Source organism: Pseudomonas sp. HS-18, assembly GCF_020401845.1.
Classification (GTDB): Bacteria; Pseudomonadota; Gammaproteobacteria; order Pseudomonadales; family Pseudomonadaceae; genus Pseudomonas; species Pseudomonas nitroreducens.
The window spans coordinates 113,348-169,194 of record NZ_CP084413.1 but is presented as its reverse complement, the minus strand read 5'-3'; the positions used below and the strand labels follow the sequence as shown (position 1 = coordinate 169,194).

Genomic DNA, 55,847 nt, shown 5'->3' with positions numbered 1-55,847 from the left:
ATCAACATGTCGCGCAAGGAGCTACTCTGAGCTTCCCGCGCCACTCGTCCCAGCACGCCCGCCGCTACCAAAGACGCCTACCCATGGCGGCGGCATCTCCCTAGACTGGTCGCCTTCGCCAATCCGGAGGGCACCATGCAAACCACCTTCAACTTCACCCTCGGCATCGACCCGCAGGCGCGCGACGTCGTGGTCAAGGGCCTGCTCGCCTACAACCTCGGGCAGATGGGCCGCAGCAACACCTACGACGACTTCGAACTCTACGCCCGCGACCCGGATGGCGAAGTGGTCGGCGGCATGTTCGGCCAATCCGGCATGGGCTGGCTCTACATCGACTACCTCTGGCTGCAGGACGACCAGCGCGGCAGCGGCCTGGGCAGCCAGCTCATCGCCCTGGCCGAAGACGAAGCCCGTCGCCGCGGCTGCGTCGGCCTGTTCCTCTACACCTACAGCTTCCAGGCCCCCGGCTTCTACGAGAAACAGGGCTTCGAGCGCATGGGCGTGCTCGAGGATTGCCCGCCGGGGCATCAGCGCATCTACCTGAAGAAACACCTGGGCTGATCGCCGGGTTCTGCGTAGGCGAGACCATTCGCACACCGCACCAGCGCTCCGCTGAAAATAAAAAAGGCCGGTCAACTGACCGGCCTTTCTCTTACCGCTTATTCACCATCAGCCATTGCTGGGGAAGGCGAACTGCGCCGCTTCGTGCGACTTGCGCTGCGGCCAGCGCTGGGTGATGGCCTTGCGCTTGGTATAGAAGCGTACGCCATCCGGGCCGTAGGCGTGCAGGTCGCCGAACAGGGAGCGCTTCCAGCCGCCGAAGCTGTGGTAGGCCACCGGTACCGGCAGCGGTACGTTGACGCCGACCATGCCGACTTCGATCTCGTCGCAGAACAGGCGCGCCGCTTCACCGTCGCGGGTGAAGATGCAGGTGCCGTTGCCGTATTCGTGGTCGTTGATCAGTTGCATGGCTTCTTCCAGGCTGTTCACGCGCACGATGCACAGCACCGGGCCGAAGATTTCTTCCTGGTAGATGGTCATGTCCGGGGTCACCTTGTCGAACAGGGTGCCGCCGACGAAGAAGCCGTTCTCATGACCGGCGACCTTGTAGTTGCGGCCGTCGACCAGCAGCTGGGCGCCCTGCTCGACACCGGCGTCGATGTAGCCGGTGACTTTCTGCTGGGCAGCGCCGGTAACCAGCGGGCCCATGTCCAGGCCGCAGGAGGTGCCGGCGCCGATTTTCAGGGCCTTGATCTGCGGAACGATCTTCTCGACCAGCGCGTCGCCGATCTGGTCGCCCACGCACACGGCCACAGAGATGGCCATGCAGCGCTCGCCGCAGGAGCCGTAGGCCGCCCCCATCAGGGCGCTGACGGCGTTGTCCAGGTCGCAGTCTGGCATCAGCACGGCGTGGTTCTTGGCGCCGCCCAGGGCCTGTACGCGCTTGCCGCGCTTGGTGCCTTCGGAATAGATGTACTCGGCGATCGGGGTCGAACCGACGAAGCTCAGGGCTTTGACTTCCGAGGCCTCGATCAGCGCGTCCACGGCGGTCTTGTCGCCGTGCACCACGTTCAGCACGCCCTTGGGCAGGCCGGCTTCTTCGAACAGTTCGGCGATCAGCAGGGTGGAGCTCGGGTCACGCTCGGACGGCTTGAGGATGAAGGTGTTGCCGCAGGCGATGGCCAGCGGGTACATCCACAGCGGCACCATGGCCGGGAAGTTGAACGGGGTGATGCCGGCGACCACGCCGATCGGCTGGAAGTCGCTCCAGGCGTCGATGTTCGGGCCGACGTTGCGGCTGTATTCGCCCTTGAGGATTTCCGGGGCGGCGCTGGCGTACTCGACGTTCTCGATGCCGCGCTTGAGTTCACCGGCGGCGTCTTCCAGGGTCTTGCCGTGTTCTTCGCTGATCAGCTGGCTGATGCGCGCCTCGTTGGCTTCGAGCAGTTGCTTGAAGCGGAACAGCACCTGGGCGCGCTTGGCCGGCGGGGTGTTGCGCCAGGCCGGGAAGGCGGCCTTGGCGGCGTCGATGGCCTGCTGAACGGTTTCGCGGCTGGCCAGCGGAACCTTGCGGATGGCTTCGCCGGTGGACGGGTTGAAGACGTCGGCGGTGCGGCCGGTGTCGGCGATCATTTCGCCGCCGATCAGGTGCTTGACGGTGGTCATGGGAAGTCTCTTCTCGCTGAAAGTATTGGGGCAGGGCTCGCGAGGAGCCCCTCTCCCTAGCCCTCTCCCTGAAGGGAGAGGGGATTGTTCGGTATGAAGCGTGGGCTGCAAGGCACGCCGGCAGTCACTCTAAGGTGACTCGTCGCGGCATGCCTTCTCGCGTGCCCGCGCGCTCAGTGGGCGTGCGGCTGACCGTCCTTGAGCTCGATCTCGATGAAGGCCACTTCGTGATCGCACGGGTTGATCACGTTGTGCTCCGTACCGATCTGGCGGGTGTAGCTCTGGCCCAGGACCAGCGGCGCGCGCCGCTCGCCCTCGGGGGTTTCCAGCAGCAGCTCGCCGTTGGTCACCGGGACCACGACGTACTCCATGCCGTGACGGTGCCAGCCGGTCTCGGCACCGGGAGCGAAACGCCACTCGGTGACCAGGACCTTGTCGTTGTCGATCTGTACCGTCGGGACGGCCTTCGGACGCTCGCTCACTTACGCTACACCATTGAGGGCGTCGCCGACGGCGCTGAACAGGCGGTCCAGATCCTCGGGCTTGGCGTTGAAGGTCGGGCCGAACTGCAGGGTGTCGCCGCCAAAGCGCACGTAGAAGCCTTCTTTCCACAGCTTCATGCTGGCTTCGAACGGACGCACGATGGCGTCGCCGTCACGGGCGCCGATCTGGATGGCGCCGGCCAGGCCGCAGTTGCGGATGTCGACGACGTTCTTCGCGCCTTTCAGGCCGTGCAGGGCCTTCTCGAAGTGCGGAGCCAGTTCCAGGGACTGCTGGATCAGGTTTTCTTTTTCCAGCAGGTCCAGCGCGGCGAGACCGGCGGCACAGGCGACCGGGTGCGCGGAGTAGGTGTAGCCATGGCCGAACTCGACGGCATACTCCGGCAGGTTCTGGCCCATGAAGGTGTCGTAGATTTCGCTGCTGGCAATCACCGCGCCCATGGGGATGGCGCCGTTGGTGACCTGCTTGGCGACGTTCATGATGTCCGGCTTCACGCCGAAGAACTCGGCGCCGGTGGCCTTGCCCATGCGGCCGAAGGCGGTGATCACTTCGTCGAAGATCAGCAGGATGTTGTGCTGGTCGCAGATTTCGCGCAGGCGTTGCAGGTAGCCCTTCGGCGGCACCAGCACGCCAGCGGAACCGGACATCGGCTCGACGATGACGGCGGCGATGTTGGAGGCGTCATGCAGCTCGATCAGCTTGAGCAGTTCGTTGGCCAGCTCGACGCCGCCCGTCTCGGCCATGCCCTTGGTGAAGGCCAGGCCCGGTTGCAGGGTGTGCGGCAGGTGGTCGACGTCCATCAGCTGGCCGAACATCTTGCGGTTGCCGCCGATGCCGCCCAGGGCGGTGCCGGCGACGTTCACACCGTGGTAGCCACGGGCGCGGCCGATCAGCTTGGTCTTCTGCGCCTGGCCTTTCAGGCGCCAGTAGGCGCGGGCCATCTTGATCGAGGTGTCGGCGCACTCGGAGCCCGAGCCGGTGAAGAACACGTGGTCGAGGCCGGCCGGGGTCAGCTGGGTGATCTTCTCGGCCAGCTTGAAGGACAGCGGGTGGCCGTACTGGAAGGCCGGGGAGTAGTCGAGGGTGGTCAGCTGCTTGGCCACCGCGTCGGCGATTTCCTTGCGCGAGTGACCGGCGCCGCAGGTCCACAGGCCCGACAGGCTGTCATAGATCTTGCGGCCCTTGTCGTCCACCAGCCAGCTGCCTTCCGCGGCGACGATGATGCGCGGGTCTTTGTGGAAGTTGCGGTTGGCGCTGAAGGGCATCCAGTGGGCCTTCAGGTTCAGTTCGCTGGCCACCGACGGGGTGACGTTCACTTGCTGGTTCATGCAGCTTGTCCTCGAAGACAGTCTTGTTGGGCGCGCAGGCCGCGGCGGGCCTGGCGCGATGACAGTAGATTGGGCCTGACTTAACGTGAGTTAAAGCTTATTCTTCTTACGTTCAGTTTCGGATTGGTAAAACTAAAATGGCGAAACAACGGGCGCCTTCCCTGGGCCAGGTCAGCGATTTCGAGATCCGCCTGCTGCGCATCTTCAAAACCATAGTCGAGTGCGGCAGCTTCTCGGCCGCCGAGAGCACGCTGGGCATCAGCCGCTCGGCGATCAGCCTGCACATGGGCGACCTGGAAAAGCGCCTGGGCATGCGCCTGTGCCAGCGCGGCCGGGCAGGTTTCGCACTGACCGACGAGGGCCGCGAGGTCTACCGCGCCACGCAATCGCTGTTGGCGGCGCTGGAGGGCTTCCGCGCCGAGGTCAACGAGCTGCACCAGCACCTGCGCGGCGAGCTGAACATCGGCATCATCAACAACCTGGTGACCCTGCCACAGATGCGCATCACCCATGCCCTGCGCGCGCTGAAGGCCAGCGGGCCGGGGGTGCGGATCAATATCGGCATGACCACGCCCAACGAGATCGAGCTGGGAGTTCTCGACGGGCGGTTGCATGTCGGCGTGGTGCCGCTCATCAGTCCGCTGTCGGGGCTGGAATACTCCTCTTTATACGAGGAGCGTTCGCTGCTGTTCTGCAGCCAGGAGCACCCGCTGTTCGAGCGCGACGATGCGGGCATCACCGTGCAGGAAATCCACGCCTGCGACGCAGTGGCGCCAAGTTACCGCATCCCGGCCGAGGCGCAGGAGCGCCACCAGGAACTCTCCGGCAGCGCCACGGCCTCGGACCGCGAGGGCATGGCCTTCCTGATCCTCACCGGCAGCTACATCGGCTACCTGCCCGACCATTACGCCGCCGACTGGGTCGCCCAGGGCCGCCTGCGCGCGCTGCGGCCGGAGCGCTTCCACTACGACATCCCGCTGACCGTGGTGACCCGCAAGGGCCGCCGGCCGAACCTGGTGCTGGAGCGGTTTCTCGAGGCGGTGGCGCAGAGTCGCTGAGCCTGACACTTTCAGGGGCACGGCAGGCCTGCGGCCCCTCACCCTAACCCTCTCCCGGAGGGAGAGGGGACTGATCGGCGCAGGATGAATCCACGGTGTCCGCCGGCACGATCGGCTCCCTCTGGGAGAGGGCTGGGGTGAGGGTGTTTTTGACTTGATCGGAACAGGCAGGGCACGCACAAGGCACCTCCTGCCTATCCAATTTGTCGCCCCAGCCACCAAAAATCCTATACCCCCTCCCCTGCAGCCCGCGGGCCGCGGGGTTTGCGTGGGTGCAGCTTTTCCCTAGCCTGCGACTACAAAAAACATAATTTCGCTATTCCCAGCCTCTGAACAGAATGCGGCCAACACCTCCTCCCTAGCCGCAACAAGAACAAACGTGATCAGAGTCTGAGGAAGCAAGCCATGACCGACCTGAATCCAGGCGCCTTCGGCAAGAAGTCGCTTGATAACCTGGAAATCGACACGCTGGTCGTTGGCGCCGGACAAGCCGGCGTGGCCATGAGCGAGCACCTGACCCAACAGGGCGTGCCGCACATCGTGCTGGAAAAGAGCCGCATCGCCGAAGCCTGGCGCACCGGACGCTGGGACTCGCTGGTCGCCAACGGCCCGGCCTGGCACGACCGCTTCCCGAACATGGAATTCCCGGTCGGCCCGGACGACTTCCCGCACAAGGAGCAGGTGGCGGATTACTTCGTCGCTTACGCCAAGCAGTTCAACGCGCCGATCCGCACCGGCGTGGAAGTGAAGAAGGTCACCCGCAACGAAGGCCGCCCCGGCTTCACCGTGGAAACCTCCGAAGGCACGATCCAGGCCCTGCGCGTCGTCTCCGCCACCGGCCCGTTCCAGCGCCCGGTGATACCGGCCATCGCGCCGAAGGACGAAGGCCTGTACCAGATCCACTCGGCCAAGTACTACAACCCGCAGCAGCTGCCCGAAGGCGCCGTGCTGGTGATCGGCGCCGGCTCTTCCGGCGTGCAGATCGCCGACGAGCTGAACCGCGCCGGCAAGAAGGTCTTCCTGTCGGTGGGCGCCCATGACCGCCCGCCGCGCTCCTACCGCAACCGCGACTTCGTCTGGTGGCTGGGCGTGCTCGGCCTGTGGGACGCCGAGGAAGTGCAGCCGGGCCGCGAGCACGTGACCATCGCCGTGAGCGGTGCCCGTGGTGGCGAGACCATCGACTTCCGTCGCCTGGCCAACGAGGGCATCACCCTGACCGGCCTGACCAAGGCCTTCGCCGACGGCAAGGTGAGCTTCCAGGACGACCTGGTGGCCAACCTGAAGGCCGGCGATGACAACTACCTCGGCCTGCTCGACGCCGCCGACGCCTACATCGAGCGCAACGGCCTCGACCTGCCGCTGGAGCCGGAGGCCCGCAAGGTCTACGCGGACGCCGAGTGCATTCGCCATCCGATCCAGGAGCTGAACCTCGCCGACGCCGGTATCACCGCGATCATCTGGGCCACCGGCTACGCCGTGGACTTCAACTGGCTGCAGGTGAATGCCTTCGACGACAAGGGCAAGCCCAAGCACCAGCGCGGCGTCTCCCGCGAGCCGGGCGTGTACTTCGTCGGCCTGCCGTGGCTGTCCCGTCGCGGTTCCACCTTCATCTGGGGCGTGTGGCACGACGCCAAGCATGTGGCCGGCCACATCGCCACCCAGCGCCGTTACGTCGAATATCAGGACGCCTCGCAGCGCGAAGGCTCCTCCGTTCAGAAAGCCGCATCCTGGGAGTAAGAGATGCCTACCCATACTCGCATCCGCATGTTCAACACCAAGGACACCTACCCGAACCAGACCCTGGACAACGACCTCTGCCAGGCCGTGCGTGCCGGCAACACCGTGTACGTGCGCGGCCAGGTCGGTACCGACTTCGAGGGCAACCTGGTAGGGCTGGGCGATCCGCGTGCCCAGGCCGAACAGGCGATGAAGAACGTCAAGCAACTGCTGGAAGAAGCCGGCAGCGACCTGTCGCACATCGTCAAGACCACCACCTACCTGATCGACCCGCGCTACCGCGAGCCGGTGTACCAGGAAGTCGGCAAGTGGCTGAAGGGCGTGTTCCCGATCTCCACCGGCCTGGTGGTCTCGGCCCTCGGTCAGCCGCAGTGGCTGATGGAAATCGACGTCATCGCGGTCATTCCGGACTGAAAGCGACTGCGCTAGGCCAGTCAAGGCGGGGCCGTCGCTCGTAACGCTTTCAAGCGTGCAGGCGATGCGGATTTTCCGCATCGCCCTTTGTCGTTTTAGCTAGTAGAACAAGCAAGGAGCCACCATGACCTTCTCCATCGTCGGCCGCTGCGCCGAAACCGGACAATTGGGTATCGCCATCAGCTCCTCGAGCATTGCCGTGGGCGCCCGCTGCCCCTGGGTACGCGCCGGCGTCGGCGCGGTGGCCACGCAGAACATCACCCTGCCGGCCCTCGGCCCGCAGATCCTCGACCAGCTCGAAGCCGGCCTCGAACCCGGCGCGGCGCTGGACAAGGCGCTCTCCAGCAACGGCTATAGCCAGTACCGCCAGGTGACGGTGATCGACCAGCACGGCAAGGTCGCGCTGTTCACCGGTAGCGAAGCGCTGGGCGTGTACAACGCCGTGGCCGGGGAAAACTGCGTGGCGGCGGGCAACCTGCTGTCCTCCCCCGCAGTGATCGAAGCCATGACCCAGGCCTTCGAAGGCGCCAACGGCTGCCTGGCCGAGCGCCTGCTCGCCGCGATGCAGGCCGCGATGGCCGCCGGTGGCGAAGCCGGTCCGGTGCACTCGGCCGCGCTCAAAGTCGTCGGCGACCTGGTCTGGCCGATCGTCGACCTGCGTGTGGACTGGGCGGATGAAGCGCCCATCGATGAGCTGGAAAAACTCTGGGTGGCCTACAAGCCGCAGCTGGAGGACTACCTTGTGCGCGCCCTCGACCCGACCAAGGCACCGAGCTACGGTGTGCCGGGCGACGAGTAACGCCATGCCCCCTGTAGGAGCGAGCTTGCTCGCGAACAGCCTCCGCAGCGGGGCGGGTTCGCGAGCAAGCTCGCTCCTACGAAGAGCCAAAAAGCAGGACCCGACCATGCCTTCCAGCCGTGAAATCCTCGCCGACCTGATCGCCTTCGACACCGTCAGCCGCAACTCCAACCTGGCGCTGATCCACTACATCCGCGACTACCTCGCAAGCCACGGCATCGCCTGCGAGCTGTTTCACGATGCCGAAGGTGGCAAGGCCAACCTCTACGCCACGCTGGGACCGCAGGATCGCGGCGGCGTGTGCCTGTCAGGCCACACCGACGTAGTGCCCACCGACGGCCAGCCGTGGACGGTCCCGCCGTTCGAGCTGACCGAGCGCGATGGCCGTCTTTACGGACGCGGCACGGCGGACATGAAGGGCTATATCGCCTGCGTGCTGGCGGCGGTGCCGGCGTTCCTCGCCCAACCGCTGCGCCTGCCGGTGCACCTGGCCTTCTCCTACGACGAGGAAGTCGGCTGCCTGGGCGTGCGCTCGCTGCTCGCCGCGCTGGAACACCGCGAGCACAAGCCGATGCTGTGCATCATCGGCGAGCCCACCGAACTCAAGCCGGTGCTCGGCCACAAGGGCAAGCTCGCCATGCGCTGCCAGGTACACGGCGCGCCCTGCCACTCGGCCTATGCGCCGCAGGGCGTGAATGCCATCGAATACGCGGCGAAGCTGATCGGCCGCCTCGGCGAGATCGGCACCCGCCTAGCGGAGCCTGCGCGCCACGACCCGCGCTTCGATCCGCCCTATTCCACCGTGCAGACCGGCGTGATCAGCGGCGGCCGCGCGCTGAACATCGTGCCCGCCGAGTGCCAGTTCGATTTCGAAGTGCGCGCGCTGCCCAGCGATGATCCGCAACAGGTCGCCGATGACCTGCGCGCCTTCGCCGAGGCCGAGCTGCTGCCGAAGATGCGCGCGGTGAAGGCCGAGACGGATATCCGCTTCAGCGAACTCTCGGCCTATCCCGCCCTGGTCACCGACCAGCAGGCCCAGGCCGCCGAGCTGATCGCGCTGCTGAGCGGTTCGCGCGACTTCACCACCGTCGCCTACGGCACCGAGGGTGGGCTGTTCGACCAGGCCGGCATTCCCACCGTGGTCTGCGGTCCGGGCAGCATGGACCAGGGCCACAAGCCGGACGAATTCGTCAGCCTGGAGCAGTTGGCCAGGTGCGACGAGATGATGGGGCGGCTGGCGGAGTGGTTGCGCGCCTGAAGCACCGCGCGGTCTAACCGTTTTCGTAGGAGCGGACTGCGTCCGCGATGTGCAACCGGCTTGCTTGGAGCGGCCGGGAATCGATCGCGGATGAATCCGCTCCTACGAGATACCTCCGCACTTGGGCCATCCCTCACCCTAGCCCTCTCCCAAGGGGAGAGGGGACCGTTCGGTGCAGGATGAAACCTTTGCGTCAGTCGGCTCGGACTGCCCCCTCTCCCTGAGGAGCGGGGCGCGCAGCCAGGGTTGGGGTGAGGGGGGAAGATGCAGCGACGGACTATCCAGAGAAGACGGTTGCTCCTACAACAGCCAAACCCCTCACGCTGAGCCGGCCGCACATCTGGTTGGGAACGCACGGGGGCATACCACGGTACGGGCTGTCACGTCGGTTCGCGAGCAAGCTCGCTCCTACAGGGAGCAATTGCTCTTCGTGGGAGCGAGCTTGCTCGCGAACAGTCCCGGCACAGGAATATCAGGCAAACGCCGCGCGCAGCTCGTCCATGCTCGCGAAGTAGTGCGCCGGGCTTTCCGCCATCAGTTCCTCGCGGCTGCCAAAGCCATAGCCGACACCGGCAGCGGACAGGCCATTACGATGGGCGCCGATCAGGTCGTGCTTGCGGTCGCCGATCATCAGCGTCTGCGCCAGGTTCAGCTTCTCGATAGCCAGCAGATGCTCGATCAGCTCCACCTTGTTGGTCCGCGTGCCGTCCAGCTCGCTGCCGTAGATCACTTTGAAGTGTTTGGCGAAGTCGAAGTGGCGGGCGATTTCCGCCGCGAACACGGTCGGCTTGCTGGTGCAGATGTATAGCGCACGGCCCTGGCCAGCGAGCAGTTGCAGGAGCTCGCCGACGCCGTCGAACACCTTGTTCTCGTACAGCCCGGTGTCCTTGAAGCGCACGCGGTAGTGGTTCACCGCCTCCCAGGCACGCGCCTCGTCGAAGTCGTAGGTGCTCATGAAGCACTGCAGCAGCGGCGGGCCGATGAAATGTTCGAGCTGGCGCAGGTCCGGCTCATCGATGCCCAGTTGGGCGAGCGCGTACTGGATCGAGCGGGTGATGCCCTCGCGCGGGTCGGTGAGGGTGCCGTCGAGGTCGAAGAGGATGTTCTGGTAATGCATGGGATCAGCGTCCGGCCGCGAAAGTCGGGCGGGAAGGATACTGTGCATGGCCGCCTGCGCGAAGCGCGGAGCGCCGAACGACACCTCAGGGCGCCGAGCCCTGGCCCTGCCTGAGCACCCGGAAGCCACCGCTGACGCTCACCGGCTCGGCCTCCCCGGCACCATAGGTCTGCACGCTTGAGTCATCGTCTGGCTCGTCCTCGGGTTGTGCCAGGCGGCCGGTCAGGCTGGCCTGGACGCGGGCGCCCAGGTGATCGACGCCGGACATCACCCCGCCCTCCGGATCACGCATCAGCGCCAGCCATTGTTCGTCGAAGGCAGCGTTGATCTCCTTGCGCAGCTGGGTCTCCACCTCGGGCCGTTCCTTGTCGTTGCCGGCCATGCTGAACAGGGTGAAGGCCACCGAGATGACCGAACCGGCGACCTTGCCCGCTGCGCCAGCCACCACGCCGGCGATGCTGCGGTTCTTCAGTTCATTGACCAGCTTGGCGCTGGTGCGCTGCGCCACCGGCGAGACGCCGCTGACCTTGGTGCCGGCGCCGGCCTTGCCGGAGGCGCTGCGAATCTCCTGCATCAGTGCGGCGAAGGCGGGCAGCTTGCCGATGTCCTTGGCGTTCACCACGTCATACAGCGAGGCATCGCGACTGGAGGGCGGGCCGAGGCCGATGGCCGGAACGCCCATCAGGTGTTCATCGAAGGCCTTCTGCGGGATGCCGCGGCGCTGGGGAATTTCCTTCACCGCCACACTCAGCAGTTCGATGTAATGCCGCGTGGCCTTCTCCATTACCGAGTCGGGATCGACCTGTTTAGCCACTGGGACGAGCACCTGCTTGCGGTACTGCTCCTGCAGGTAGGCGGCGAGTTTGTCGACGGTGGGGTCGAGGTCGCCGTGGGAGCCCATCTTGTACCAGGCGACCTTCATGCCCAGCCATTGCTGGGTCCAGTAGCTGGAGAACCAGGGGATGAATTTCTCGTCGGTGCGCTGGTAAACCAGGTCCATCCATTGCTGCATCGCTTCTTCGGCGTAGGCACGGGCCTGGGAAGTGGCGGCCAGGGAGGCGGCACCGATGTCGGCATCGACCTGGCGCCGGGTGGCTTCGGTGAGCGGAGCGGTGGGTGTGGCGGGGTGATGGGCACAGCCGCCCAGCGCCAGCAGAAGCAGCGCAACGACACCGCCACGCCGCCAGGGCGAAACGGTGGAGCAGAAGGAACACAGACTGTTCATGGCCGCCCGCCGGCTCGGCGGCATCCCCGGCGCCGCCCGCTACTGACTTCGGCCGGGCACGCCCTGGCGTCCGGTCACCTTGGCTCAGTATAGGGCGCGAGGTCTGGCGCGGCGGGCCGTCTGGCGGTTTGGCCGGGGCTTGCTCGCGAACCGCCCAACCGAATGAGCACGATCAGAACATGGGCGCAGGTGCGATCATCCGGCAAACCCCTCGGCAATATGCTGATCCTTCAGCTTCACGTAGTTGCCGGCGGTATAGCTGAAGAACGCGCGCTCCTTGTCCGTCAGCGGGCGGGCCTTCTTCACCGGGCTGCCGACATAGAGGAAGCCGCTCTCCAGCACCTTGCCCGGCGGCACCAGGCTGCCGGCGCCGAGGATCACCTCGTCCTTGATCACCGCACCGTCCATCACGATGGACCCCATGCCCACCAGGATGCGGCTGCCGATGGTGCAGCCATGCAGCAGCACCTTGTGCCCGATGGTCACTTCGTCGCCGATGGTCAGCGGGAAGCCGTCCGGGTTGAACGGGCCGGCGTGGGTGATGTGCAGCACGCTGCCATCCTGCACGCTGGTGCGCGCGCCGATGCGGATGCGGTGCATGTCGCCGCGGATCACCACCAGCGGCCAGACCGAGCTGTCGGCGCCGATCTCCACGTCACCGATGACCACGGCGCTGGCGTCGACGAAGACGCGCTCGCCGAGAGATGGCGTTTTGCCCTGATACGAACGAATAGTCACGATAGAGTCTCTCTGGCTGCGAATAGGCCCGATTGTATTTAAGATGGCCGAGTGTTTCTTCAGCCAAGGTGCCACCGTGAGCGCGAATCCTCTTCTGCAGAGCTACGACCTGCCGCCCTTCTCGTCCATTCGCCCCGAACACGTGAAGCCGGCCATCGAGCAGATCCTCGCCGACAACCGCGCGGCCATCGCGCGTATCCTCGCCCAGCAGAACGGCACCCCGACCTGGGCCGGCCTGGTGCTGGCCATGGACGAACTGCATGACCGCCTGGGCAAGGCCTGGAGCCCGGTCAGCCACCTCAACGCGGTGTGCAACAGCGCCGAGTTGCGCGACGCCTATGAAGGCTGCCTGCCGCTGTTGTCCGCCTACTGGACCGAACTGGGCCAGAACTCCGAGCTGTTCAAGGCCTACGAGGCTCTCGCCAGCAGCCCCGAGTCGAAGGGTTACGACGTCGCCCAGAAGACCATCCTCGAACACGCCCTGCGCGACTTCCGTCTGTCGGGTATCGACCTGCCGGCCGACCAGCAGCAGCGCTACGCCGAGATCCAGACGCGCCTGTCCGAGCTGGGCAGCCGCTTCTCCAACCAGTTGCTGGACGCCACCCAGGCCTGGACCAAGCACGTCACGGACGAAGCCGCCCTCGCCGGCCTGACCGACTCGGCCAAGGCGCAGATGCAGGCCGCCGCGCAGGCCAAGGAACTCGACGGCTGGCTGATCAGCCTGGAATTCCCCAGCTACTACGCGGTCATGACCTACGCCGAAGACCGCGCCCTGCGCGAAGAGGTCTACGCCGCGTACTGCACCCGCGCCTCCGATCAGGGCCCGAATGCCGGGCATAACGACAACGGCCCGGTGATGGAGGAAATCCTCGACCTGCGCCAGGAGCTTTCGCACCTGCTGGGCTTCAAGAACTTCGCCGAGCTGTCGCTGGCCACCAAGATGGCCGAGACGCCCGAGCAGGTGCTGAACTTCCTCCGCGACCTGGCCGTGCGCAGCAAGCCCTTCGCCGCCCAGGACCTCGAGCAGCTCAAGGCCTACGCCGCCGAGCAGGGTTGCGCGAACCTGTCGAGCTGGGACGCCAGCTACTTCGGCGAGAAGCTGCGCGAGGCGCGCTACAGCGTGTCCCAGGAAGCCCTGCGCGAATACTTCCCGATCGACAAGGTGCTTGGCGGCCTGTTCGCCATCGTGCAGAAGCTCTACGGCATCCAGATTCGCGAACTGAACGACTTCGAGCGCTGGCACCCGGACGTGCGCCTGTTCGAGATCGAGGAAAACGGCCAGCACGTCGGCCGCTTCTACTTCGACCTCTACGCCCGCGCCAACAAGCGTGGCGGCGCCTGGATGGACGGCGCCCGCGACCGTCGCCGCACCGCCGGTGGCGACCTGCAGGCGCCGGTGGCCTACCTGGTGTGCAACTTCACCCCCGCGGTCGGCGGCAAGCCGGCGCTGCTGACCCACGATGAAGTCACCACCCTGTTCCACGAGTTCGGCCATGGCCTGCACCACCTGCTGACCCGCGTCGAGCATGCCGGTGCTTCCGGCATCAACGGCGTGGCCTGGGACGCCGTGGAGCTGCCCAGCCAGTTCATGGAGAACTGGTGCTGGGAGCCCGAAGGCCTGGCGCTGATCTCCGGCCACTACGAGACCGGAGCGCCGCTGCCGCAGGACCTGCTGGAGAAAATGCTCGCCGCGAAGAACTTCCAGTCCGGCCTGATGATGGTCCGCCAGCTGGAGTTCTCCCTGTTCGACTTCGAGCTGCACGCCACCCATGGCGACGGCCGCAGCGTGCTCGACGTGATCGAGGCGATCCGCGCTGAAGTCGCGGTGATGCGCCCGCCGGCGTACAACCGTTTCGCCAACAGCTTCGCGCACATCTTCGCTGGCGGTTACGCGGCCGGTTACTACAGCTACAAGTGGGCCGAAGTGCTGTCCGCCGACGCCTTCTCGCGCTTCGAGGAAGAAGGCGTGCTCAACCCGGCGACCGGCGCGGCCTTCCGCGACGCGATCCTGGCCAAGGGCGGCTCCCAGGAGCCGATGGCGCTGTTCGTCGCCTTCCGCGGCCGCGAACCGTCCATCGACGCCCTGCTGCGCCACTCGGGCCTCTCCGAGGAGGCGGCGTGATGAGCGAGGTGAAGAAACGCTTCATCGCCGGGGCCGTCTGCCCGGCGTGCAGCGAGCAGGACAAGATCGTCATGTGGGATGTCGACGGGGTGCCGCACCGCGAATGCGTGGCCTGTGGCTACGCCGATACCCTCAACGCCCAGGGCCAGTCGGTGCCGAAAGAGCTGTCCACCCGCGTCAACACCAGCGCGCTGGAAAAGCCCAAGGACCCGAAGGTGCAGGGGGTTCAGTTCTTCCCTAATCCGAAGCTGAAGAAACCGCAGGAATAAGGCTCGACTGAGTCATGGAAAATGCCCCGGCTTGCCGGGGCATTTCTTTTCATAGCACCCAAAGCGCAGCGCGCCAGCACCGGCATCAAGGAACATGGCTGCTGCCCCGTCATAGCATGAGCGCCGATCCCGCTTTACCGGCCAGCCCATGATCGCCATGTCCGGCTAGTCTGTAGGGCATCGCCGCAAGGAGTCCGCCGTGACCCAGACGTCCCCACCGACCCGAAGGAAGCCCTCACGTGCTTGACCGCTTTGGCATGCTGGAGGTGATGCGCGCCTCGCGCCTGACGCAGTTCCCGATCAGCCCCGTGCTGCGCGAAACCCATGGCTTCAAGGGGCGCCTGACCTTCTTCCTGCTGCTGGCTGGCGCGCTGGTCTTCACCTTCGCCGCGCTCGGCCATGACATCCGCGCCAGCGGCACCCACCTGGAGCCTGGCTGGTCAGTGCTGGTACTGGTGGTCGCGTTGCTGATCGCCCTGGGCTTCGAGTTCATCAACGGCTTCCACGACACGGCCAACGCGGTGGCCACGGTCATCTATACCAATGCACTGCCACCCCGATTCGCGGTGGCCTGGTCGGGATTGTGGAATTTTCTCGGGGTGCTCTTTTCCAGCGGTGCGGTGGCCTTCGCCATCGTCTCGCTGCTGCCGCTGGACCTGCTGCTGAAGGTCGATAGCAGCGCCGGGTTGGCGATGATCTTCGCGCTGCTGATCGCCTCGATCCTGTGGAACCTCGGCACCTGGTGGCTGGGGTTGCCGGTGTCCTCGTCGCACACGCTGATCGGTTCCATCGTCGGCATCGGCCTGGCCCACGGCGCCATGGCCGGGCACATCGGCATATCGGGCAACGCCTGGTCGCAGCTGACGACAGTGGGTTACGCACTCTTTCTGTCGCCGGTGGTGGGCTTCTTCGCCGCGTTCGTGCTGCTGCGCGTGATGAGTTCCACCATCCGCAACCGCGCGCTGTTCCATGCACCGGAAGGCCGCACGCCGCCACCCCGATGGATTCGCGCGATCCTCATCCTCACCTGTACCGGTGTGTCTTTCGCCCACGGCTCCAACGACGGGCAGAAGGGCATCGGCCTGATCATGCTGATCCTGATTGCCACCGTTCCCCTGGCATTCGCGGTGGATCGCGCCCATTCCCCGGAGCAATCCCGCCAGTTGCTCGTCCTCATCCAGACCAGCCAGGAGCAATTGCACCGCAGCGGCGGCACGCCTGCGGCGGACCCACGCCAGGCCCTCTTGAGCTATCAGGAAGACGAAGTGGTGCGTCCCGAACTGCTGCCATCGCTGGGCAGCGTGATCGGTGACATCGGTACACGGCTGCAGCGCCACGGACAGTTGGACAAGGTGCCCGCCGAAGCGGTGCAGGACCTGCGCAACGACCTCTACCTGAGCCTGGAAACCATCCGCCTGCTGGACCGCAGCGGCCAGCGCTTCGATCTGGAAACCTGGAGCAGCCTGCAGGCGCTGCGCCATGAGGCCGACCGCACCATCCGCTTCATTCCCGTATGGGTGAAGGTCGCGGTCGCCCTGGCGCTGGGGCTGGGTACGCTGGTTGGCTGGAGGCGCATCGTCACCACGGTGGGCGAAGGCATCGGCAAGACCCCGCTGACTTATGCACAGGGCGCCTCGGCACAACTGGTGGCCATGCTCACCATCGGCGCGGCGGATGGCTTCGGCCTGCCGGTGTCGACCACGCAAGTGCTCTCCTCGGGAGTGGCGGGGACCATGGCGGCCAACGGCAGCGGCCTGCAATGGCCGACCATCCGCAACATGCTGCTGGCCTGGGTGCTGACGCTGCCCGCCGCCATCGGCCTGGCGGCAGGGTTGTACTGGTTATTCACCCAGGTACTTTAGCCACCGCCCGGCAGTTATCACTGGCTGTGGAAAACTCCGTGGATTACTGTATTCATATACAGTAATTCTTCAGAGCTTTCCCACATGTCCACTTCCCTCCCACCCCGCGGCCGGGGCACCGCCAGCAATCCGCACAACCGCTTCGCGCCGACCACCTCGGTGCCTGTGGATAACGATTGGTATGACGAAGTGCCCAAGCCCCAGGTGACCGAAATCCGCACCGAGCGGGCGAAGACGGTGATCTCGCGCAACCAGTCGCCGGACTTGCCCTTCGACCGTTCGATCAATCCCTATCGCGGCTGCGAGCATGGCTGCATCTACTGCTACGCGCGGCCCAGCCATGCGTACTGGGACCTGTCGCCAGGGCTGGATTTCGAGACGAAGCTGATCGCCAAGACCAACGCCGCCGAGGTGCTGGAAGAAGAACTGAGCCGCAAGGGCTATGTCTGCGCGCCGATCAACCTGGGCGCCAACACAGACCCCTACCAGCCCATCGAGCGCCAGCAGCGCCTGACCCGGCAAATCCTTGAAGTGTTGCTGCGCTTCCGCCACCCGGTGACCATCGTCACCAAGGGCTCGCTGATCCTGCGCGACCTCGACCTGCTGGCGGAGCTGGCGAGACAGAATCTGGTCGCCGTGATGATCAGCCTCACCACGCTGGACGATGAGCTCAAGCGCATCCTCGAGCCCCGCGCCGCTGCACCCTCCGCCCGCCTGCGGGCGATCCGCGTGCTGCGCGAGCAAGGCATTCCGGTGGGCGTACTGTGTTCGCCGATGATCCCGATGATCAACGACCGCGAGCTGGAAGCCTTGCTCGAAGCGGCCCACGAGGCCGGCGCCCAGAGCGCCAGCTACATGATGCTGCGCCTACCGCGCGAGGTCGGCCCGTTGTTCGAGGAATGGCTGGCGGCGCACTACCCGCAGCGCGCCAACCACGTGATGAGCCTGATCCGCCAACTGCGCGGCGGGGAAATCTATGACAGCCGCTTCGGCCACCGTTTTCGCGGCGAAGGCCCGTTCGCCGACCTGTTGGCCAAGCGCTTCGAGGTTGCCATGCGCCGCCTGGGATTGGGCCGGCGCGGCAGCTTCAACCTGGACTGCACGGCGTTCGCCCCACCGCGCAGCCAGATGAGCTTGTTCTGACGCTCTAGCGGAAAATTCGACAAGCGCAACGACATCACGGCAACATCGCAATGCCATGATAGCTTGCCGATATCATCTTTAAATTTCGTCGAAACATCATGAAAAAGCTCATTCCAGAGCGTTTTTTTAATTTTGGTTTAATCTTCGTTGTCTAGGGTTTGAGCACAAAGTGACTAACCGGTCACGCCAGTTTTTTTCCCACGCCTGTGTCTTTTCTCCCTGGGGAGAGCGTCGGCTGACGTGGGAAAATTCTTCGTCATTCTTCGAGGCTGATACATGAACGACAAAACGCACGGTGAGGATCACGCCCACGAATCTGCTGACGAGGCGCTGCGCCATATCGTCGAAGGATTCCGCCAGTTCCGCCATGATGTCTTCCCGCAACAGGAAGAGCTGTTCAAGAAGCTGGCCCATGCGCAGAACCCGCGCGCCATGTTCATCACCTGCGCCGATTCGCGCATCGTTCCGGAGCTGATCACCCAGAGCTCGCCGGGTGACCTGTTCGTTACCCGCAACGTCGGCAACGTGGTGCCGCCCTACGGCCAGATGAACGGTGGCGTGTCCACCGCCATCGAGTTCGCGGTCATGGCCCTCGGCGTGCAGCACATCATCGTTTGCGGCCACTCCGACTGCGGCGCGATGAAAGCAGTGCTGGCGCCGCAGACGCTGGAAGGCATGCCGACGGTAAAAGCCTGGCTGCGCCACGCCGAAGTAGCCCGCACCGTGGTCGCGCAGACCTGCGGTTGCGCGACCCAGGAGCATCTGGGTGTGCTGACCGAAGAGAACGTGGTCGCCCAGCTGGATCACCTGAAGACGCACCCGTCCGTGGCCGCGCGCCTGGCGTCCGGCCAACTGTTCATCCATGGCTGGGTGTACGACATCGAAACCAGCGCCATCAAGGCCTACGACGCCCAGGAAGGCCGCTTCCGTGCGCTCGACGGTGAGGGCCCGACCCCGAGCGCGACGCCGCGCCCGCGTTACTCGCCCCAATAAGCGTTCAGCTTCCGTAATGCCCGGGCGCGGCGGCCCAGCAGAACAAACGCCGCGCCCCTTCTCTGATTTGCTCCCTGCCTGAGGCGCACGCTTCCACCGCGTACGCCGTCCCTTTGAATTGCGCGTGTCGATGCGGTCGAGACCGGTGTCGTGGGCTTTCGCGCGCCCGAAAAATGCTCAGGAGAACAGCGCCATGTCGGTTCCCCACTCTGTTCCAAGCGGATTTTCCCAGCTGCGCCAAGTGCTGCCACGCGATCTGCTCGCCTCGGTGGTGGTTTTCCTCGTCGCCCTGCCGTTGTGCATGGGCATCGCCATCGCCTCGGGCATGCCGCCGGCCAAGGGGCTGGTAACCGGCATCATCGGCGGCCTGGTCGTCGGCTTTCTGGCCGGCTCGCCGCTGCAGGTCAGCGGACCGGCGGCGGGGCTCGCCGTGCTGGTCTTCGAACTGGTGCGCGCTCATGGCATGGCCATGCTCGGGCCCATCCTGCTGCTGGCCGGCGCGTTGCAGCTACTGGCGGGAAGGCTGCGCCTGGGCTGCTGGTTCCGCGTGACCTCGCCGGCGGTGGTCTATGGAATGCTCGCCGGCATCGGCATCCTCATCGTGCTGTCGCAGGTCCACGTGATGCTCGACCTCAAGCCCCAGGCATCCGGGCTGGATAACCTACTGGCCTTCCCCTCCGCGCTTTTGTCCGAGGCCAGCGGTTTCGATGCTGCGCTGCTCGGGCTGGGTACCATGATGTGCATGGCGTTGTGGGATCGCTTCAAACCGGGCCGGCTGCGTATGCTGCCCGGAGCCCTGATCGGCGTGAGCCTGGCGACGTTGGCAAGCATCGTCCTGGAACTCAACGTGCTGCGCGTGAGCGTTCCGCAGAACCTTGGCGATGCCATCGACTGGCTGCGCCCCGACGATCTCGGCGCCCTGCTCGACCCGACTATTCTATTGGCCGCCGTGGTGGTCGCCTTCATTGCCAGCGCCGAGACGCTGCTCTCTGCCGCTGCCGTGGACCGCATGCACAGCGGCCCTCGCTCGGACATGGACCGCGAGCTGAGCGCCCAGGGCGTGGGCAACATGCTCTGCGGGCTGGTTGGCGCATTACCGATGACCGGTGTGATCGTGCGCAGCTCGGCCAACGTGCAGGCGGGCGCGCGCAGCCGCGCCTCGGCGATCTTCCACGGGCTTTGGCTGCTGGGTTTCGTCGTGCTGCTGGGCGGGCTACTGCGACAGATACCCATTGCCAGCCTGGCGGGTGTGCTGGTCTACACCGGCATCAAGCTGGTGGACCTCAAGGCGCTGCGCTCGCTGGGGCGCTATGGGCGCATGCCGGTGCTGGTGCATGCGGTGACCGCGCTGGCAATTGTCGCCACCGACCTGCTGACCGGCGTGCTGCTGGGCTTCGCGCTGACGGTACTGAAGCTGGTGTTCAAGGCCGCGCGGCTGAAGATCAACCTGCGCTACGACGATGAAGGCAATGGCGCCGAACTGCGGCTGGTGGGCGCAGCGACCTTCCTCAAGGTGCCGGCGCTGTCCCAGGCGCTGCAGTCGGTGAAGCCGGGAACGCACCTGCGCGTACCGTTGCAGCACCTGAGCTACATCGACCACGCGTGCATGGAGTTGCTCGAAGACTGGGGCCGCAGCGCCGCGGCCAGCGACTGCCGACTGTCCATAGAAGGCAACGGCCTGCGTCGCCGCGTGGAGGGCCGGGTGCGCGCGCTGCAGAGCGCAGGCTGAGCCTCAGTCGCGGCCCAGCTCGAGCTCGACGCCGAACTGCCGCGACAGGCATGGCCACTGCTGCCAGGCCATCACGACCTGCGGGTCGTTGAGGCGGGCGCGGTAGCTGATAGCGGATTCGGCGCTGAAGGTGCTGTCGTCGAGCATGCCGTTGACCGCATGGTGCACCGCTTCATCCAGCTGGTTGGCGAAGGGCTCGCCGATCAGCTGGTGCGCCACCAGGTTGGCCACGGTGGTATCCAGCGGGATCAGCGGCTGGTTGAAGTGGGCGATGTAGCGGTCGTTCACTTCCTCCACCAGGCGGTGGGCGAGGTAGGACTCGTCCAGCAGCGCATCCAGGCCGTCGTGGCCGTCGAGCAGCGCCGGCGGGGTGAGGAAGAACTGTTCGGCGAGCTTGAGCACCGGCTTGATGCGGTCCTCGATGCCGGCCGCTCGCGCCACGGCGTTGGCGGCATCGAGGAAATCCGGCACCTGCTCGATATAGGCATGCACGAAGCGCGTCAGCGTACCGCTGGGGTCCTCGCCGGCCAGGGCGATGCTCGGGTGCAGGCTTTGCAGTTGGCTCTGGATCAGGCGGGCGAGATGCCCATGGCGGGATTCGAGCAGATGGGCATTCCGGATCAGCTCACGCAGTGCAGCGGTGTTCATGACAACTCCAAGACAACGGGTTTGGAAAGTGAAGAAAGACCTTAGCCGCACCCCGGGCGTAGCTAAGACGCGATTGTCATATTCATGAACTGGTTATGCCGACGCGGCATATCAGACGGCCAGCATGGTACTCCAAAGCCGCGCCGCCCGTGGCTTTGAGATCGCACTTCGGTCTTTCAAACACAGTTTTTACTCTGCGTTGTTATGTCGCAACCCGTGGCTATACTCCGCTTCGACACACCGAAAACCTGATGGACCCGGCCTGCCCTGCGTGCTGCCGAGGTAAGACGTCAAAGTAAGTTGTCTTGGCGGTCACTCCCTTGGCCGTTGGCTTGTTCAGGCTCGACCCCTCTGCAATGGGGATCGCAGCCAGGGCGCTTTGCCGGCGGGATAAAAACAACGATAAGGGGAACCCGAATGCTGCGACATCCACGAGTCTGGATGGGCTTCCTTTTGCTCTTGGCTTTCAGTCAGGCAAACGCCGCCTGGACGGTCAACATGGCCCCCGGTGCGACGGAAGTCAGTCGTAACGTCTTCGATCTGCACATGACGATCTTCTGGATCTGCGTCGTCATCGGCATCGTCGTCTTTGGCGCGATGTTCTGGTCGATGATCGTCCACCGCCGATCCACCGGGCAGCAGCCCGCGCATTTCCACGAGAGCACCACGGTGGAAATCCTCTGGACCGTCATTCCCTTCCTGATCCTGGTGGTGATGGCCGTCCCGGCCACCAAGACGCTGATCCACATGTACGACACCTCGGAGCCCGAGCTGGACGTGCAGGTCACCGGCTACCAGTGGAAGTGGCAGTACAAGTACCTGGGCCAGGATGTGGAGTTCTTCTCCAACCTCGCCACGCCCCAGGACCAGATCCACAACAAGGCCGACAAGGACGAGCACTACCTGCTCGAAGTGGACAACCCGCTGGTGCTGCCGGCCGGGGTCAAGGTGCGCTTCCTGGTCACCTCCAGCGACGTGATCCACTCCTGGTGGGTGCCGGCCTTCGCGGTCAAGCGCGACGCCATTCCCGGCTTCGTCAACGAGGCCTGGACCAAGGTCGACCAGCCCGGCGTCTACCGCGGCCAGTGCGCCGAGCTGTGCGGCAAGGACCACGGTTTCATGCCCATCGTCGTCGACGTGAAGTCCAAGCCCGACTTCGACAAGTGGCTGGCCGAGCGCAAGGAAGAGGCGGTCAAGCTCAAGGAGCTGACCAGCAAGGAATGGACGAAGGAAGAGCTGGTCGAGCGTGGCGACAAGGTCTACCACACCATCTGCGCCGCCTGTCACCAGCCTGAAGGCCAGGGCATGCCGCCGATGTTCCCGGCGCTCAAGGGTTCGAAGATCGTCACCGGACCCAAGGAGCACCATCTGGAAACCGTGTTCAACGGCGTACCCGGCACCGCGATGGCGGCCTTCGGCAAGCAGCTCTCGGAAGTCGACATCGCCGCGGTGATCACTTACGAGCGCAACGCCTGGGGCAACAACGACGGCGACATGGTGACCCCGCAGGACGTGGTCGCCTACAAGCAGAAACAACAATAAGGAGGCCGCGATGAGTACAGTGATCGATCACCCCGACCATTCTCACGCCGGCGACCACCACCACGGCCCCGCCAAGGGCCTGATGCGCTGGGTTCTGACCACCAACCACAAGGACATCGGCACGCTGTACCTGTGGTTCAGCTTCTGCGCCTTCCTGCTCGGCGGCTCCTTCGCCATGGTGATCCGTGCCGAGCTGTTCCAGCCGGGCCTGCAGATCGTCGAGCCGGCGTTCTTCAACCAGATGACCACCATGCACGGCCTGGTGATGGTCTTCGGCGCGGTGATGCCGGCCTTCGTCGGCCTGGCCAACTGGATGGTGCCGCTGATGATCGGCGCGCCGGACATGGCCCTGCCACGGATGAACAACTTCAGCTTCTGGCTGCTGCCGGCGGCCTTCGGCCTGCTGGTGAGCACCCTGTTCATGCCCGGCGGCGGCCCGAACTTCGGCTGGACCTTCTACGCGCCGCTGTCGACGACCTTCGCGCCGCACAGCGTGACCTTCTTCATCTTCGCCATCCACCTGATGGGCATGAGTTCGATCATGGGCGCGATCAACGTGATCGCCACCATCCTCAACCTGCGCGCACCGGGCATGACGCTGATGAAGATGCCGCTGTTCGTCTGGACCTGGCTGATCACCGCGTTCCTGCTGATCGCGGTGATGCCGGTGCTGGCGGGTTGCGTGACCATGATGCTGATGGACATCCACTTCGGCACCAGCTTCTTCAGCGCGGCCGGCGGCGGCGACCCGGTGCTGTTCCAGCACGTGTTCTGGTTCTTCGGCCACCCCGAGGTGTACATCATGATCCTGCCGGCGTTCGGCGCCGTCAGCTCGATCATCCCGGCCTTCAGCCGCAAGCCGCTGTTCGGCTACACCTCGATGGTCTACGCCACCGCCTCGATCGCCTTCCTGTCCTTCGTCGTGTGGGCGCACCACATGTTCGTGGTCGGCATCCCGCTGGTGGGCGAGCTGTTCTTCATGTACGCGACCATGCTGATCGCCGTGCCCACCGGGGTGAAGGTGTTCAACTGGGCGTCGACCATGTGGCAGGGCTCGCTGACCTTCGAGACGCCGATGCTGTTCGCCGTGGCCTTCGTCATCCTGTTCACCATCGGCGGCTTCTCCGGGCTGATGCTGGCCATCGCCCCGGCGGACTTCCAGTACCAGGACACCTACTTCGTGGTGGCGCACTTCCACTACGTGCTGGTGCCCGGCGCGATCTTCGGCATCTTCGCCTCGGCCTACTACTGGCTGCCGAAATGGACCGGCCACATGTACGACGAGACCCTGGGCAAGCTGCACTTCTGGATGAGCTTCATCGGCATGAACCTGGCGTTCTTCCCGATGCACTTCGTCGGCCTGGCCGGCATGCCGCGACGGATTCCGGACTACAACCTGCAGTTCGCCGATTTCAACATGGTCTCGTCCATCGGCGCCTTCATGTTCGGTACCACGCAGTTGCTGTTCCTGTTCATCGTCATCAAGTGCATTCGTGGCGGCCCGGCAGCGCCGGCCAAACCCTGGGATGGCGCGGAAGGCCTGGAGTGGACGATTCCGTCGCCCGCGCCGTACCACACCTTCACCACGCCTCCGGAAGTGAAATAACGATGTTCCTGTAGGAGCGAGCTTGCTCGCGAACGCTTTCTCCCGGTTCGCGAGCAAGGGCTAGGCGCCCCCCACGCTCCTACAAGAGAGGAATCGACTCATGAGCGACGGCAACATCGAAACGCGCAAGCTGGTGACCCGGCTGGTCATTGCCGTGGTCGCCATGTTCGCCTTCGGCTTCGCCCTGGTGCCACTGTACGACGTGATGTGCAAGGCGCTGGGCATCAACGGCAAGACCTCCGGCACCGCCTACCAGGGCGACGGCCAGGTGGTCGATCAGTCGCGCGAGGTGAAGATCCAGTTCGTCGCCAACAACAACATCGACATGGTCTGGGAATTCCACCCCGAGTCGGAGCAACTGGTGGTGCACCCGGGTGCGGTGAACCAGATGCTGTTCGTGGCGCGCAACCCCACCGACAAGCCGATGACCGCCCAGGCGATCCCGAGCATCGCGCCGTCAGTGGCGGCCACCTACTTCCACAAGACCGAATGCTTCTGCTTCACCCAGCAGGTCCTGCAGCCGGGCGAGCGCATCGAAATGCCGGTGCGTTTCATCGTCGACCGCGACCTGCCCAAGGATGTGCGTCACCTGACGCTTGCTTACACGCTGTTCGACATCACTGCCCGCAAGCCACCCGTGGCCAGTAACGAGCGCTGAGAAGTCGGTGGATGATCGTGCGAGCTAGAGTGAGGCAAGGCGGGACCGGCCGAGGAGCCGGAGTTTACGAGTTGTAAATGAGGACTCCGAGGCCGGCTCCAACGCAGCCTCACCGACGCGCAGTAGATCAGCAACCGACTTCTGGGCAAGGAGAACAAGAACAATGGCAACCCACGATCCCTATTACGTCCCCGCGCAGAGCAAGTGGCCGATCATCGCCACCATCGGCATGCTGGTGACGATGTTCGGCGTCGGCACCTGGATGAACGACATGAGCGCCGGCAAGGAGCACTCCCACGGCCCGTGGATCTTCTTCGCCGGCGGGCTGATCCTGGCGTACATGCTGTTCGGCTGGTTCGGCAACGTCATCCAGGAAAGCCGCGGCGGGCTCTACAGCCCGCAGATGGATCGCTCGTTCCGCTGGGGCATGAGCTGGTTCATCTTCTCCGAGGTGATGTTCTTCGCCGCCTTCTTCGGCGCACTGTTCTACGTGCGCCACTTCGTCAACCCGTGGCTGGGCGGCGAAGGGCACCACGGCATCTCGCACATGCTCTGGCCGCAGTTCGAGACCGGCTGGCCGCAGCTGAGCAACCCGGACAACAAGCTCTTCCCGCCGCCCAAGGAAGTGATCGATCCGTGGAAGCTGCCGCTGATCAACACCCTGCTGCTGGTCACCTCCAGCTTCACCGTGACCTTCGCCCACCACGCCCTGAAGAAGAACCATCGCGGCCCGCTGAAGATGTGGCTGGCGGCGACCGTGGCGCTGGGTGCGTGCTTCCTGGTACTGCAGGCTTACGAGTACCACGAGGCTTACAGCGAGCTGGGCCTGACCCTGGGTTCGGGCATCTACGGCGCGACCTTCTTCATGCTCACCGGCTTCCACGGCGCCCACGTGACCATCGGCGCGATCATGCTGAGCATCATGCTGATCCGCATCATCCGCGGGCACTTCGATGCCGACAAACACTTCGGCTTCGAGGCGGCCAGCTGGTACTGGCACTTCGTCGACGTGGTGTGGATCGGGCTGTTCATCTTCGTTTACGTGCTGTGAGGACGCTCCGCCCGCGACAAGCTCAAAAGCCCCTCACCCTAACCCTCTCCCAAAGGGAGAGGGGACCGTTCGGCGCAGGATGAAACCGTGGCGTCAGCCGGCACGGACAGCCCCCTCTCCCTGAGGGAGAGGGCTGGGGTGAGGGGAACGCAGGCACAAGGCTTCAGAGGAAGACAATTGCTCCAACCCAGAGCAAGACGGAACTAGAAATGCCAGGGCGCAGAGCTGCCGAGTTGGCCGCTGAAGAAGCCCCAGGCGATCAGAGCGAGAGTCAGGGCGGTGAGGGTGACACGCACAGTCAGCGCATTGACCACCCGCGAACCGTGGCCCTCGTCCTTGACCAGGAAGAACAGGCCACTGAACAGGCTGACGACGGTCGCCAGCAACAACAGAACGATCGCAGCTTTGAGCACTACCGGCCTCCTGTCCGCAGGGGACTGGGGTTGAGGGGGATGTCTTGCAGTATAGCCAGCACGCTACCGAGCACCGACAGGGCCGTACCACGCGCGCCTTCCGGCCCGGCATCGCGCCGACCCTGGTGGTCCTCGCGCTGTTGCCGGTGCTGATCGGCCTGGGTTTCTGGCAACTCTCCCGCGCCGCCGAAAAACGCACCCTTCTCGCCGCTGCCGAAGTGCGACGCCAGCAGGACCCGATCAGCATCGCCGAGCTCGAACGCCAACCGCCGCGCAGCTATGTTCGCGTGCGCCTGCAGGGCCAGCTTGACGCCGAGCACACCGCCCTGCTCGACAACCGCACCCGCAACGGCAAGGCCGGCGTCGAGGTGCTGCAACCCTTCTTCGACCGCGTCGGCCACCAGTGGCTGCTGGTCAATCGCGGCTGGGTGCCCTGGCCCGACCGCCGTGTGCCGCCGAAGATCGATACCCCCAGCCACGACCTGCTGCTGGATGCCTGGACCTACGTCCCGCTGCCCGCCGCGCCAACCGCTCCGGTCGCCGGTTGGCCGCGCCTGATCACCCAGGTCGACGCGCCCTTCCTCTGGGACCAGCTTGGCCGCGAAGGCCAAGCCATGGAAATTCGCCTGGAGCCGGGCGACGCCGCCTTCGACACCGACTGGCCGATCGTCGCCATGCCCCCGGAGCGCCACGTCGGCTACGCCGTGCAGTGGTTCGCCCTGGCCATCGCACTCTCCGCCCTTTACCTCTACCTCGGCATCCGTCGCGCACGGGAGACCTTCGACCATGACCGCCATGACTCTGTCTGACTCCTCCGCCCGCCGCCGCGGGCGCGTGCAACTGCTGCTGATCCTCGGCATGGTGCTGGGGCCAATGCTGCTCGCCACCGCCATGTACAAGCTGCAGTTCTGGGTGCCGGAAGGCCGCAGCTACCACGGTGACCTGATCGCCACCGGGCAGACCCCGGCCGATCTCGGCGTGCAGGACGACAAGGCCAGCGACCAGTGGCAACTGCTGGTCACCGCACCGGAAACCTGCGCCAGCGACTGCCAACAACTGGTCTACCTGGCGCGCCAGATCAATATCGGCCTGGGCCGCGAAGCCAGCCGCGCCGAACACGCGCTGGCCTTTGCCAAGCCGCTGCCGGCCGAGTTCACCGGCCTGCTCGACAAGGACTACCCGCGCCTTCAGCGCCTGGGCCTGACGCCCAACCAGCACACCGGCGCCCAGCCGCAACTGTGGATCGTCGACCCCCACGGCAACCTGGTGCTGCGCTACGACGCCAAGGCCAACGGCAAGTCGATCCTCAAGGACCTGCAGCTGCTGCTGAAGCTGTCCAACATCGGTTAAGAGCTCGCCAGCCCCAGACAACAACAAGATCGGGAGCGACGCATGATCCAGGCAAGACGCAAACCCGCCTTCTACCTCGCCGTGCTGGCCACGGCGCTGGCCTTCGTGGTCATCCTGCTGGGCGCCTATACGCGCCTGACCCACGCCGGCCTCGGCTGCCCGGACTGGCCCGGCTGCTACGGCTTCGTCCACGTGCCGCTGAACGATGCGCAATTGGCCCACGCCGAAATGCACTTCCCAGACTCACCGGTGGAGGCGCAGAAGGGCTGGAACGAGATGATCCACCGCTACTTCGCCGGTAGCCTCGGCCTACTGATCCTAGGGCTGGCGGTCCACGCACTGGTGCGTCGCGGCCGTGACGGCCAACCGATGCGCCTGCCGCTGATACTGCTCGCCGTGGTGATCGCCCAGGCTGCATTCGGCATGTGGACGGTCACCCTCAAGCTCTGGCCGCAGGTGGTCACTGCACACCTGCTGGGCGGCTTCACCACGCTGTCGCTGCTGTTCCTGCTCAGCCTGCGCCTGTCCGGCGCCTTCGCCCCGCTGCAACTGCCGTCGAAGTTGCGTGCACTGGCAGCCCTCGCCCTGCTGATGGTGATCGGGCAGATCGCCCTCGGTGGCTGGGTCAGCAGCAACTACGCCGCGGTGGCCTGCATCGACCTGCCGATGTGCCACGGCGAGTGGTGGCCGAACATGGACTTCGCCAACGGCTTCCACCTCACCCAGCACATCGGCCCCAACTACCTCGGCGGCCAGCTCGACAGCGACGCCCGCACGGCCATCCACATGACCCACCGCATGGGTGCGCTGTGCGTGACCGCAGTGATCCTGCTGCTGGCCTGGAACCTCCAGCGCCACGGCCTGATCGGCATTACCGCACTGATGCTGCTGGGGCTGTCGTTCCAGATCGGCCTGGGCATCAGCAACGTCCTGCTGCACCTGCCGCTGCCCGTCGCAGTGGCGCACAACGGCGGCGGCGCCTTCCTGCTGCTGATGCTGGTGCTGGTGAACTACCGGGTGCGCGCGCCCGCAACGAAACGCGTCGAGCTGCCCGCCGGCGGCCCGATCGCCCTGGACGCCCTGGAGCGCCCGGTGGCCTATCCCTCGCAAGGATGAGATTGCACAGTTGAGCACGACGGCCGGCCGGCGCCAAAGCGCGCCGGCCCCCATTCACCCGATGGAGAAATACCCATGGCCAGCGTCATCAGCACTTCCAGCCAAGCCAGCTGGCGCGACCTGCTCGAACTGACCAAACCCAAGGTGGTCCTGCTCATGCTGATCACCTCTCTGATCGGCATGCTGCTCGCCACCAAGGCCGGCGTGCCCTGGCAGGTGCTGGTCTTCGGCAACCTCGGCATCGGCCTGTGCGCCGGCGGCGCGGCGGCGGTGAACCACGTGGTGGACAGGCGCATCGACTCGATCATGGCGCGTACCCACAAGCGCCCTTTGGCCGAAGGACGCGTCTCGCCACCCATCGCGCTGGGCTTCGCCATGCTGCTGTCGATCGCCGGGATGGCAGTCCTGCTGGTGTTCACCAACCAGCTGACGGCCTGGCTGACGCTGGCTTCGCTGCTGGGCTACGCGGCGCTTTACACCGGCTTCCTCAAGCGCGCCACGCCGCAGAACATCGTCATCGGCGGCCTCGCCGGCGCCGCCCCGCCGCTGCTGGGCTGGGTCGCGGTGACCGGGCAGGTCTCGGCCGAACCGCTGCTGCTGGTGCTGATCATCTTCGCCTGGACACCGCCGCACTTCTGGGCCCTGTGCCTGCACCGCAAGGACGAATACGCCAAGGCCGACATCCCGATGCTGCCGGTGACCCATGGCGAGCACTACACCAAGCTGCACATCCTGCTCTACACCCTGGTGCTGTTCGCCGTGACGCTGATGCCCTTCGCCATCCACATGGCCGGCCTGGTCTACCTGTTCGCCGCGCTGGCCCTGGGCGCGCGCTTCCTCGACTGGGCCTGGGCGCTCTACTGCGGCAGCCGACCCCATGCGGCGATCAAGACCTTCAAGTACTCTATCGCCTACCTGTTCCTGCTGTTCATCGCGCTGCTGGTGGACCACTACCTGCCGCTGCACCTGAACTACTGAGGCCGGTTCGCGGGTTCGCTCCGAAGGGCGGGCCCGCAAGTCCAGCGCTCGCCCAGACGTCCCGACCCACGAGTACCCCATGACCCGAGTCAACAAGACCGTCTTCATCCTCGTCGCCATCGTCGCCGTGATCCTCGGCCTCACTGTCCAGAAGGTGCTCAACCAGCGCCACCAACTCGACCCGACCGTGCTGCTCGACGCCGGCATCGTGATCCTGCCGCAGACCCGCAGCGTCCCCGACCTCGCCTTCACCGACCAGGACGGCCAGCCGTTCCAGACCGCCAGCCTGAAGGACAAGTGGTCCCTGCTGTTCTTCGGCTACACCTTCTGCCCGGACGTCTGCCCGACTACCCTGGCGCAACTGCGCGAGCTGCAGACCAAGCTGCCGCCGGAAGTGGCGAAGAACCTGCAGGTGGTGTTCGTCAGCGTAGACCCGCACCGCGATACCGCGCCGCGCATCAAGGAATACCTCGGCTTCTTCAATGCCGGCTTCAAGGGCATCACCGGCTCGGAAGAGAATGTGCAGAAACTGGCGAATGCCATGAGCATTCCCTACATCCCGGCCGACACCAGCAAGCCCAACTACACCGTCGACCACAGCGGCAACCTGGTGCTGATCGGCCCGGGCGGCACTCAACACGGCTTCATCCGCGCCCCGCTGCACAACGACAAGCTGGTCGCCCAGCTCCCCAGCGTGATCAGCCCCGCCAACTGAGTCCCGCGACACCGTGTCTCACCCCCGACGGCCACCCGATACAGGTGGCCGTTGTTTTTTCTGCGTCATTCGTCTCGATACCAGGCAAACGCGAACTTTCTGCTAAACCTCATCTCATGGCTCTGGCGCGGTGTAATACGCGGTCTTGAAGCTTTCGGGTGATTTTCCTGACCCCGTAGTCAATGTAAAAAATCTGCTACACAAAGTCAGGCATCAGGAATGACTCATACTCCATATTAGAAACATTAATTAACACCTATGCCTGAGCCTGTTGCAGGATTACCGGGCCTTTCGGTGGGCGTGGGGAGTCTCTGATGGGTGGTCATTCACGGCGAGGATGACATTTCCGTCCGGTCACAATAGGCAATTAGGCTAAACACCAGGGTCCACGCGGCCTCGGTGGCGACCGGAAAACCACGGGTCCAAACGTGACTTGTAGTTATCGCTTCGTACCACTCCAGAACTTATTGATGCCCTCCAGGTTAGATTGCACAATGCCGCGGCCACCGGGTCACAGCCCGGTCCCACAATAAGAACTAGACCGTTGCCAGTTCGATAACCCGGGTCGCCAACGTAGTAGCCCGGACAATCCCAGGATCACGCAGGAGATTTGCGAGTGCAGATCGGTGTACCCCTCGAGACCCAAGCCGGTGAGACGCGGGTCGCAGCAACGCCGGAGACGGTCAAGAAACTGATCGGGCAAGGCCATCAGGTGGTCATCCAGAGCGGTGCGGGCGTCAGCGCCAGCCAGCCGGATGCCGCCTACGAAGCTGTCGGCGCGAAGATCGGCACTGCCGCCGATGCGCTCGGCGCGGAACTGGTGCTGAAGGTTGTCGCGCCCAGCGAAAGCGAGCTGGCGCAGATGAAATCTGGCGCCGTGCTGCTCGGCATGCTCAATCCGTTCAACAACGAGAACATCGCCCGCATGGCCGAGCGCGGTATCACCGCCTTCGCCCTGGAAGCCGCGCCGCGTACTTCCCGCGCGCAGAGCCTGGACGTGCTCTCCTCCCAGGCCAACATCGCCGGCTACAAGGCCGTGTTGCTCGCCGCCCACCACTATCCGCGCTTCATGCCCATGCTGATGACCGCCGCCGGCACCGTTAAGGCTGCCCGCGTGCTGATCCTCGGCGCCGGCGTTGCCGGTCTGCAGGCCATCGCCACGGCCAAGCGCCTGGGTGCGGTGATCGAGGCCTCGGACGTTCGTCCGGCGGTGAAGGAGCAGATCGAGTCCCTGGGTGCCAAGTTCGTCGACGTCCCCTACGAGACCGATGAAGAGCGCGAGTGCGCCGAAGGCGTCGGCGGTTACGCCCGCCCGATGCCCGCCTCGTGGATGGAACGCCAGGCCAAGGCCGTGCACGAACGCGCCAAGCAGTCGGACATCGTCATCACCACCGCACTGATTCCGGGCCGCAAGGCACCGACCCTGCTGCACGAAGCGACCGTCGCGGAAATGAAGCCAGGCTCGGTAGTCATCGACCTCGCGGCCTCGCAAGGCGGCAACTGCCCGCTGACCGAAGCCGACCAGGTGGTGGTCAAGAACGGCGTGACCATCGTTGGCCTGAGCAACCTGGCCGCGCTGGTACCGGCGGATGCCTCCGCACTCTACGCACGCAACCTGCTCGACTTCCTCAAGCTCACCCTGACCGCCGAAGGCTTCACGGTGAACCTGGAAGACGACATCGTCGCCGCCTGCCTGATGTGCCGCGACGGGCAGATCGTGCGCAAGAACGGCTGACGCACAACGCCCTTCTTATATATGAACGCCGGGCGCGAGCCCGGCCTCAAGACCGGTGAGAAACTATGGAAGACATGCTGATCTCCCACGGCATCTACAACCTGATCATCTTCGTGCTGGCGATCTACGTCGGCTACCACGTGGTCTGGAACGTCACCCCCGCGCTGCACACCCCGCTGATGGCAGTGACCAACGCCATTTCCGCAATCGTGATCGTCGGCGCCATGCTGGCCGCCGCTCTGACCGTCACCCCGCTGGGCAAGGCCATGGGCACCCTGGCCGTGGCCCTGGCTGCCGTGAATGTGTTCGGCGGCTTCCTGGTCACCCGCCGCATGCTGGAAATGTTCAAGAAGAAAGCGCCGAAGGCGGAGAAGCACTGACATGAGCATGAACCTCGTCACCCTCCTCTACCTCATCGCCTCGGTCTGCTTCATCCAGGCCCTCAAAGGCCTGTCGCACCCGACCACCTCGCGCCGCGGCAACCTGTTCGGCATGATCGGCATGGCCATCGCCGCGCTGACCACCGTCGCCCTGGTGTTCAAGATCAGCAGCGAAATCGCCACCACCGGCATCGTCTACGTGATCGTCGGCCTGCTGGTCGGCGGCACCGCCGGTTCGATCATGGCCAAGCGCGTTGAAATGACCAAGATGCCGGAACTGGTCGCCTTCATGCACAGCATGATCGGCCTGGCCGCCGTGTTCATCGCCATCGCCGCCGTGGTTGAGCCGCAGTCGCTGGGCATCGTGCAGAACCTGGGCGATACCATCCCCACCGGTAACCGCCTGGAGCTGTTCCTTGGCGCGGCCATCGGCGCCATCACTTTCTCCGGATCGGTGATCGCCTTCGGCAAGCTGTCGGGCAAGTACAAGTTCCGCCTGTTCCAGGGCGCCCCGGTTCAGTTCAGCGGCCAACACCTGCTCAACCTGGTGCTGGGCCTGACCACTCTGGGCTTGGGCCTGCTGTTCATGTTCACCGGCAACCTGACCGCCTTCGTGGTGATGCTGGCCCTGGCCTTCGTCCTCGGCGTGCTGATCATCATCCCGATCGGCGGCGCGGACATGCCGGTCGTGGTGTCGATGCTGAACTCCTACTCCGGCTGGGCCGCGGCAGGTATCGGCTTCTCGCTGAACAACTCGATGCTGATCATCGCCGGCTCCCTGGTGGGCTCCTCGGGCGCGATCCTCTCCTACATCATGTGCAAGGCGATGAACCGCTCGTTCTTCAACGTCATCCTCGGCGGCTTTGGCGCCGAAGCGGACGCTGGCGGCCCGGCCGGTGCGAAAGAAGCCCGCCCGGTGAAGTCCGGTTCGGCCGACGACGCCTCGTTCCTGCTGACCAACGCCGACAGCGTGATCATCGTTCCCGGCTACGGCCTGGCAGTGGCCCGCGCCCAGCATGCACTGATGGAACTGGCCGAGAAGCTGACCCACCGCGGCGTCAACGTGAAGTTCGCCATCCACCCGGTTGCTGGCCGTATGCCGGGCCACATGAACGTCCTGCTGGCCGAGGCCGAAGTGCCTTACGAGCAGGTGTTCGAGATGGAAGACATCAACTCCGAGTTCGGCCAGACCGACGTGGTGCTGGTCCTTGGCGCCAACGATGTGGTGAACCCAGCGGCGAAGAACGATCCGAAGTCGCCGATCGCCGGCATGCCGATCCTCGAGGCTTACAAAGCCAAGACCGTGATCGTCAACAAGCGCTCGATGGCCAGCGGCTACGCCGGCCTGGACAACGAACTGTTCTACCTGGACAAGACCATGATGGTCTTCGGCGACGCCAAGAAAGTCATCGAAGACATGGTCAAGGCCGTCGAATAAGACGACCGCTGATCCACAAGACACCGGCCTCGCGCCGGTGTCTTGCTTTCCGGCAAAGGGAAAACTCCTGAACTTTGGTAGTAAGAAGGCAACCGGCCGGGCGATTTTTCGACCTTGGTATAAGAGCCAAAAATCGCCGAGTCCCTAGACTGGCGGCCTCGCACTTCCTACTGCCCGAGGTTTTCCCATGTTCCGTGATCGCGTGCGTATGTCCTCCCTGTTGGACAAGGTGATGACTGCCGACCAGGCCGCGGCCCTTATCAAGGACGGCATGACCGTCGGCATGAGCGGTTTCACCCGCGCCGGCGAAGCCAAAGCCGTACCCAAGGCCCTCGCCGAGCGCGCCAAGCAGGAGCCGCTGCGCATCAGCCTGATGACCGGCGCCAGCCTGGGCAACGACCTCGACAAGCAGCTCACCGAGGCCGGTGTACTGGCCCGCCGCATGCCCTTCCAGGTCGACAGCACCCTGCGCAAGGCAATCAACGCCGGCGAGGTGATGTTCATCGACCAGCACCTGTCGGAAACCGTCGAGCAACTGCGCAATCACCAGCTCAAGCTGCCGGACATCGCCGTCATCGAAGCCGTCGCCATCACCGAGGAAGGCCATATCGTGCCGACCACCTCGGTGGGCAACTCGGCCAGCTTCGCGATCTTCGCCAAGCAGGTGATCGTCGAGATCAACGTCGCGCACAACACCAACCTGGAAGGCCTGCACGACATCTACATTCCAACCTACCGCCCAACCCGTACGCCGATCCCACTGACCAAGGTCGACGACCGCATCGGTAGCACCGCCATCCCGATCCCGGCGGAAAAGATCGTCGCCATCGTCGTCAACGACCAGCCGGACTCGCCGTCCACCGTGCTGCCGCCGGACGACGAGACTCAGGGCATCGCCAACCACCTGATCGACTTCTTCAAGCGTGAAGTGGACGCCGGGCGCATGAGCAACAGCCTCGGCCCGCTGCAGGCCGGCATCGGCAGTATCGCCAACGCGGTGATGTGCGGGCTGATCGAGTCGCCCTTCGAGAACCTGACCATGTACTCCGAAGTGCTGCAGGACTCGACCTTCGACCTGATCGACGCTGGCAAGCTGCGCTTCGCCTCGGGCAGCTCCATCACCCTGTCGAGCCGCCGCAACGCCGACGTGTTCGGCAACCTGGAGCGCTACAAGGACAAGCTGGTCCTGCGTCCGCAGGAGATCTCCAACCACCCCGAAGTGGTGCGTCGCCTCGGCATCATCGGCATCAACACCGCGCTGGAGTTCGACATCTACGGCAACGTCAACTCCACCCACGTGGGCGGCACCAAAATGATGAACGGCATCGGCGGCTCGGGCGACTTCGCCCGCAACGCGCACCTGGCCATCTTCGTCACCAAGTCCATCGCCAAGGGCGGCAACATCTCCAGCGTGGTGCCGATGGTCAGCCACGTCGACCACACCGAGCACGATGTGGACATCCTGGTCACCGAAGTGGGTCTCGCCGACCTGCGCGGCCTGGCGCCGCGCGAGCGCGCCCGGGTGATCATCGACAACTGCGTGCACCCGTCCTACCGCGACGCCCTCAACAGTTACTTCGATGCCGCCTGCGAGCGCGGCGGGCATACCCCGCACATCCTGCGCGAGGCCCTGGAGTGGCATATCAATCTGGAAGAACGCGGTCACATGCTGGCAGCGAGCTGATCCGGAGCCTTCCGCGGGTCATTCAGCAATGAATGGCCCGCCAGGGTTTACAGCCGGAAAAAAACCACGTAAAAACACTATTGAACAGATTTTTATCCCGCTCCAACTGTTCAGTTTCCCCCGCCGCCAACCTGGCCGGCAGACGCAAAAAGCCACAGACGCCCACCGATTGCGCACCAGAATGGAGCGTAACGGTACAGTTCGCCCCGAAAAAGACCATTACAGTTCAAAATTACAATCGGCTGACCAACCGCAATACAGTACAACTGTACCTGTCATCTCTGACTGAAAAGTCAGATCATATGCTCAATCCATTCAGCAACTGACTACTCGCCACAAGCGAGAAGGATGACCACCATGGAACGTACCCTCGGTTCCGCAGCTCTGAGCACCCCCCGTAGCACCTCCAGCGCCCACCGTGGCCTCGTCGGCACTGTTCGCCTGTGGCAACGCCGCATGGAAAGCCGCCGTCAGCTGGCCCGCCTGGACTCCCGCCTGCTGGCTGACGCCGGCATCAGCGAAGCCCAGCGTTACGCCGAACTGAACAAGCCGTTCTGGCGCTAAGCAGTCCTCTCGACATAACAGTCGAAGGCAGTTTCCAGCACAGAAAAACTGTACCGGAAAGAAAGCAAAAAGGCCGCTCTTAGCGGCCTTTTGCTTTTGTGGGAGAAAACTTACTGGGTACGCCCGTAGATATCCTCGAAACGCACGATATCGTCCTCCCCCAGGTACTCGCCGCTTTGTACCTCGATCATCACCAGATCGATCACCCCCGGATTCTCCAGACGGTGCCGATGGCCAGCGGGGATGTAGGTCGACTCGTTACTGTTCACCAGACGCACTGACTCGCCATTGGTGACCTTGGCCATCCCGCATACCACTACCCAGTGTTCACTGCGATGGTGGTGCATCTGCAGTGACAGCGACGCTCCCGGCTTGACCACGATCCGCTTGATTTTGAAGCGTGCACCTTCTTCCAGGACCGTATAGGTACCCCATGGCCGGGCGACGGTGCGGTGCAATCTGTACGCCTCGTGCTCGCTGTCCTTCAATTGCTTCACCACTTTGCGCACGTCCTGCGCGCGGTCGGCGTGAGCAACCAGGATGGCATCGGCGGTATCGATGACTATCAGGTCGGAGACACCGACAGTCGCTACCAGGCGCCCCTCGCTCTGTACGTAGGTCCCCTGGGTGTCGACGAAAATGGCGTGGCCCGCTGCCCGGTTATTCTGACTGTCCGGCGCAACCAGTGAACTCAGCGCGCTCCAGGAGCCTATATCGCTCCAGTCGAAGTGTGCCGGGATGACAGCAACCCGCTTGGAGTGCTCCATCAGGGCATAGTCGAGGGAAATGTCAGGCAACCCACCGAAGTACTCGCCGTTCAGTTCCTGCTGGAGCATGGCACCAGCTTCGCTGACCGGACTCGCCTCGAAACAGGCAATCGCCCCCGCCAGAAGCTCCGGAGCGTGCTGCTCCAGTTCGCCGAGCAGCGTTCCCACCGAGAAACAGAACATGCCGGAATTCCACAGGAAGTTCCCGCTCTGCAGGAAGTGCGTAGCGGTATCCAGGTCGGGTTTCTCCACGAACCGCCGGACCAGCGCGCCACCACGGTCATCCAGTTCGTCGCCGACCTCGATGTAGCCAAACCCGGTTTCGGGCGTCGTGGGGACTACACCGAAAGTCACCAGGTGACCCGTTTCCGCCAGGGATGCCGCGTGCCCGACTGCTCGTTCGAAAGCTTCCAGGTCACGGATCAGATGGTCTGCCGGCATCACCACCATCACCGCCTCATCGCCGTGGCGGGCACGCAGGGCAAGTGCCGCCAGGGCGATTGCCGGCGCCGTATTGCGACCGGAAGGTTCCAGGATGAAATGCCCGCGCTGCACCAATCGCGCGGCCTGGTAATGGTCCTTGCTCTGGAAGTAGTAGTCGCGGTTGGTGACCGTGACAATCTCTCCACCATTGCCCAGCAGGCTGGCCGCCCGGCTGTAGGTCTTGTGCAGCAGAGACTGTCCATCGGGAAGGGTCATGAAGGGCTTGGGTTGCCCTTCACGGGAGACCGGCCAGAGACGGGTTCCGGCTCCGCCCGAAAGAATGACGGGAATCAGCATGTTCAACTCCTTGCCGGCCCCTGGGGCCGTCATTTCTGCACCCCTGTGGGGCACGGGGCACGACGCCCGCCCGGATCAGGATGCGCTACTGAACGATGTTCTTGGATGGACCACTACTGAAGATCGGGGATCAGGCCCCTCGAATGGGAGGAGAATGGCAGCTCCGGCCGCCGCCCTAGATGAGGCGCTCCGCATTCTCGACGGCAAGTTGGCTGTTCTCCCCCCACAGGTGCTCCGCCAGGACTTCCCGGTACAGTTCGGAATGGCGGCGGGCCATGCTTTCGGCGGTGAACAGTTGCTGGAAACGCTCGACAGCCATCGAGCCCATTTGCGCTGCGAGCGCCGGATCATCCCAGAGTCGCTGCATAGCGGAACGAAAGGCCTCGGGATCGTTGGGGGGAACGACCAGACCGGTTTCGCCATGGATATTGATGTAGCTGGTGCCGGTGCCAATTTCGCTAGAGATCAGCGGCTTGCCGAACATGGCGCCCTCGAGCAGGGAAATGCCGAAGGCTTCGGAGCGAAGATGGGAGGGAAAAACGACGCCGTAGCAGAGTTCGAGCAGCGCGATCTTGTCGTCTTCTTCCACGCGGCCGAGGAACACAAGGTTCTGATCGACACACAAGGCTTCCGCCTGTCGGCGCAACTCCCGCTCCAACGGTCCGGCACCAACGATCACGACTTTCAGCGATGTCCCCTGCAATGCTTTCAGAAGAATATGCAGACCTTTGTAATACCGCATAACCCCTATGAAGAGGAAGAAGCGTTCGTCGCCCAGTCGTTCGGTCCAGCGGCTCAACGTTTCCTTGTTTGCACCCGGATACGAAGCCCGGTCCAGCCCGATCGGGATCACCGAAACCTTATCCTTGAAATCGCCAAGTATCGAGCTTGTAGCGAAGTAATTCGGCGAGGTGACAATTATCCGATTCGTCTGCCCCAGGAATCGGCGCATGAGCGGACGATATACGCGCAACAGGTGCTTTTGCCGAATGATATCCGAATGGTAGGTAACGACATTCGGCTTGCGAATACCTGCCAGATAATGCGCCACATCCATGAACGGCCAAGGAAAGTGATAGTGGATCACATCGGCCTGCTCAGCGAGCTCGCGCAGCTTGCCGATGGCCTGCCAGGACACTCCCGTGGAGGCGAGACTGAAATTGCGACGCACCTGGTGTACAAGGTGCCCACCCACGCGCTGCGGCTGCTCGACGGTACTTGAGGACAAGGCCAGCACCTCGCCCTCGACACCAAACCGCCCGCTACTTTCGCACAGCTGATAGATGACCTGCTCCACACCGCCGACCGACTCGGGCAGATATACCTTGAAGAAGTGCAGAACCTTCAGTCTGGCAGGCATGATTTCCATGGCAGTGATAGTTTCAGAAGTTGGCCTTTTCCCTGGAGCCGGCAACTTCCTTACAGCAATTTCATCCGCATCCTGAGCACTCATATTATTATAAGCCCTACATGCTGCTTGGCCGTCGCCCCTATATTACGAGACGCACCGGAATATATACGACAAGGACAACATCCATTTTCAACAGCGTAATCCCCGACCTATCCTATTCCAGATACCCAGGCAAACTTCCTGACAATAAAACTTGCACCGCGAAGCGAACTCCAGCGGGACGCTCCAGCGCCACCGAGGCAACTGTCGACTGGAACGACATCGCGGCATGTTCATCGGAGGCAGGCCACAGCAACGCCACCACTTCGCCACCACCCACCGTCAAATCGGGTTTCTCAGACGCCTGGCGCGACCAGGCCACCACAGGCGGATTGCGAAGATGGGCAGCGTGAGCAGCGGTAACCTCAAGGCGACGACTGTTCCCCGAAACACGAAAGGAACAAGGTGATTGGCATGCACAAGGCATGGCGGCATGCGCCGTCATGACTACCTCCTGAGCTCGCAGATCCGTGTCCACGAATATTGTTATGTGCCGTCCTCTGCAAATTTTCTTTGCGGCGGTGCGTTTGGATCAGGTAAAAACCATCTCAGAAAAAAGCTATTTTCTAGCGGAAGATGGAGAAATAGCTCGGGCCGGCACAGTGACCGACCAGTCATTCAGATGGAATACCGAATACCCTTCGGTAAGTGCCTAATAACAAATAATAAGCAGGACCGTCTTAGATGCTTTTCCTGATCTACTCTGCGACCGACTCCAGCAGTATCGAGAGCAGCCTTGGCCTTCCCGAATACAGCTACTATTTCGTCCTGAAGGAATTCCGCCCGATGCTCGAGAAGCTCGGCCGGGTGCAGGTCGTCAAATCGCCGGAGACAGAGGTCGACGCGATCTACGACAGCTGCCTCGCCAGCGGCGAGGATTGCGTCTTTCTCTCCTTCTCTCCCCCCAACAAGACTCTGACCACCCTGCGCTGCCCCACCATTCCGGTGTTCGCCTGGGAGTTCGACACGCTGCCGGACGAGGCTTGGGATAACGATCCCAACAACGATTGGACCCATGTACTAGCTCGCTTGGGTAAGGCGATCACCCACTCGGAGCACACCGTCGCGACCATTCGCAAGGCAATGGGTGACGACTTCCCGGTCATTTCGCTTCCATCCCCACTCTGGGATCGCTTTGAAAAGCTGCGAGTAAAGTACCCACCGACCGCCATCCGCAATCCGGTGACCCTGAGCGTGCGGGGGAGCATTCTCGATAGCGCCCGACTGTCCCTGGCTGCGCCAGCCAGCCCGGATACAGAGCTACCAGTTTTTCGAAAGTCCATGCGCTATCGCCTCGGGGCAACCAAGCGCCATGCCATCGAATGGTATCGCGATGCTGTTCGCGATCTGCTTCCTGGGCGCGTGGCCAATCTGTTCTCGCAGTTTCTGCGTCGGGCCAACTGGCGCCGCCAGCAACGGGCCCAGGCCCGTTTAGGCGCCCAGGCGCCGCAAGTGCAATCGATCACACTGGATGGCGTCATTTACACCACAGTGCTGAACCCCTGCGATGGCCGCAAGAACTGGGGTGACATGGTGACAGCCTTCTGTGAGGCATTTGCCGAGGTGCCCGAAGCAACCCTGGTTTTCAAATTCACCTACCTGAACAGCGATTGGGCCTTCTCGATGCTCAGCGATGCCTTGCGTCGCGTCCCTTCGTTCAAATGTCGAGTCGTAGGCATCCATGGCTACCTCGAGGACGACTCCTACGAGCAGTTGATCGCCACTTCGACCTACACCGTAAACAGCTCGGTAGGTGAAGGGCAATGCCTGCCTCTGATGGAATTCATGTCCTGCGGAAAACCCGCTATTGCTCCGCGGCACACTGCGATGATTGATTACATCGACGAACAGGTTGCCTTCCTGGTCAACTCCAGCGAAGAGCCGTCCTGTTGGCCACATGACCCGCGCATCATCTTCCGCGCCCATAAGCATCGAGTCGACTGGGCCTCGCTGCGCGATGCATTCCTGTCCAGCTACAAGGTCGCGACGGAGCAACCGCAGCGCTATATGGAAATGGCGAACAATTCGATCGCCCGCCTGTTCCTGCATGCATCCCATGCCAGCGCAACGCAGAACCTCGGTGAGTTCCTCGGACTCCGCCAAAGCATGGTCCCCGCCGCTCCCCGCCAGGAAATGGTCGAACTTCCTGACCTTTCTCGCCTGACCGGCCTCCACGATGCAAACCTAAGCGGCTGGTTCAATTCGGAGACGGGGGAACTGGTCCCCGGATTCGCCATCGCCCCTGATGACGTAGTGATTGATGTCGGTTGCGGGACGGGTGGTGCCAGCCTGTTCTGCGCACGGCAGGGCGCAACCGTACACTTCCTAGATCTCGATGCGGAAAAGGTCGCTGAAGCCAAAGAGCGGCTATCGCAGGTCGGCAGCGGCAGTTGCATCGGCATAGTCAGCGACTGCGCACCGCTGCCGCTCGAGGATGGCATGGCCAGCAAGGTTATCGCCATGGAGATGCTCGAACACGTACAAGATCCCGCTGGCGTGATGAAAGAACTAGTTCGGGTGGGGCGACCAGGCGCCCTCTACCTCATCAGTGTGCCGGATGCGAAAGGAGAACTGCTGCAGAAGAAATTCGCCGATCCTGCGCACTTCGAAGAACCGAACCATGTCCGGATCTTCACCAGTTCCGAATTGGAACAATTAGTTGTGGAGGCAGGCCTGGTCGTCGAGGGCCGGCAGACGACTGGCTTCTACTGGGTCATCTGGATGTGCTTCTTCTGGGTTTGCCAAAAGGCAAGCGGGGAACCTTACGACGGTGCAACGCTCGACAAGATCACGCCGCCCTATCCGCCGGTATTGAATAGTTGGGCCGATACCTGGCTGAAGTTCCTGCAGCTGCCGGATGCAGTCCCCATCAAGCAAGAGCTTGATAGCTTCCTACCGAAATCCCGCATCATCGTGGCGCGCAAACCGACAGAGCAGGCGTAGCCCCTTCTTTCTATGTGAACAAGCGATCGGACAATGACGACACAGAATAATTACAAGTACAACGCCAACGATGACGCCATCAGCTTGTGGCAGAAGAACTTCACAAGTCGAATTGGTGATGGCTCGGGCGACCCAGAGGAAGAGTTTCTGACGTACGTCAAGCTGGTCGCTCAGTTGAAGCCGACAACCCCATGGTTGGAAATCGGCTGTGGCCTGGGACGGATGATCGAACTGCTGGACACCGGGCGCAATGCGATAATCGGACTAGAGCCGGACCAGGATCGTTTTTCTGACTGCAAGAAGCGATATCGGGGCAAGGACAACATCGAGATCCTCAACATCACCAGCAGAGAGTTGCGGAAAACTCAACCTGCTGCTCGATTCGACCTGATTCTGAACTCCATGGTGCTACAGCACGTCTCTACCGGCATTTGCGATGAAATTCTCCAGGACATTCGCGAACTGCTATCTCCTGACGGCGTCGCTCTCGTCTCAACGACTCAGAATTGCAAGGAGCTGTTCACCTTCCAGATCAGCCCCAAACACCAGACACGCCAGGAGTTCGACGACTATGCCGCCAACCCAGGCCAACAGTCCTTCGGTATTCCCGTGCGCAAATTCAGCAAGGATTCTTTCCTCTCCGCCCTCGACTCCAATGGACTGGCCGTACTCCACTGGGGACAGTTCAGCTACATCCGCCCAGAGAAAGTCGATTGGTTTGCCAATCAGTATCAGGTGAGCAGCAGCGACATCAGGGACGTTGGTGACAGCCAGTACGCCCTGCTCAGGCGAAAGTGAGTACGCGAGATCAGCTCGCCTTGATCCAATCCGCAAACCCGCTATTTCCGCACTTCGGGGATTCAGATGCTAGGCAGTCTCTGGGCCTTTCGAGGCTTCGTCATCAGCAGCATCCGCCGCGAGTTCCAGGCACGCTACCGCAACTCCCTGCTGGGGGCGCTGTGGACCGTGCTCAACCCGCTGGCGATGATCCTGGTCTACACGCTGGTGTTCTCGCAGTTGATGCGCTCGCGCCTGCCAGGCGTGGACAATCACCTGGCCTACGGTTTCTACCTGTGCGCCGGTTTCCTGGTCTGGGGCCTGTTCACCGAGATCACCGGGCGCAGCCAATCGATGTTTCTCGACAACGCCAACCTGATCAAGAAACTGAGCTTCCCGCGGATCTGCCTGCCGACCGTGGTCATCGGCACCGCGCTGGTCAACTTCGCCATCACCTTCGTCCTGTTCCTGCTGATCATCAGCGCAGCCGGAGCTTTCCCCGGACCCGCGCTGCTCGCTCTGCTACCCCTGCTGGCGATCATGCTCGCGTTCGCGGCAGGCCTGGGCATGCTGCTGGGGGTGCTGAACGTGTTCTTCCGCGATGTCGGCCAGCTGTTTGGCATCGTGGTGCAGTTCTGGTTCTGGCTGACCCCTATCGTCTACCCGATCGCGATCCTGCCCTCCTACATCCGGCCGCTGGTGGAAATCAACCCGATGACACCGCTGGTGGGGGCGTTCCAGACGGTGCTGGTGTACCAGCGCTGGCCGGACTGGGCCTCCCTGTGGTCACCGCTGCTGATTTCGATCCTGCTCTGCGGGGTGGGCCTGCTGCTGTTCCGCGCTCGCTCGGGTGAAATGGTGGACGAACTCTGATGGGCACGATCGTCGTAGAGAAACTGGGCAAGGCCTACCGCCAGTATCCCAGCAAGTGGGCACGACTGGCCGAGTGGATCACTCCCGGCCGGCAGCTCCGCCATCAGTTGCACTGGGTCCTTCGAGACGTGAGTTTCCGCATCGAACCCGGCGAAGCGGTGGGCATCATCGGCGTCAATGGCGCCGGCAAGAGCACCCTGCTGAAGATGATCACCGGCACTAGCCAGCCCAGCGAAGGGAACATCCGCATGCAGGGCCGGGTCGCCGCCCTGCTGGAACTGGGCATGGGCTTCCACCCGGATTTCAGTGGCCGGCAGAACGTCTACATGGCCGGTCAGCTACTGGGCATGAGCATCGGCGAGATAGACCGGCTCATGCCCGAGATCGAAGCCTTCGCCGAAATCGGCGAGGCCATCGAACAACCGGTGCGCACTTACTCCAGCGGCATGCAGATGCGCCTGGCGTTCAGCGTCGCCACGGCCCAGCGCCCTGACATCCTGATCGTCGACGAAGCCCTGTCGGTCGGCGACGCCTACTTCCAGCACAAGAGCTTCGAGCGCATACGCCAGTTCCGCAAAGCGGGCACCACGCTGCTGCTGGTCTCCCACGACCGCCATGCCATTCAGTCGATCTGCGACCGCGCGCTGTTGCTGGAGGCCGGGCGGCTTGCGCTGGAAGGAAAGCCCGAAACGGTATTCGACTACTACAACGCGGCACTGGCGAACCGCGAGGAAGCCCTGATCCGGCAGGAGACACTGGCCGACGGCCGCGTACAGACCTCATCGGGCACGGGCGAGGCTCGAATTGTCTCGGTGATATTGCGCGACACCAAAGGCAGCGCCGTGGAAGCAATCGCCATTGGCCAGGCCGTGACCCTTGAAGTGGAAGTCTCGGTGGAGAAGGCGATTCCTCGGCTGATCCTCGGCTTCATGATCAAGGACCAGCATGGCCAGCCCATCTACGGCATCAACACGCACCGCCTCGACATGGCGCTGGAGGACCTCCAGGCCGGTGAGCGGGCGCGCTTCCGCTTTGCCTTCGAAGCCACGCTGGGCAAGGGCCACTACTCCGTGGCCATCGCCCTCTCCGCCTACGACTCGCACCTGGACAAGAATTATGAATGGCGCGATCACAGCCTCATTTTCCACGTCCTCAACCAGGGCAAGGAAGACTTCGTCGGCTCGACCTGGCTGGGCGCCCGAGCGCAAGTAGAGAAGGTCGGTGCATGAGGTCCGTGCCGCGGGTCGTGCTCAATGCCAGCATCCTGCTTGCCCCGCAAGCCGGCATCGGCCGGTATGTCGGTGAGCTGAGCCGCGCCCTGCAGCAGCGAACCGACGTTCACCTCTCGTTCACCTACGGTCTGCACCATGGTCCGCAGTTGCCTGCCCAGGGGCTGAGCCACTACTCGCTGCTGCGCGATCTGGCGAAACGCCTGCTGCCGTCGCCTTACCAGGCCAAGCGCTGGGTGGAGCGCCGCACCCTCAGGCGCGCCCTCGACGAGCAGAATGCCGACCTGTACCACGAGCCTTCGCTGTGGCCGCAGCGTGTCGATCGCCCGATGGTGTTCACCCTGCATGACCTGACCCACGTTCATTATCCGCAGACACAGCCAGCGGATCGGCTGCGCGCCATCGAAAAAAGCCTGGACCACGCCCTGGGCAATGCGCGCAGAATTCTCTGCGTCTCCGAGTCCACTGCCCAGCAAGCCATGCAGCACTACGGCCTGAACCGTGAGCGCCTGTGTGTCACACCCCTGGGCGTCTCAGCGCATTTCCGGCCATGCAGCGCGGATCAATCCTTGCCGACACTGCAGCCCCTCGGCCTGCGCCATCGTAAATTCCTGCTCTGCGTTGGCACCCTCGAACCACGCAAGAACCTCGAACTGGTGTTCCAGGCCGTTCAGCACCTGCCCTCCTCCTTCCTCGAGCACTGCCCGCTGGTGCTTGCCGGCGCTCGCGGCTGGGGAGAAATCCCACTCTCACTGGCGCAACTGGAGCGCAAAGGACACCTGATCCGCACCGGCTATCTGGAGCGCGAGCCATTGCATCTGCTGATGGGCTCGGCACGCACGCTGCTGTTCCCTTCCCTGTATGAGGGTTTCGGCCTGCCCATTCTCGAGGCGATGGCCAGCGGCACCCCGGTGATCACCTCCAACTGTTCCTCCATGCCGGAGGTCGGCGGAGAAGCCGCGGTATATATCGATCCGACACAGCCGGAACAGCTGGCCGAGGCAATCCTGCGCCTTCATGAAGACGACGCCTTGTGGGCAACCTTGCAGCTGGCGGGACTCAAGCGCGCAGGCGAATTCTCCTGGGAGCGAACCGCGGAACTGACGATGAGCGCCTACCGCGCAGCGCTGAGCTAGCCCGCAGCAGAACAATCGTGCGTCCTTCGCAGCGATACAGTTGCCGGCAGACCTGGACTGCTCTAATACAATTTCGCCTCCCTGTGCCTGCCCGCGCGCCCTCACCGAGCCCATCCTAATTCCACAGGAACGGACCGGGAGGAACCCGCCATGCAAAGTTTCGTCTCCACTGCTCATCCCAAACCCGACACACCGCGTCCGGGCTTGCGCCACCTGCTGCGCCAATGGCACCAGAACGCCCGCACCCGCCGCCAGCTCGCCGAGCTGAGCAGCCTGCAACTGGCCGACCTGGGCATCAGCCCCAGCGAGCGCGTGAGAGAAATCTCGAAACCGTTCTGGCGCTGAATGCTGGTGACGCCGATCAGTCTTGGCTAGTCTGACCACAGTTAGAGTGGCCGCCCCGGCCACCTCTGTTTGGTCTTATCCGGAGCCACTCCATGAAGAACAGCCTTCGCCTGATTGCCGCCGCCGCCCTGATCGGTTGCACCACCGGCGCCTTCGCCACCAGTTTCGTCTACACCACCGACCTGTCGGTACGTGCCACTGGCGCCACTTCCGACGGCACCTCGGATATCAGCAACTCCTTCAAGGACGACAAGATCGTCCTTGAAGCCCGTGACGACGCCGCCACCTTCGTCGCCAGCCAGGGTCAGATTCGCGGTGCGCACCTGGAAGCCGCCCTCGCCCACATCCGCAGCAAGCTGCCGACCCTGGCCGCCAACGACCAGCAGCTGGCCCAGGCCATCCTGACCATCTGATCCACCGCTCGCCCCCTGCCGCGCCGGGCGCTCCGCCCGGCGCTCTGCGCTGGCTCTCCACAGCGCATTCCGTTAGCCTTGTCGGCCGTGCTTTTCCGATCGTCCGAGCCCATGCGTACCCTGTTCTTCCTGCTGCCGCTGCTTGCCTGTTCCCTGCCTGCCCAGGCATTCGACCAGACGACCCAGTTTCCGGTGGGGACCAGTTACGCCACCAGCCAGGTCACCAGCGCGCCCTTCGACAACAAGCTGCTGCGCGGCGCCCGCGATGACGCGGCGCTGTTCGTTGCCTCCGACGGCGCCCTGCGCGGTGCGCGCCTGGAAGCGGCCCTGCACTGGCTGCGACGGGAACACCCCGGGCTGGCGGCGAATGATCGGGAACTGGCCGAAGCCATTCTTGCCAAATAAGTTGTGAGCAGCCCTCGCTGCCCTTTCGGAGACATCCATGCGCCTCAGTTCGCTGTCCAAGAGCCCTCTGATCCTCGGTCTGCTGTTCGCCGCCTGCGCGTCCACCGCCCAGGCCCAGTCGGTGGTCCGCGTGTTCAACATCACCACCAACGCCTTCGCCCGCAGCATCGATTTCACCTCGGACACCACCACGTCCGTGCGCGACATGAAGGTCGTCCGCGAAGCCCGCGACGATGCCGCCAGCTATGTCGGCAGCGATGGCGCGATCCGTGGCGCCCAGCTTGAAGCCGCCTTCAAGGTGCTGCGCGAGCAGGTGCCGCAGGCGCGCGAAGCCTCCGACCAGGACCTGGCTGAAGCCATCCTCGCTCTGTGAGACTCCGGGCTGGCCGCTGGCTGGCGGCCCTGGCACTCACCGTCGCCGCCAGCAGCCACGCCGCGCTCCGCCTGGAGCTGGATGAGGAAGGCCTGAACGCTGCGCAGCGCCAGGCCAGCCAGCAGCTGCTCGACGAGGCCCTGCACACCCTGCCGGACAGTTTCGTCGCACGCCTGGATCGCAAGGTCCAGGTGCAGTGGCGCGACGACCTGCCCAGCAACGGCATGGGTCGCACCTTGCGCCCCGGCGCCATCGCCCTGAATACCCGCTACCTTGGCCCGCTCACCGACGGCACCGCCGCCACCGAGCAGACCGGCCGCACCCATGGCACCCTGCGCCGGGAACTGCTGGCCACGCTGCTCCATGAGCTGACCCACCTCTACGACCGCGCCCGCCTCTGGGAAACCGACGAAGGCCGGGTGATCCGCCGCTGCACGATGCGCGACAAGAGCCTCGGCCGCGTTGGCGCGCCGGATGAATGCCGTGGCCAGACCGGCCGCCGCTTCACCCTCTCGGACGACCCGCGCCTGCTCGACCTTGCCGGTTGGCCGCAGTACGCCGGCAAACATGGCGAGCGCGAGCAGCACAATCGCTTCCTGCTGCGCAGCCCGGACAAATACGAGCTGACCAACCCGCGCGAGTACGTCGCGGTGAACATGGAGTACTTCCTCCTCGACCGCAGCTTCGCCTGCCGCCGCCCGACGCTCTATCGTTACTACGCAGAGCGCTTCGGCGAGCGCCCGCATGACGAGTGCTCGACCCAGTACGCCTACCTGAACGCCGGCCGCGACTTCGGCCGCCAGCCGCTGGGCTATCTCGACCCGGAACGGGTCTACGAGGTCGACTACCTGATCGCCGAGGCCAACAACGAGATTGCCAGCCGCTGGGGCCACACCATGCTGCGCCTGGTGGTCTGTGCGCCGGGCCGCCCGCGCGGCCCGGCGTGCCGCCTGGACCTGGACCAGCACCTGGTGCTGTCCTACCGCGCCTTCGTCGGCGACCTGCAGCTGTCCAGCTGGGACGGCCTGACCGGCGCCTACCCCTCGCGCCTGTTCGTGTTGCCACTGTCGCAAGTGATCGAGGAGTACACCAAGGTCGAGCTGCGCAGCCTCGCCTCGATCCCGCTCAGGCTCAGCCGCGACGAGGTCAACAGCCTGGTGGAGCGCTCCGCGCAGAGCCACTGGAGCTACGACGGCAACTATTACTTCCTGTCCAACAACTGCGCGGTGGAGACGCTGAAGCTATTGCGCAGCGGCATCCAGCGCCAGAGCCTGCAGACCATGGACAGCATCACGCCCTATGGCGTCCTCGGCCTGCTGGAGAACAAGGGCATCGCCGACGCCAGCGTGCTGGACAACCCCAAGGAAGCGCTGCGCCTGGGCTATCGCTTCGACTCCTTCCGCGATCGCTACCAGGCCATGTTCGATGTGCTGAAGACGCGCATGAAGGTGCCACAGGAGAAGGTCGAAGACTGGCTCGCCCTCCCCGCTGTCGAGCGCCGCCCGTGGTTCGACAAGGCCGACTTGCGCTCCAGCGCCGCCCTGCTGCTGCTCGAACAGGCGTCACTGCGCCGCCAGCTGCTGCTGGCCCAGGACGAGTTGAAGCGCTTGTACCTGAGCAACCCGGAGGCCATGAAGAGCAAGCCCGACCTCGCCGCCGCCGGCAAGACGCTGCAGCAGATCCTCGACGACAGCGGCTTCCTCAGCCGCCCTGCCGAACTCCTCGACGGCGGCTACGGCCTGCCCCAGGCGCCGGAAACGGCGACCCTGGAGAAGCAGACCCAGCAGCGCCAGCAACGCCTGCGCCAGCTCAGCGACAACCTCGATCGCGAAGTGCGCGCCCTGCTCACCCCGGAGCGCCGCGACGAGCTCGCGGCGCTGGAAGCCAACGCCAAGCAGATCGGCGCGCACCTGCGCGAACTGCACAAGGCAGCGGGCGGGCTGGAGTTGCCCTGAGACTCCGCCCATCCTACGAAGGCTTCACCTTGACGCCATCTCCGAGCACTAAAGCTTCTCCTCCCACTCCTCCTCCAGCTGCTCGTCCAGATGAATCCACGGCAGCCGGCTGTTCACCCAGATATGTCGATCCGGCACCACAGTGGCAACCTCCTCCAGCGTCGCCGTGGTGATATCCAGCGTATCCGGCGCCTGGTCGGTGAACAGGGCCAGCTGGGCACCACAGTTGCGGCAGAAGTAGCGCACGCACGGCGGCGAAGAGCGGTATTCGGCAGGCTTGCCGTGAGTCCAGCGAAAGCTCTTCAACGGCACCGTGACCCAGGTGGTGACGATGCCGCCGGTGGTGCGCCGGCAGATCGAGCAATGGCAGTGGGCGACGTCCTTCAGCTCGGCGTCGCACTCGTAGCGCAGCTGGCCGCAATGGCAGCCGCCGGCATGTACAGCACTCATCGTTGATCCTCCCAGTCAGTCGTACTCGGCCGCGTCGTGGTCGCCCAGCAGCCGGCGTTGCCGCGGTGTGCAGGCGGCGAGCACCTCAGGGTTGAAGGTCCAGTCCAGGTAGGGCGAGAACTTCTGCGCGACCATGCGCCGGCCGTAGTGCACCTGCAAAAGGTAGCGCGTGCGCTGACTCGTGTTGCGGCTGCCGGCGTGCCACAGGTCGCTGCGAAGCAGCAGGCAGTCACCGGCGCGGCACAGCACCGGTTCGGTGGCCCGGCCCTGCCACGCGCACTCGTCCGGGCCCGGCGCGCGGCCGGCACGGTGGCTGCCGGGAATCACCCAGGTCGGGCACAGCGCCTCGTCGATGTCGTCGAGGTAGATCTGCGCGGTACAGATGAACATCGGCACGTCGACGGCGGGCAGCGCGACAGGCAGGTAATCCTGGTGCATTTCCGCACCGATGAACCCCGGATGGCAACGCCAGGCGGTCTGGCCGATGACATGGCAGTCACCGCCCAGCGCCGCCTCGGCCAGCTCGATCAGCCCGGGCGGATCGAGGTACGGCAGCCAGCGCGGCGACCGGTTGAACACACACTTGTAGTGGTCCACCAGCCCTTCGTAATCCCAGTGCAGCGGCCGCAGGCCGTCGATCAGCGTGCGCACCTCGGCGACCTGTGCCGCGTCCAGCAGGCCGCGCAACAGGACGAAGCCGTCCTCGTGCAGGGCACGCAGCGCGTTCACACCGGCGCCACGCCGCTGCCCAGCCGCGCCTGGGCACGCTCCAGCGCATCAAGGAAGGCCGCCAGCGATTCGCCGGGCTCCGCGCCCTGACGCGTGACGCAGTGGAATTCCGAGACGTAGGCCAGCTGCGCCGGACGGATCGCGCGCAACCGGCCATCGGCCACCCACTCGCCGGCATAGTGGCTCGGCAGGTAGCCGATGAAGGTGCCGCTGAACACCAGGTTGGCGATGGCCTCCATGCTGTAGGCGTTGGTCGCGCGGCTGAACACCAGGCCGTGGGGCCGCCGGCTCTCGGCCATGTAGCCGCGCCCGACATACTCGGCAGCGCAGATCTGTTCCAGCGTCGGCTCGTCGTCCTGGCGGGCGAAGAATGGATGTTCGCGGGCGCAGTAGAGGTTCTGCTCCTCGCGGAACAGGGGCTGATAGCGCAGGCCGGACAAGCGATGGTGAAAAGCGCCAATGGCCAGTTGCAGGCGCTCTTCCAGAACCGCGTTCTCCAGCTCGTCCGGGCGCTGCGTATGCAGGTTCAGGCGCACCCGCGGGTTGTCCCGGCGGAACAGCTGGATCGCCAGCGGCAGCGGCCAGCAGTGCTGGCCAAGCACGCCATCCACGCAACCCAATTGAAGGATCTCGCGGTTGCGCCCACCCAGGCCGGTGACCTGCTCACGGAAGCGCTCGATGTCGGTGAACAGGCCGAGCGCCGCGTCGTAGAGCTCCTGGCCCTCATCGGTGAGCTGGAAGCCGCTGCTGCCGCGCCGGCAGAGCGAATAGCCCAGACGCAGCTCCAGATCCCGCACCAGCACGCTCAGGCGCGACAGGCTGGTATTCAGGCGCACCTGGGCGGAGGTGAAGCCGCCTGCCTCGACAATGGTGCAGAAGGTGCGCAGCAGACGCAGGTCGATATCGGAAAGATTGCCCAGCATGGGAGTTCTCGCGGCGGCGGGCGCAGGCCTTTCGTTATAGCGCCGAGGACGCCGCCGCGTGAACCCCCACGACGCTCAGCGGCGAGCGGCCAGTGAATCGGCGAGCACGCAGAGCAGCTCGAACATCATGGTCGCGCCCACGAGCGCGGTCGCCCCGCCCTGGTCGAACGGTGGCGACACCTCCACCACGTCCGCGCCGATCAGGTTCAGGCCCTGCAGGCCGCGGATCAGGTGCTGCGCCTGCAGCGTGGTCATGCCGCCGATCTCCGGCGTGCCGGTGCCGGGCGCGAAGGCCGGGTCGAGCACATCGACGTCGAAGGTCACGTAGGTCGGCTCCTGCCCCACCACGCGACGCACCTCCGCCAGCGTCGCCTCGACGCCGAGGTCGGCGAACTCTTCCATGTGGATCACCCGGATGCCGCACTCCTGGGCAAAGGCTTCATCGTCTGCGTCGTAGATCGAACCGCGGATGCCGATCTGTACCGTACGCTTCGGATCGAGCAGCCCTTCTTCGATGGCGCGGCGGAACGGCGTGCCATGGGTGTACGGGTTGTCGCCAAAGTAACGGTCGTTGGTGTCGGAATGGGCGTCGAAGTGGACCATGCCGACGGGCCGCTCGGCGGCCAGCGCGCGAAAGATCGGCAACGTCACCAGGTGGTCGCCGCCCACCGACAGCGGGATGGCGCCAGCGGCGTGAATGCGCCGGTAGAAGCCCTCGATGCGCTTGAGCGAATCGAGCAGGTCGATGGGGTTCACCGGCGCATCGCCGATGTCACCGACGCGCACCAGATCGTAGGGGGCGATGTGGCTGACGTGGTGCACCTTGCGCATCAGGCTGGACTGGTTGCGCACCTCGCGCGGGCCGTGGCGGGCGCCGGCGCGGTTGGTGGTGCCGCCGTCCCAGGGCACGCCGAGCAGCGCGATGTCCACCTGCGCCGGGTCTTCGAAGATGGGCAGGCGCATGAAACTGGGAATGCCGGCGAAGCGGGGAATTTCGGCGGCGTCCAACGGTTGGGGGAAGTCGTGGGTCACGGTTCGTCTCCTGGCTGCGAAAGGGATTCAGTCGGCCTGCGGCTGCAGGCCGATGGCAGGCTTGCCGGCGAGGCTGACCACCACGAAGGTGACCAGGCTGGCGAGCAGGCCGTAGGCGATGGGGGTATTGGCGAGGATGCCGTCGATGGCCATGAACAGGACCACCACCAGGCTGCCGACGACGATGCTGGCGATCGCCCCGCGGGCCGATGCGCGGCGCCACAGCAGCGCGCCGAGGATCGGCACCAGCAGGCCGCCCACCAGCAGGTTGTAGGCAATGCTCAGGGCGCCGATGACGTCGTTTACCAGGCATGCCAGGACCAGCATCACCACGCCCATCAGCAGGGTGAACAGGCGACTCTCGCGCAGGCCGTTGGGCGCACCGGGGCGCAGGAAGCGCGCATAGACATCCTCCTGCAGCACAGTGGCGGCGGCGAGCAGGCAGCCGGAGGCGGTGGACATGATGGCCGACAGCGCTGCCGCTACCACCAGCCCGCGCACGCCCGGCTCCAGTACCTGCCGGGTAACCTCGGCGTAGGCGTTCTCCGGCACCGCCAGGTTGGGGATCAACACGTGGGCGGCCGCGCCGATCAGCGCGCAGGCCAGGCCGTAGAGCATGCAGTAGATACCGGCGCCGAGGCCGGCGTAGCGCACCACCTTCTCGCTGCGCGCGGTGAACACACGCTGCCAGATGTCCTGGCCGATCAGCGCGCCGAAGAAGTACAGCAGGAAGTAGGTGAGGATGGTGTCGAGGCCGATGTGGCCAAGGTCGAAGAAGCCCGCCGGCAGCACCTCCTGCATCCGCGACAGGCCGCCCGCCTCGTGGATCGACATGGGCAGCAGCACGGCGAAGATGCCGAGGGTCTTGATCACGAACTGGATGATGTCGGTGAGGGTCAGCGACCACATGCCGCCGATCACCGAATAGAAGATGACGATGCCGCCGCCGCAGAGGATAGCCGGGATGCGCGGCACATCGAAGACCACCTCGGTCACCGAGCCGATGGCGATGGTCGCGGTGACCGCCACCATCAGGTCGTAGGCGACCATCACGATGCCGCCGATCAGCCGCGACGACGCCTGATAGCGCTGCTCGAGGATCTGCGTGACGGTGTAGACCTTGAGCCTGGCGATCTGCCGCGAGAACACCAGGCTGAGGACGATGATCCCCAGGCCCAGCATGAACACCAGCCACAGGCCGGACAGCCCGTAGAGATAGCCGAGCTTCACCGTACCAATGGTGGACGCGCCGCCAAGCACCACGGCAGCCATGGTGCCCAGGTACAGGCCCGGGCCGAGCCGGCGCCCGGCGACGAGGAAGTCGTTCTGGTTGCGCGCCTTGCGCATTCCGTACCAGCCCAGGGCAAGCATGCCCAGGGCGTAGACCAGCATGATCAGGTAATCGAGCAGCATCGCGGGGCTCCTGTTGTTGTTGTGTGGGCCGCCCGGCAAGCCTGATGCGCCCCGCCTCGCCAACAAATCCCCAATGCCGGAAGCCAACTTTCGCCGGCGCGAAAGTGGCGGCCTGTCCCGCGCCTGGCGCGCCCTGGCCGCGTCTGCCGAAGAAAAACCTGCTCAAGCCAAGTGCTTGATTCGTATACGTATGTTATCGTTGTAAACACTGTATACAGCGTAAACGGAGCTGTTCAAAAAGTGACCACCGTTGTTTCGTTCCGCGCCGATGACAGCCTCGTGGCGGCGCTGGACCAACTGGCCCGCGCCACCCACCGGGACCGGCCGTATCACCTGCGCCAGGCCCTGGCGCAGTACCTGGAGCGCCAGAGCTGGCACGTGGCGGCCATCGATGAAGGCGTGGCGGACGCCGATGCCGGCCACCTGCTGGAGCACGCCGCCATCGAAGGCAAGTGGGGGCTGGCATGAGCCTGCAGTGGACGCACAAGGCCGCAGCCGACCTGGACGCCATCTATGACCACTACGTCGTGCTGATCGGCCCGGAGAAGGCATTAAGGGCGATCCAGGACATCGTCGAGCAGGTCAGCCCGCTGGCGAACCTGGACCTGAGCAGCAGCGGCGTGCCGAGCGAAGTCCCCGGCGTGCGCGAACTGAGTGTCGAGCGCTGGCCGTACCAGGCCGCTTTCCGGGTAAAGGGCCGTTCTGTACAGATTTTGCGCATCGACCGTGTGGATAACCCGGGGTAAAAGTGGCCACACGGTTACAAGATGTTTCAAGGCATTGACTTTTCTTATTGATCATAAATCGATCAATAGAGCAAAGGCGTATTACTTGGTCAATCAGCAGCATTCAGGGATAAGAACGAATATTTTGTGACCAATCGGTAGTGTTCAGTCAAAATTCCTGAGCGACGTCTGGCGTTTTCCAGGCAACAAAAAACCCGGCCTTGGCCGGGTTTTTCAGTTTTTGCGCTTTTCCGCCGGGTGATTTCAGGCGGCTTGCCAGTTCACCGGCAGTTGGCCTTCTTTCCAGGCGAAACGGTCGAGGTGGCTGACTACCACGTTCTGCAGGCGCTCAAGGCCTTCGGCATCAGCGGACTCGGCTTCCATCAGCAGGGCTTGCGCGGTGGCGTGCAGGCGGCAGGTGCCGAAATCGAAGGTCAGGACGCCCCGGTCTTCGGTCAGTTCGACCGGCAGCTTGTGGGCGAAGTGGTTGCACAGGCGCTTGAGGTAGCGCGCGGCATCGGGGGTAGGGACGGTGGCACGGCTCGAAGGCATCGTTTCTCTTCTCCATTTTGGGAGATGACATCCTAGGCGCCGGCAATCAAGGGAAAAACCCGCTATTTTGCCTTTCACTCTTTAGCGGAGCTTCACAATGGACAATCTTCGCGGCATGGCGGTGTTCGCCACCGTGGTTTCGCGCGGCTCCATGGCCGCCGCGGCCGAGGCCCTCGGCATGACGCCCTCGGCGGTCAGCCAGCAGATTCGCAAGCTCGAAGCCCACGCCCAGGTCACGCT

The 55,847-nt window shown here is 64.2% G+C and carries 57 protein-coding genes (2 of these 57 running past the window's edge); 40 read left to right on the top strand and 17 right to left on the bottom strand.

Annotated elements, in window-relative coordinates:
• Together LDJ84_RS00780 and LDJ84_RS00775 are read left to right on the top strand one after the other, a co-directional pair.
• Positions 1-30 carry the final stretch of a DUF2845 domain-containing protein gene (locus LDJ84_RS00780; protein ID WP_226045757.1) on the top strand. 285 nt of this gene lie to the left of the window's left edge, so 30 of the gene's 315 nt are visible here — the last part of the coding sequence; its start codon lies off the left edge, out of view; it ends in the stop codon at positions 28-30.
• Between the two features lie 105 nt (positions 31-135).
• Positions 136-561, top strand: coding sequence for a GNAT family N-acetyltransferase (locus tag LDJ84_RS00775; RefSeq protein ID WP_024766244.1), 426 nt, complete (start codon positions 136-138; stop codon positions 559-561).
• Between the two features lie 108 nt (positions 562-669).
• On the opposite strand, the gene LDJ84_RS00770 is transcribed toward LDJ84_RS00775, so the two are convergent.
• From LDJ84_RS00770 to LDJ84_RS00760, 3 genes are all read right to left on the bottom strand, one after another.
• The gene (locus LDJ84_RS00770; RefSeq protein WP_226045756.1) at positions 670-2,166 is read right to left on the bottom strand and encodes a CoA-acylating methylmalonate-semialdehyde dehydrogenase; all 1,497 of its coding nucleotides are present in this window, start codon (positions 2,164-2,166) and stop codon (positions 670-672) included.
• A gap of 173 nt (positions 2,167-2,339) precedes the next feature.
• On the bottom strand, positions 2,340-2,648 hold the full coding sequence (locus tag LDJ84_RS00765) for a cupin domain-containing protein (protein ID WP_024763737.1): 309 nt from the start codon (positions 2,646-2,648) through the stop codon (positions 2,340-2,342).
• Positions 2,649-3,995 (bottom strand): aspartate aminotransferase family protein, encoded by a 1,347-nt coding sequence (locus LDJ84_RS00760; protein ID WP_024763736.1) that lies wholly within the window; start codon positions 3,993-3,995, stop codon positions 2,649-2,651.
• 137 nt (positions 3,996-4,132) lie between these two features.
• On the opposite strand from LDJ84_RS00760, the gene LDJ84_RS00755 reads away from it, so the two are divergent.
• The 5 genes from LDJ84_RS00755 to argE all read left to right on the top strand — a co-directional run bounded on the left by LDJ84_RS00755 (position 4,133) and on the right by argE (position 9,261).
• Positions 4,133-5,053: a LysR family transcriptional regulator gene (locus LDJ84_RS00755; RefSeq protein ID WP_024763735.1), complete on the top strand. Its 921-nt coding sequence runs from the start codon at positions 4,133-4,135 to the stop codon at positions 5,051-5,053.
• 405 nt (positions 5,054-5,458) lie between these two features.
• The gene (locus tag LDJ84_RS00750) at positions 5,459-6,790 is read left to right on the top strand and encodes a flavin-containing monooxygenase (protein ID WP_024763734.1); all 1,332 of its coding nucleotides are present in this window, start codon (positions 5,459-5,461) and stop codon (positions 6,788-6,790) included.
• A gap of 3 nt (positions 6,791-6,793) precedes the next feature.
• Positions 6,794-7,204, top strand: coding sequence for a RidA family protein (locus tag LDJ84_RS00745; RefSeq protein WP_015474916.1), 411 nt, complete (start codon positions 6,794-6,796; stop codon positions 7,202-7,204).
• 124 nt (positions 7,205-7,328) lie between these two features.
• Positions 7,329-8,003, top strand: a complete 675-nt coding sequence (locus LDJ84_RS00740) for a DUF1028 domain-containing protein (RefSeq protein WP_024763732.1) — start codon at positions 7,329-7,331, stop codon at positions 8,001-8,003.
• A 106-nt stretch (positions 8,004-8,109) separates the two neighbouring features.
• Positions 8,110-9,261, top strand: a complete 1,152-nt coding sequence (argE, locus tag LDJ84_RS00735; RefSeq protein ID WP_226045755.1) for an acetylornithine deacetylase — start codon at positions 8,110-8,112, stop codon at positions 9,259-9,261.
• A gap of 472 nt (positions 9,262-9,733) precedes the next feature.
• On the opposite strand, the gene LDJ84_RS00730 is transcribed toward argE, so the two are convergent.
• From LDJ84_RS00730 to LDJ84_RS00720, 3 genes are all read right to left on the bottom strand, one after another.
• The gene (locus LDJ84_RS00730; protein WP_024763730.1) at positions 9,734-10,378 is read right to left on the bottom strand and encodes an HAD family hydrolase; all 645 of its coding nucleotides are present in this window, start codon (positions 10,376-10,378) and stop codon (positions 9,734-9,736) included.
• 85 nt (positions 10,379-10,463) lie between these two features.
• Positions 10,464-11,603, bottom strand: coding sequence for a hypothetical protein (locus tag LDJ84_RS00725; RefSeq protein ID WP_052239099.1), 1,140 nt, complete (start codon positions 11,601-11,603; stop codon positions 10,464-10,466).
• Positions 11,604-11,798: 195 nt separating this feature from the next.
• The gene (locus tag LDJ84_RS00720; RefSeq protein ID WP_226045754.1) at positions 11,799-12,341 is read right to left on the bottom strand and encodes a gamma carbonic anhydrase family protein; all 543 of its coding nucleotides are present in this window, start codon (positions 12,339-12,341) and stop codon (positions 11,799-11,801) included.
• Positions 12,342-12,417: 76 nt separating this feature from the next.
• Here LDJ84_RS00720 and prlC point away from each other — a divergent pair, with 76 nt between their 5' ends.
• The 6 genes from prlC (at position 12,418) to LDJ84_RS00690 (ending at position 20,459) form a co-directional block, all read left to right on the top strand.
• Positions 12,418-14,463, top strand: coding sequence for an oligopeptidase A (gene prlC / locus LDJ84_RS00715; protein WP_024763728.1), 2,046 nt, complete (start codon positions 12,418-12,420; stop codon positions 14,461-14,463).
• Positions 14,463-14,732 carry a YheV family putative zinc ribbon protein gene (locus LDJ84_RS00710; RefSeq protein ID WP_024763727.1) on the top strand — a complete coding sequence of 90 codons (270 nt, stop codon included), beginning with the start codon at positions 14,463-14,465 and terminating at the stop codon, positions 14,730-14,732. The genes prlC and LDJ84_RS00710 overlap by 1 nt, the downstream gene beginning before the upstream one ends.
• A gap of 257 nt (positions 14,733-14,989) precedes the next feature.
• Complete coding sequence (locus tag LDJ84_RS00705; protein ID WP_024763726.1) at positions 14,990-16,594, top strand: inorganic phosphate transporter; 1,605 nt, start codon at positions 14,990-14,992, stop codon at positions 16,592-16,594.
• 84 nt (positions 16,595-16,678) lie between these two features.
• Positions 16,679-17,737 (top strand): PA0069 family radical SAM protein, encoded by a 1,059-nt coding sequence (locus LDJ84_RS00700; RefSeq protein WP_084358450.1) that lies wholly within the window; start codon positions 16,679-16,681, stop codon positions 17,735-17,737.
• Between the two features lie 276 nt (positions 17,738-18,013).
• A complete protein-coding gene (locus LDJ84_RS00695) occupies positions 18,014-18,730 on the top strand; it encodes a carbonic anhydrase (protein ID WP_024763725.1) in 717 nt (238 codons plus the stop codon).
• Positions 18,731-18,923: 193 nt separating this feature from the next.
• Positions 18,924-20,459, top strand: coding sequence for a SulP family inorganic anion transporter (locus tag LDJ84_RS00690; RefSeq protein WP_226045752.1), 1,536 nt, complete (start codon positions 18,924-18,926; stop codon positions 20,457-20,459).
• 3 nt (positions 20,460-20,462) lie between these two features.
• On the opposite strand, the gene LDJ84_RS00685 is transcribed toward LDJ84_RS00690, so the two are convergent.
• A complete protein-coding gene (locus LDJ84_RS00685) occupies positions 20,463-21,107 on the bottom strand; it encodes a hypothetical protein (RefSeq protein ID WP_024763723.1) in 645 nt (214 codons plus the stop codon).
• A gap of 417 nt (positions 21,108-21,524) precedes the next feature.
• Between LDJ84_RS00685 and coxB the strand changes: the two genes are divergently transcribed.
• The 4 genes from coxB to LDJ84_RS00665 all read left to right on the top strand — a co-directional run bounded on the left by coxB (position 21,525) and on the right by LDJ84_RS00665 (position 25,964).
• Positions 21,525-22,649 carry a cytochrome c oxidase subunit II gene (gene coxB / locus LDJ84_RS00680; protein ID WP_226045751.1) on the top strand — a complete coding sequence of 375 codons (1,125 nt, stop codon included), beginning with the start codon at positions 21,525-21,527 and terminating at the stop codon, positions 22,647-22,649.
• Positions 22,650-22,659: 10 nt separating this feature from the next.
• A complete protein-coding gene (gene ctaD / locus LDJ84_RS00675) occupies positions 22,660-24,255 on the top strand; it encodes a cytochrome c oxidase subunit I (RefSeq protein WP_024763722.1) in 1,596 nt (531 codons plus the stop codon).
• A 100-nt stretch (positions 24,256-24,355) separates the two neighbouring features.
• Positions 24,356-24,913: a cytochrome c oxidase assembly protein gene (locus LDJ84_RS00670; RefSeq protein WP_169935228.1), complete on the top strand. Its 558-nt coding sequence runs from the start codon at positions 24,356-24,358 to the stop codon at positions 24,911-24,913.
• 163 nt (positions 24,914-25,076) lie between these two features.
• Positions 25,077-25,964, top strand: a complete 888-nt coding sequence (locus LDJ84_RS00665; protein WP_226045750.1) for a cytochrome c oxidase subunit 3 — start codon at positions 25,077-25,079, stop codon at positions 25,962-25,964.
• Positions 25,965-26,167: 203 nt separating this feature from the next.
• Here the strand turns inward: LDJ84_RS00665 and LDJ84_RS00660 are convergent, their stop codons facing one another.
• Positions 26,168-26,377: a twin transmembrane helix small protein gene (locus LDJ84_RS00660; RefSeq protein ID WP_037011706.1), complete on the bottom strand. Its 210-nt coding sequence runs from the start codon at positions 26,375-26,377 to the stop codon at positions 26,168-26,170.
• 44 nt (positions 26,378-26,421) lie between these two features.
• Here LDJ84_RS00660 and LDJ84_RS00655 point away from each other — a divergent pair, with 44 nt between their 5' ends.
• The 10 genes from LDJ84_RS00655 to LDJ84_RS00610 all read left to right on the top strand — a co-directional run bounded on the left by LDJ84_RS00655 (position 26,422) and on the right by LDJ84_RS00610 (position 36,337).
• Positions 26,422-27,186 carry an SURF1 family protein gene (locus tag LDJ84_RS00655; protein WP_226045749.1) on the top strand — a complete coding sequence of 255 codons (765 nt, stop codon included), beginning with the start codon at positions 26,422-26,424 and terminating at the stop codon, positions 27,184-27,186.
• The gene (locus tag LDJ84_RS00650) at positions 27,164-27,727 is read left to right on the top strand and encodes a hypothetical protein (protein ID WP_226045748.1); all 564 of its coding nucleotides are present in this window, start codon (positions 27,164-27,166) and stop codon (positions 27,725-27,727) included. The genes LDJ84_RS00655 and LDJ84_RS00650 overlap by 23 nt, the downstream gene beginning before the upstream one ends.
• 42 nt (positions 27,728-27,769) lie before the next feature.
• Positions 27,770-28,843: a COX15/CtaA family protein gene (locus LDJ84_RS00645; RefSeq protein WP_065327718.1), complete on the top strand. Its 1,074-nt coding sequence runs from the start codon at positions 27,770-27,772 to the stop codon at positions 28,841-28,843.
• A 75-nt stretch (positions 28,844-28,918) separates the two neighbouring features.
• On the top strand, positions 28,919-29,821 hold the full coding sequence (gene cyoE / locus LDJ84_RS00640; RefSeq protein WP_226045747.1) for a heme o synthase: 903 nt from the start codon (positions 28,919-28,921) through the stop codon (positions 29,819-29,821).
• Positions 29,822-29,900: 79 nt separating this feature from the next.
• Complete coding sequence (locus tag LDJ84_RS00635) at positions 29,901-30,536, top strand: SCO family protein (protein ID WP_226045746.1); 636 nt, start codon at positions 29,901-29,903, stop codon at positions 30,534-30,536.
• 616 nt (positions 30,537-31,152) lie between these two features.
• Positions 31,153-32,271: a Re/Si-specific NAD(P)(+) transhydrogenase subunit alpha gene (locus tag LDJ84_RS00630; RefSeq protein WP_024763715.1), complete on the top strand. Its 1,119-nt coding sequence runs from the start codon at positions 31,153-31,155 to the stop codon at positions 32,269-32,271.
• 65 nt (positions 32,272-32,336) lie between these two features.
• The gene (locus tag LDJ84_RS00625; protein ID WP_015474896.1) at positions 32,337-32,651 is read left to right on the top strand and encodes an NAD(P) transhydrogenase subunit alpha; all 315 of its coding nucleotides are present in this window, start codon (positions 32,337-32,339) and stop codon (positions 32,649-32,651) included.
• 1 nt (position 32,652) lies between these two features.
• Positions 32,653-34,089 carry an NAD(P)(+) transhydrogenase (Re/Si-specific) subunit beta gene (locus LDJ84_RS00620; protein ID WP_024763714.1) on the top strand — a complete coding sequence of 479 codons (1,437 nt, stop codon included), beginning with the start codon at positions 32,653-32,655 and terminating at the stop codon, positions 34,087-34,089.
• 187 nt (positions 34,090-34,276) lie between these two features.
• A complete protein-coding gene (locus LDJ84_RS00615) occupies positions 34,277-35,773 on the top strand; it encodes an acetyl-CoA hydrolase/transferase family protein (RefSeq protein WP_024763713.1) in 1,497 nt (498 codons plus the stop codon).
• A gap of 357 nt (positions 35,774-36,130) precedes the next feature.
• Positions 36,131-36,337 carry a DUF1127 domain-containing protein gene (locus tag LDJ84_RS00610; RefSeq protein WP_024763712.1) on the top strand — a complete coding sequence of 69 codons (207 nt, stop codon included), beginning with the start codon at positions 36,131-36,133 and terminating at the stop codon, positions 36,335-36,337.
• 110 nt (positions 36,338-36,447) lie between these two features.
• On the opposite strand, the gene LDJ84_RS00605 is transcribed toward LDJ84_RS00610, so the two are convergent.
• From LDJ84_RS00605 to LDJ84_RS00595, 3 genes are all read right to left on the bottom strand, one after another.
• Positions 36,448-37,884 (bottom strand): mannose-1-phosphate guanylyltransferase/mannose-6-phosphate isomerase, encoded by a 1,437-nt coding sequence (locus LDJ84_RS00605; RefSeq protein ID WP_024763711.1) that lies wholly within the window; start codon positions 37,882-37,884, stop codon positions 36,448-36,450.
• A gap of 175 nt (positions 37,885-38,059) precedes the next feature.
• On the bottom strand, positions 38,060-39,232 hold the full coding sequence (locus tag LDJ84_RS00600; RefSeq protein WP_024763710.1) for a glycosyltransferase family 4 protein: 1,173 nt from the start codon (positions 39,230-39,232) through the stop codon (positions 38,060-38,062).
• Between the two features lie 217 nt (positions 39,233-39,449).
• Positions 39,450-39,779, bottom strand: coding sequence for a hypothetical protein (locus tag LDJ84_RS00595; RefSeq protein WP_141678451.1), 330 nt, complete (start codon positions 39,777-39,779; stop codon positions 39,450-39,452).
• Between the two features lie 239 nt (positions 39,780-40,018).
• On the opposite strand from LDJ84_RS00595, the gene LDJ84_RS00590 reads away from it, so the two are divergent.
• The 10 genes from LDJ84_RS00590 to LDJ84_RS00545 all read left to right on the top strand — a co-directional run bounded on the left by LDJ84_RS00590 (position 40,019) and on the right by LDJ84_RS00545 (position 49,783).
• Positions 40,019-42,277, top strand: coding sequence for a methyltransferase domain-containing protein (locus LDJ84_RS00590; protein ID WP_226045745.1), 2,259 nt, complete (start codon positions 40,019-40,021; stop codon positions 42,275-42,277).
• 33 nt (positions 42,278-42,310) lie between these two features.
• Positions 42,311-43,075, top strand: coding sequence for a class I SAM-dependent methyltransferase (locus LDJ84_RS00585; protein WP_226045744.1), 765 nt, complete (start codon positions 42,311-42,313; stop codon positions 43,073-43,075).
• Between the two features lie 66 nt (positions 43,076-43,141).
• On the top strand, positions 43,142-43,927 hold the full coding sequence (locus LDJ84_RS00580; protein WP_037006843.1) for an ABC transporter permease: 786 nt from the start codon (positions 43,142-43,144) through the stop codon (positions 43,925-43,927).
• Positions 43,927-45,156 (top strand): ABC transporter ATP-binding protein, encoded by a 1,230-nt coding sequence (locus LDJ84_RS00575; RefSeq protein WP_226045743.1) that lies wholly within the window; start codon positions 43,927-43,929, stop codon positions 45,154-45,156. The genes LDJ84_RS00580 and LDJ84_RS00575 overlap by 1 nt, the downstream gene beginning before the upstream one ends.
• The gene (locus tag LDJ84_RS00570; protein WP_169889486.1) at positions 45,153-46,292 is read left to right on the top strand and encodes a glycosyltransferase family 4 protein; all 1,140 of its coding nucleotides are present in this window, start codon (positions 45,153-45,155) and stop codon (positions 46,290-46,292) included. Before LDJ84_RS00575 ends, LDJ84_RS00570 begins: the two co-directional genes overlap by 4 nt.
• Positions 46,293-46,442: 150 nt before the next feature.
• Positions 46,443-46,637, top strand: coding sequence for a DUF1127 domain-containing protein (locus LDJ84_RS00565; protein WP_024763707.1), 195 nt, complete (start codon positions 46,443-46,445; stop codon positions 46,635-46,637).
• A 92-nt stretch (positions 46,638-46,729) separates the two neighbouring features.
• Entirely contained in the window at positions 46,730-47,050 is a 321-nt protein-coding gene (locus LDJ84_RS00560) for a DUF2388 domain-containing protein (protein ID WP_024763706.1), read from the top strand.
• 111 nt (positions 47,051-47,161) lie between these two features.
• Positions 47,162-47,455, top strand: coding sequence for a DUF2388 domain-containing protein (locus tag LDJ84_RS00555; RefSeq protein ID WP_024763705.1), 294 nt, complete (start codon positions 47,162-47,164; stop codon positions 47,453-47,455).
• Positions 47,456-47,492: 37 nt separating this feature from the next.
• Positions 47,493-47,828, top strand: a complete 336-nt coding sequence (locus LDJ84_RS00550; RefSeq protein WP_024763704.1) for a DUF2388 domain-containing protein — start codon at positions 47,493-47,495, stop codon at positions 47,826-47,828.
• Entirely contained in the window at positions 47,825-49,783 is a 1,959-nt protein-coding gene (locus LDJ84_RS00545) for a DUF4105 domain-containing protein (protein ID WP_226045742.1), read from the top strand. The genes LDJ84_RS00550 and LDJ84_RS00545 overlap by 4 nt, the downstream gene beginning before the upstream one ends.
• Before the next feature lie 48 nt (positions 49,784-49,831).
• Here LDJ84_RS00545 and LDJ84_RS00540 read toward each other — a convergent pair whose 3' ends face one another.
• The 5 genes from LDJ84_RS00540 to LDJ84_RS00520 form a co-directional block, all read right to left on the bottom strand.
• Positions 49,832-50,233, bottom strand: coding sequence for a GFA family protein (locus LDJ84_RS00540; protein WP_024763702.1), 402 nt, complete (start codon positions 50,231-50,233; stop codon positions 49,832-49,834).
• A gap of 15 nt (positions 50,234-50,248) precedes the next feature.
• On the bottom strand, positions 50,249-50,962 hold the full coding sequence (locus tag LDJ84_RS00535; RefSeq protein WP_084358451.1) for a phytanoyl-CoA dioxygenase family protein: 714 nt from the start codon (positions 50,960-50,962) through the stop codon (positions 50,249-50,251).
• Positions 50,959-51,885 carry a LysR family transcriptional regulator gene (locus LDJ84_RS00530; RefSeq protein WP_037011732.1) on the bottom strand — a complete coding sequence of 309 codons (927 nt, stop codon included), beginning with the start codon at positions 51,883-51,885 and terminating at the stop codon, positions 50,959-50,961. Before LDJ84_RS00530 ends, LDJ84_RS00535 begins: the two co-directional genes overlap by 4 nt.
• A 75-nt stretch (positions 51,886-51,960) precedes the next feature.
• Entirely contained in the window at positions 51,961-52,917 is a 957-nt protein-coding gene (speB, locus tag LDJ84_RS00525) for an agmatinase (RefSeq protein ID WP_024763699.1), read from the bottom strand.
• Positions 52,918-52,944: 27 nt separating this feature from the next.
• Complete coding sequence (locus LDJ84_RS00520; protein WP_038803461.1) at positions 52,945-54,330, bottom strand: sodium:solute symporter; 1,386 nt, start codon at positions 54,328-54,330, stop codon at positions 52,945-52,947.
• A gap of 240 nt (positions 54,331-54,570) precedes the next feature.
• On the opposite strand from LDJ84_RS00520, the gene LDJ84_RS00515 reads away from it, so the two are divergent.
• Positions 54,571-54,798, top strand: coding sequence for a CopG family ribbon-helix-helix protein (locus LDJ84_RS00515; protein WP_024763698.1), 228 nt, complete (start codon positions 54,571-54,573; stop codon positions 54,796-54,798).
• The gene (locus LDJ84_RS00510) at positions 54,795-55,076 is read left to right on the top strand and encodes a type II toxin-antitoxin system RelE/ParE family toxin (RefSeq protein WP_024763697.1); all 282 of its coding nucleotides are present in this window, start codon (positions 54,795-54,797) and stop codon (positions 55,074-55,076) included. The genes LDJ84_RS00515 and LDJ84_RS00510 overlap by 4 nt, the downstream gene beginning before the upstream one ends.
• A gap of 243 nt (positions 55,077-55,319) precedes the next feature.
• Here the strand turns inward: LDJ84_RS00510 and LDJ84_RS00505 are convergent, their stop codons facing one another.
• Positions 55,320-55,607, bottom strand: coding sequence for a DUF2218 domain-containing protein (locus LDJ84_RS00505; RefSeq protein WP_024763696.1), 288 nt, complete (start codon positions 55,605-55,607; stop codon positions 55,320-55,322).
• Between the two features lie 97 nt (positions 55,608-55,704).
• Between LDJ84_RS00505 and LDJ84_RS00500 the strand changes: the two genes are divergently transcribed.
• Positions 55,705-55,847: the beginning of a LysR family transcriptional regulator gene (locus tag LDJ84_RS00500; protein ID WP_024763695.1), read on the top strand. 775 nt of this gene lie beyond the right edge of the window; only the first 143 of its 918 coding nucleotides appear in the window; it begins with the start codon at positions 55,705-55,707; its stop codon lies off the right edge, out of view.

What these genes read in the sequence shown, in the direction of transcription:
- LDJ84_RS00775 (WP_024766244.1), top strand. Translation starts at nt 136, where the DNA reads ATGCAAACCACCTTCAACTTCACCCTCGGCATCGACCCGCAGGCGCGC.
- LDJ84_RS00770 (WP_226045756.1), bottom strand. Translation starts at nt 2,166, where the DNA reads ATGACCACCGTCAAGCACCTGATCGGCGGCGAAATGATCGCCGACACC.
- LDJ84_RS00760 (WP_024763736.1), bottom strand. Translation starts at nt 3,995, where the DNA reads ATGAACCAGCAAGTGAACGTCACCCCGTCGGTGGCCAGCGAACTGAAC.
- LDJ84_RS00755 (WP_024763735.1), top strand. Translation starts at nt 4,133, where the DNA reads ATGGCGAAACAACGGGCGCCTTCCCTGGGCCAGGTCAGCGATTTCGAG.
- LDJ84_RS00750 (WP_024763734.1), top strand. Translation starts at nt 5,459, where the DNA reads ATGACCGACCTGAATCCAGGCGCCTTCGGCAAGAAGTCGCTTGATAAC.
- LDJ84_RS00745 (WP_015474916.1), top strand. Translation starts at nt 6,794, where the DNA reads ATGCCTACCCATACTCGCATCCGCATGTTCAACACCAAGGACACCTAC.
- LDJ84_RS00740 (WP_024763732.1), top strand. Translation starts at nt 7,329, where the DNA reads ATGACCTTCTCCATCGTCGGCCGCTGCGCCGAAACCGGACAATTGGGT.
- argE (WP_226045755.1), top strand. Translation starts at nt 8,110, where the DNA reads ATGCCTTCCAGCCGTGAAATCCTCGCCGACCTGATCGCCTTCGACACC.
- LDJ84_RS00730 (WP_024763730.1), bottom strand. Translation starts at nt 10,378, where the DNA reads ATGCATTACCAGAACATCCTCTTCGACCTCGACGGCACCCTCACCGAC.
- LDJ84_RS00725 (WP_052239099.1), bottom strand. Translation starts at nt 11,603, where the DNA reads ATGAACAGTCTGTGTTCCTTCTGCTCCACCGTTTCGCCCTGGCGGCGT.
- LDJ84_RS00710 (WP_024763727.1), top strand. Translation starts at nt 14,463, where the DNA reads ATGAGCGAGGTGAAGAAACGCTTCATCGCCGGGGCCGTCTGCCCGGCG.
- LDJ84_RS00705 (WP_024763726.1), top strand. Translation starts at nt 14,990, where the DNA reads ATGCTGGAGGTGATGCGCGCCTCGCGCCTGACGCAGTTCCCGATCAGC.
- LDJ84_RS00700 (WP_084358450.1), top strand. Translation starts at nt 16,679, where the DNA reads ATGTCCACTTCCCTCCCACCCCGCGGCCGGGGCACCGCCAGCAATCCG.
- LDJ84_RS00695 (WP_024763725.1), top strand. Translation starts at nt 18,014, where the DNA reads ATGAACGACAAAACGCACGGTGAGGATCACGCCCACGAATCTGCTGAC.
- LDJ84_RS00690 (WP_226045752.1), top strand. Translation starts at nt 18,924, where the DNA reads ATGTCGGTTCCCCACTCTGTTCCAAGCGGATTTTCCCAGCTGCGCCAA.
- LDJ84_RS00685 (WP_024763723.1), bottom strand. Translation starts at nt 21,107, where the DNA reads ATGAACACCGCTGCACTGCGTGAGCTGATCCGGAATGCCCATCTGCTC.
- coxB (WP_226045751.1), top strand. Translation starts at nt 21,525, where the DNA reads ATGCTGCGACATCCACGAGTCTGGATGGGCTTCCTTTTGCTCTTGGCT.
- ctaD (WP_024763722.1), top strand. Translation starts at nt 22,660, where the DNA reads ATGAGTACAGTGATCGATCACCCCGACCATTCTCACGCCGGCGACCAC.
- LDJ84_RS00670 (WP_169935228.1), top strand. Translation starts at nt 24,356, where the DNA reads ATGAGCGACGGCAACATCGAAACGCGCAAGCTGGTGACCCGGCTGGTC.
- LDJ84_RS00665 (WP_226045750.1), top strand. Translation starts at nt 25,077, where the DNA reads ATGGCAACCCACGATCCCTATTACGTCCCCGCGCAGAGCAAGTGGCCG.
- LDJ84_RS00650 (WP_226045748.1), top strand. Translation starts at nt 27,164, where the DNA reads ATGACCGCCATGACTCTGTCTGACTCCTCCGCCCGCCGCCGCGGGCGC.
- LDJ84_RS00645 (WP_065327718.1), top strand. Translation starts at nt 27,770, where the DNA reads ATGATCCAGGCAAGACGCAAACCCGCCTTCTACCTCGCCGTGCTGGCC.
- cyoE (WP_226045747.1), top strand. Translation starts at nt 28,919, where the DNA reads ATGGCCAGCGTCATCAGCACTTCCAGCCAAGCCAGCTGGCGCGACCTG.
- LDJ84_RS00635 (WP_226045746.1), top strand. Translation starts at nt 29,901, where the DNA reads ATGACCCGAGTCAACAAGACCGTCTTCATCCTCGTCGCCATCGTCGCC.
- LDJ84_RS00625 (WP_015474896.1), top strand. Translation starts at nt 32,337, where the DNA reads ATGGAAGACATGCTGATCTCCCACGGCATCTACAACCTGATCATCTTC.
- LDJ84_RS00620 (WP_024763714.1), top strand. Translation starts at nt 32,653, where the DNA reads ATGAGCATGAACCTCGTCACCCTCCTCTACCTCATCGCCTCGGTCTGC.
- LDJ84_RS00615 (WP_024763713.1), top strand. Translation starts at nt 34,277, where the DNA reads ATGTTCCGTGATCGCGTGCGTATGTCCTCCCTGTTGGACAAGGTGATG.
- LDJ84_RS00610 (WP_024763712.1), top strand. Translation starts at nt 36,131, where the DNA reads ATGGAACGTACCCTCGGTTCCGCAGCTCTGAGCACCCCCCGTAGCACC.
- LDJ84_RS00605 (WP_024763711.1), bottom strand. Translation starts at nt 37,884, where the DNA reads ATGCTGATTCCCGTCATTCTTTCGGGCGGAGCCGGAACCCGTCTCTGG.
- LDJ84_RS00595 (WP_141678451.1), bottom strand. Translation starts at nt 39,779, where the DNA reads ATGACGGCGCATGCCGCCATGCCTTGTGCATGCCAATCACCTTGTTCC.
- LDJ84_RS00590 (WP_226045745.1), top strand. Translation starts at nt 40,019, where the DNA reads ATGCTTTTCCTGATCTACTCTGCGACCGACTCCAGCAGTATCGAGAGC.
- LDJ84_RS00585 (WP_226045744.1), top strand. Translation starts at nt 42,311, where the DNA reads ATGACGACACAGAATAATTACAAGTACAACGCCAACGATGACGCCATC.
- LDJ84_RS00580 (WP_037006843.1), top strand. Translation starts at nt 43,142, where the DNA reads ATGCTAGGCAGTCTCTGGGCCTTTCGAGGCTTCGTCATCAGCAGCATC.
- LDJ84_RS00575 (WP_226045743.1), top strand. Translation starts at nt 43,927, where the DNA reads ATGGGCACGATCGTCGTAGAGAAACTGGGCAAGGCCTACCGCCAGTAT.
- LDJ84_RS00570 (WP_169889486.1), top strand. Translation starts at nt 45,153, where the DNA reads ATGAGGTCCGTGCCGCGGGTCGTGCTCAATGCCAGCATCCTGCTTGCC.
- LDJ84_RS00565 (WP_024763707.1), top strand. Translation starts at nt 46,443, where the DNA reads ATGCAAAGTTTCGTCTCCACTGCTCATCCCAAACCCGACACACCGCGT.
- LDJ84_RS00560 (WP_024763706.1), top strand. Translation starts at nt 46,730, where the DNA reads ATGAAGAACAGCCTTCGCCTGATTGCCGCCGCCGCCCTGATCGGTTGC.
- LDJ84_RS00555 (WP_024763705.1), top strand. Translation starts at nt 47,162, where the DNA reads ATGCGTACCCTGTTCTTCCTGCTGCCGCTGCTTGCCTGTTCCCTGCCT.
- LDJ84_RS00550 (WP_024763704.1), top strand. Translation starts at nt 47,493, where the DNA reads ATGCGCCTCAGTTCGCTGTCCAAGAGCCCTCTGATCCTCGGTCTGCTG.
- LDJ84_RS00540 (WP_024763702.1), bottom strand. Translation starts at nt 50,233, where the DNA reads ATGAGTGCTGTACATGCCGGCGGCTGCCATTGCGGCCAGCTGCGCTAC.
- LDJ84_RS00530 (WP_037011732.1), bottom strand. Translation starts at nt 51,885, where the DNA reads ATGCTGGGCAATCTTTCCGATATCGACCTGCGTCTGCTGCGCACCTTC.
- LDJ84_RS00520 (WP_038803461.1), bottom strand. Translation starts at nt 54,330, where the DNA reads ATGCTGCTCGATTACCTGATCATGCTGGTCTACGCCCTGGGCATGCTT.
- LDJ84_RS00510 (WP_024763697.1), top strand. Translation starts at nt 54,795, where the DNA reads ATGAGCCTGCAGTGGACGCACAAGGCCGCAGCCGACCTGGACGCCATC.
- LDJ84_RS00505 (WP_024763696.1), bottom strand. Translation starts at nt 55,607, where the DNA reads ATGCCTTCGAGCCGTGCCACCGTCCCTACCCCCGATGCCGCGCGCTAC.